Source organism: Patescibacteria group bacterium (assembly GCA_026417895.1).
Classification (GTDB): domain Bacteria; phylum Patescibacteriota; class Patescibacteriia; order UBA2591; family CALHIP01; genus CALHIP01.
The window spans coordinates 57672-112470 of sequence record JAOACJ010000016.1 but is presented as its reverse complement, the minus strand read 5'-3'; the positions used below and the strand labels follow the sequence as shown (position 1 = coordinate 112470).

49 protein-coding genes, 2 tRNA genes, 1 rRNA gene and 1 pseudogene (1 of these 53 running past the window's edge) are annotated in these 54799 nt (G+C 33.2%); 30 read left to right on the top strand and 23 right to left on the bottom strand.

Going from position 1 to position 54799, the window contains the following annotated elements; genetic code table 11:
* The first annotated feature begins 168 nt into the window (after window positions 1–168).
* From N2259_03325 to infB, 12 genes are all read left to right on the top strand, one after another.
* A complete protein-coding gene (locus N2259_03325) occupies window positions 169–462 on the top strand; it encodes a hypothetical protein (GenBank protein MCX7779240.1) in 294 nt (97 codons plus the stop codon).
* A gap of 257 nt (window positions 463–719) precedes the next feature.
* Window positions 720–1016 carry a nucleotidyl transferase AbiEii/AbiGii toxin family protein gene (locus N2259_03320; protein ID MCX7779239.1) on the top strand — a complete coding sequence of 99 codons (297 nt, stop codon included), beginning with the start codon at window positions 720–722 and terminating at the stop codon, window positions 1014–1016.
* Between the two features lie 326 nt (window positions 1017–1342).
* Window positions 1343–2847: ribosomal RNA gene (locus N2259_03315) — 16S ribosomal RNA — on the top strand.
* A 289-nt stretch (window positions 2848–3136) separates the two neighbouring features.
* A tRNA-Ile gene (locus tag N2259_03310) sits at window positions 3137–3210 on the top strand.
* Window positions 3211–3235: 25 nt separating this feature from the next.
* Window positions 3236–3309: transfer RNA gene (locus tag N2259_03305), tRNA-Val, on the top strand.
* A gap of 31 nt (window positions 3310–3340) precedes the next feature.
* Entirely contained in the window at window positions 3341–3925 is a 585-nt protein-coding gene (locus N2259_03300) for a DNA-3-methyladenine glycosylase (protein ID MCX7779238.1), read from the top strand.
* Window positions 3922–5565 (top strand): CTP synthase, encoded by a 1644-nt coding sequence (locus N2259_03295; GenBank protein MCX7779237.1) that lies wholly within the window; start codon window positions 3922–3924, stop codon window positions 5563–5565. The genes N2259_03300 and N2259_03295 overlap by 4 nt, the downstream gene beginning before the upstream one ends.
* Complete coding sequence (locus N2259_03290; GenBank protein ID MCX7779236.1) at window positions 5562–6368, top strand: C39 family peptidase; 807 nt, start codon at window positions 5562–5564, stop codon at window positions 6366–6368. The genes N2259_03295 and N2259_03290 overlap by 4 nt, the downstream gene beginning before the upstream one ends.
* A 55-nt stretch (window positions 6369–6423) precedes the next feature.
* On the top strand, window positions 6424–6831 hold the full coding sequence (locus N2259_03285) for an MgtC/SapB family protein (GenBank protein ID MCX7779235.1): 408 nt from the start codon (window positions 6424–6426) through the stop codon (window positions 6829–6831).
* A complete protein-coding gene (locus N2259_03280; GenBank protein MCX7779234.1) occupies window positions 6828–7313 on the top strand; it encodes an Hsp20/alpha crystallin family protein in 486 nt (161 codons plus the stop codon). Before N2259_03285 ends, N2259_03280 begins: the two co-directional genes overlap by 4 nt.
* Window positions 7310–9091 (top strand): VanW family protein, encoded by a 1782-nt coding sequence (locus tag N2259_03275; protein ID MCX7779233.1) that lies wholly within the window; start codon window positions 7310–7312, stop codon window positions 9089–9091. The genes N2259_03280 and N2259_03275 overlap by 4 nt, the downstream gene beginning before the upstream one ends.
* Before the next feature lie 84 nt (window positions 9092–9175).
* Complete coding sequence (gene infB, locus N2259_03270; GenBank protein ID MCX7779232.1) at window positions 9176–11158, top strand: translation initiation factor IF-2; 1983 nt, start codon at window positions 9176–9178, stop codon at window positions 11156–11158.
* 76 nt (window positions 11159–11234) lie between these two features.
* Here infB and N2259_03265 read toward each other — a convergent pair whose 3' ends face one another.
* The 10 genes from N2259_03265 to N2259_03220 form a co-directional block, all read right to left on the bottom strand.
* A complete protein-coding gene (locus N2259_03265; GenBank protein ID MCX7779231.1) occupies window positions 11235–12158 on the bottom strand; it encodes a DUF4931 domain-containing protein in 924 nt (307 codons plus the stop codon).
* Window positions 12155–13618 carry a glycogen synthase gene (locus N2259_03260; protein ID MCX7779230.1) on the bottom strand — a complete coding sequence of 488 codons (1464 nt, stop codon included), beginning with the start codon at window positions 13616–13618 and terminating at the stop codon, window positions 12155–12157. The genes N2259_03265 and N2259_03260 overlap by 4 nt, the downstream gene beginning before the upstream one ends.
* A gap of 4 nt (window positions 13619–13622) precedes the next feature.
* Window positions 13623–14510: a PHP domain-containing protein gene (locus N2259_03255; GenBank protein ID MCX7779229.1), complete on the bottom strand. Its 888-nt coding sequence runs from the start codon at window positions 14508–14510 to the stop codon at window positions 13623–13625.
* On the bottom strand, window positions 14507–15547 hold the full coding sequence (locus N2259_03250; GenBank protein MCX7779228.1) for an aminoglycoside phosphotransferase family protein: 1041 nt from the start codon (window positions 15545–15547) through the stop codon (window positions 14507–14509). The genes N2259_03255 and N2259_03250 overlap by 4 nt, the downstream gene beginning before the upstream one ends.
* A gap of 5 nt (window positions 15548–15552) precedes the next feature.
* On the bottom strand, window positions 15553–17502 hold the full coding sequence (locus N2259_03245; GenBank protein MCX7779227.1) for a UvrB/UvrC motif-containing protein: 1950 nt from the start codon (window positions 17500–17502) through the stop codon (window positions 15553–15555).
* Window positions 17503–17858: 356 nt separating this feature from the next.
* A complete protein-coding gene (locus N2259_03240; protein MCX7779226.1) occupies window positions 17859–19073 on the bottom strand; it encodes a hypothetical protein in 1215 nt (404 codons plus the stop codon).
* An 8-nt stretch (window positions 19074–19081) separates the two neighbouring features.
* Complete coding sequence (locus N2259_03235) at window positions 19082–20569, bottom strand: glycogen synthase (protein ID MCX7779225.1); 1488 nt, start codon at window positions 20567–20569, stop codon at window positions 19082–19084.
* A 3-nt stretch (window positions 20570–20572) separates the two neighbouring features.
* Window positions 20573–21655, bottom strand: coding sequence for a hypothetical protein (locus tag N2259_03230; GenBank protein MCX7779224.1), 1083 nt, complete (start codon window positions 21653–21655; stop codon window positions 20573–20575).
* A gap of 47 nt (window positions 21656–21702) precedes the next feature.
* Window positions 21703–22218: a crossover junction endodeoxyribonuclease RuvC gene (gene ruvC / locus N2259_03225; protein MCX7779223.1), complete on the bottom strand. Its 516-nt coding sequence runs from the start codon at window positions 22216–22218 to the stop codon at window positions 21703–21705.
* A gap of 106 nt (window positions 22219–22324) precedes the next feature.
* Window positions 22325–23059: a YebC/PmpR family DNA-binding transcriptional regulator gene (locus N2259_03220; protein ID MCX7779222.1), complete on the bottom strand. Its 735-nt coding sequence runs from the start codon at window positions 23057–23059 to the stop codon at window positions 22325–22327.
* 92 nt (window positions 23060–23151) lie between these two features.
* On the opposite strand from N2259_03220, the gene N2259_03215 reads away from it, so the two are divergent.
* The 10 genes and pseudogenes from N2259_03215 to N2259_03170 all read left to right on the top strand — a co-directional run bounded on the left by N2259_03215 (window position 23152) and on the right by N2259_03170 (window position 34046).
* Window positions 23152–24234: a bifunctional phosphoglucose/phosphomannose isomerase gene (locus N2259_03215; protein ID MCX7779221.1), complete on the top strand. Its 1083-nt coding sequence runs from the start codon at window positions 23152–23154 to the stop codon at window positions 24232–24234.
* Window positions 24231–25871, top strand: coding sequence for a hypothetical protein (locus tag N2259_03210; GenBank protein MCX7779220.1), 1641 nt, complete (start codon window positions 24231–24233; stop codon window positions 25869–25871). Before N2259_03215 ends, N2259_03210 begins: the two co-directional genes overlap by 4 nt.
* A 27-nt stretch (window positions 25872–25898) precedes the next feature.
* Window positions 25899–26582 (top strand): annotated as a pseudogene (locus N2259_03205) (glycosyltransferase family 2 protein).
* Between the two features lie 12 nt (window positions 26583–26594).
* Entirely contained in the window at window positions 26595–27152 is a 558-nt protein-coding gene (locus tag N2259_03200; GenBank protein MCX7779219.1) for a class I SAM-dependent methyltransferase, read from the top strand.
* 3 nt (window positions 27153–27155) lie between these two features.
* The gene (locus N2259_03195) at window positions 27156–28682 is read left to right on the top strand and encodes a glycosyltransferase family 39 protein (protein MCX7779218.1); all 1527 of its coding nucleotides are present in this window, start codon (window positions 27156–27158) and stop codon (window positions 28680–28682) included.
* Window positions 28679–30199: a glycosyltransferase family 39 protein gene (locus tag N2259_03190; protein ID MCX7779217.1), complete on the top strand. Its 1521-nt coding sequence runs from the start codon at window positions 28679–28681 to the stop codon at window positions 30197–30199. Before N2259_03195 ends, N2259_03190 begins: the two co-directional genes overlap by 4 nt.
* Before the next feature lie 3 nt (window positions 30200–30202).
* Window positions 30203–31486 carry a hypothetical protein gene (locus tag N2259_03185; protein MCX7779216.1) on the top strand — a complete coding sequence of 428 codons (1284 nt, stop codon included), beginning with the start codon at window positions 30203–30205 and terminating at the stop codon, window positions 31484–31486.
* Window positions 31458–32153 (top strand): polyprenol monophosphomannose synthase, encoded by a 696-nt coding sequence (locus N2259_03180; GenBank protein ID MCX7779215.1) that lies wholly within the window; start codon window positions 31458–31460, stop codon window positions 32151–32153. Before N2259_03185 ends, N2259_03180 begins: the two co-directional genes overlap by 29 nt.
* Complete coding sequence (locus tag N2259_03175; protein MCX7779214.1) at window positions 32123–33373, top strand: glycosyltransferase family 39 protein; 1251 nt, start codon at window positions 32123–32125, stop codon at window positions 33371–33373. Before N2259_03180 ends, N2259_03175 begins: the two co-directional genes overlap by 31 nt.
* Complete coding sequence (locus tag N2259_03170; GenBank protein MCX7779213.1) at window positions 33321–34046, top strand: glycosyltransferase; 726 nt, start codon at window positions 33321–33323, stop codon at window positions 34044–34046. Before N2259_03175 ends, N2259_03170 begins: the two co-directional genes overlap by 53 nt.
* A gap of 347 nt (window positions 34047–34393) precedes the next feature.
* Here N2259_03170 and N2259_03165 read toward each other — a convergent pair whose 3' ends face one another.
* From N2259_03165 to N2259_03105, 13 genes are all read right to left on the bottom strand, one after another.
* Window positions 34394–34840 carry a hypothetical protein gene (locus tag N2259_03165; GenBank protein ID MCX7779212.1) on the bottom strand — a complete coding sequence of 149 codons (447 nt, stop codon included), beginning with the start codon at window positions 34838–34840 and terminating at the stop codon, window positions 34394–34396.
* 4 nt (window positions 34841–34844) lie between these two features.
* A complete protein-coding gene (locus tag N2259_03160; protein ID MCX7779211.1) occupies window positions 34845–35240 on the bottom strand; it encodes a pilin in 396 nt (131 codons plus the stop codon).
* Window positions 35241–35284: 44 nt separating this feature from the next.
* On the bottom strand, window positions 35285–35650 hold the full coding sequence (locus N2259_03155; protein MCX7779210.1) for a hypothetical protein: 366 nt from the start codon (window positions 35648–35650) through the stop codon (window positions 35285–35287).
* A gap of 148 nt (window positions 35651–35798) precedes the next feature.
* Window positions 35799–36155 (bottom strand): pilin, encoded by a 357-nt coding sequence (locus N2259_03150; protein MCX7779209.1) that lies wholly within the window; start codon window positions 36153–36155, stop codon window positions 35799–35801.
* Window positions 36156–36159: 4 nt separating this feature from the next.
* Complete coding sequence (locus N2259_03145) at window positions 36160–37026, bottom strand: hypothetical protein (protein ID MCX7779208.1); 867 nt, start codon at window positions 37024–37026, stop codon at window positions 36160–36162.
* Entirely contained in the window at window positions 37023–38393 is a 1371-nt protein-coding gene (locus N2259_03140; GenBank protein MCX7779207.1) for an extracellular solute-binding protein, read from the bottom strand. The genes N2259_03145 and N2259_03140 overlap by 4 nt, the downstream gene beginning before the upstream one ends.
* A gap of 16 nt (window positions 38394–38409) precedes the next feature.
* Entirely contained in the window at window positions 38410–39282 is an 873-nt protein-coding gene (locus N2259_03135) for a UTP--glucose-1-phosphate uridylyltransferase (protein ID MCX7779206.1), read from the bottom strand.
* Window positions 39283–39288: 6 nt separating this feature from the next.
* Window positions 39289–41955 (bottom strand): AAA family ATPase, encoded by a 2667-nt coding sequence (locus N2259_03130; GenBank protein MCX7779205.1) that lies wholly within the window; start codon window positions 41953–41955, stop codon window positions 39289–39291.
* 3 nt (window positions 41956–41958) lie between these two features.
* Window positions 41959–42351 (bottom strand): hypothetical protein, encoded by a 393-nt coding sequence (locus tag N2259_03125; protein MCX7779204.1) that lies wholly within the window; start codon window positions 42349–42351, stop codon window positions 41959–41961.
* A gap of 9 nt (window positions 42352–42360) precedes the next feature.
* Window positions 42361–43086 (bottom strand): YidC/Oxa1 family membrane protein insertase, encoded by a 726-nt coding sequence (locus N2259_03120; protein MCX7779203.1) that lies wholly within the window; start codon window positions 43084–43086, stop codon window positions 42361–42363.
* Between the two features lie 27 nt (window positions 43087–43113).
* A complete protein-coding gene (gyrA, locus tag N2259_03115; protein MCX7779202.1) occupies window positions 43114–45561 on the bottom strand; it encodes a DNA gyrase subunit A in 2448 nt (815 codons plus the stop codon).
* Window positions 45562–45578: 17 nt separating this feature from the next.
* The gene (locus tag N2259_03110; GenBank protein MCX7779201.1) at window positions 45579–45911 is read right to left on the bottom strand and encodes a hypothetical protein; all 333 of its coding nucleotides are present in this window, start codon (window positions 45909–45911) and stop codon (window positions 45579–45581) included.
* Window positions 45912–45916: 5 nt separating this feature from the next.
* Complete coding sequence (locus tag N2259_03105) at window positions 45917–46537, bottom strand: MBL fold metallo-hydrolase (protein MCX7779200.1); 621 nt, start codon at window positions 46535–46537, stop codon at window positions 45917–45919.
* Window positions 46538–46667: 130 nt separating this feature from the next.
* Here N2259_03105 and N2259_03100 point away from each other — a divergent pair, with 130 nt between their 5' ends.
* The 8 genes from N2259_03100 to N2259_03065 form a co-directional block, all read left to right on the top strand.
* Complete coding sequence (locus tag N2259_03100) at window positions 46668–47717, top strand: S1 RNA-binding domain-containing protein (GenBank protein MCX7779199.1); 1050 nt, start codon at window positions 46668–46670, stop codon at window positions 47715–47717.
* Window positions 47718–47723: 6 nt separating this feature from the next.
* A complete protein-coding gene (gene ftsH / locus N2259_03095) occupies window positions 47724–49538 on the top strand; it encodes an ATP-dependent zinc metalloprotease FtsH (protein MCX7779198.1) in 1815 nt (604 codons plus the stop codon).
* Window positions 49539–49588: 50 nt separating this feature from the next.
* Window positions 49589–50509 carry a hypothetical protein gene (locus tag N2259_03090; protein MCX7779197.1) on the top strand — a complete coding sequence of 307 codons (921 nt, stop codon included), beginning with the start codon at window positions 49589–49591 and terminating at the stop codon, window positions 50507–50509.
* 134 nt (window positions 50510–50643) lie between these two features.
* Complete coding sequence (gene dnaN, locus N2259_03085; protein ID MCX7779196.1) at window positions 50644–51774, top strand: DNA polymerase III subunit beta; 1131 nt, start codon at window positions 50644–50646, stop codon at window positions 51772–51774.
* Window positions 51775–51807: 33 nt separating this feature from the next.
* A complete protein-coding gene (locus N2259_03080; GenBank protein MCX7779195.1) occupies window positions 51808–52089 on the top strand; it encodes a ribosome-binding factor A in 282 nt (93 codons plus the stop codon).
* A gap of 117 nt (window positions 52090–52206) precedes the next feature.
* Entirely contained in the window at window positions 52207–52782 is a 576-nt protein-coding gene (gene clpP / locus N2259_03075) for an ATP-dependent Clp endopeptidase proteolytic subunit ClpP (GenBank protein MCX7779194.1), read from the top strand.
* 86 nt (window positions 52783–52868) lie between these two features.
* Window positions 52869–54395 (top strand): ribonuclease Y, encoded by a 1527-nt coding sequence (gene rny, locus N2259_03070; GenBank protein ID MCX7779193.1) that lies wholly within the window; start codon window positions 52869–52871, stop codon window positions 54393–54395.
* A 76-nt stretch (window positions 54396–54471) separates the two neighbouring features.
* Window positions 54472–54799, top strand: partial view of a TIGR00282 family metallophosphoesterase gene (locus N2259_03065; GenBank protein MCX7779192.1) — the beginning only. It continues 476 nt past the right edge of the window; only the first 328 of its 804 coding nucleotides appear in the window; it begins with the start codon at window positions 54472–54474; its stop codon lies off the right edge, out of view.

Here is a 54799-nt window from a genome sequence, read left to right as displayed (position 1 = left end):
TCGTGAATATCCTCAATATACTCGGCCAGCCATCTTGACAATTAAAGATAAATTTGGTAGAATAAAAGTCCTGAAAGTGCCAAAAGTGTTGTTATCAGGAAATCATCAGAAAATAAAAGAGTGGCGAGAGAAATTAAAAATGAAAATTTAAAATTTCCATTTTAAGTTATGGCTCTGCCAAAATTTTTACAATCATATTTTTGGGATACTGATTTTCAAAATTTAGATCTCAAAAAATATGGCCAATTTATTTTGACTCGGATTTTAAATTATGGTGACGAAAGGGCTATTAAATGGATAAAAAGGCAATTTTCTAAAAATGAAATAAAAAAGGCTATTGTTTCCAGTCGTTCTTTGGATGATAAAAGTTTCAATTTTTGGTCTTTAATTTTCGGCCTTGATAAAATATGTTCAAAAAGTCATCTCAAATCAGACAAAACAAAATTTGGCCATACTGAGTAAAGTTTCAATTTTGAAAAATTTTTATTTAGCGGCTGGCTGGTTTAGCCTTACAAATTAACCATCGTCAGTCTTTAGATCTAGATTTTTTTACTCAGAAAGAATTTCAGCCAGAAATTTTGATTGTCCAATTAAAAAAATAGGGAAATTTTCTTTAAAATCAAAAGGGGGGCACTGTTCATGGCATATTTCGTCTAACCAGAGTTAGTTTTCTATTTTATCCCTACCCATTATTATTTCCGCTTAAGAATTTTTTAAAAATCAAAGTTGCTGATTGGCGAGATATTGCCTGTATGAAACTAGATGCTGTTTCTAGTCGTGGCAGTAAGAAAGACTTCATTGATCTTTATTTTATCTGTCAAAAAATAAGCCTTAAAAGACTTTTAAAAATTTTTGCTAAGAAGTATAAAAGTGTTGATTTTAATTTAATGCATATTTTAAAAAGCCTGGTTTACTTTAAAGAAGCAGAGAAAGAACCTCTACCAAGAATGTTAAAAAGAATTTCTTGGCCCACAGTGAAATCATTTTTTATTAGGGAAGTTAGAAAATTAATCTAAAAAAAAATAAAGTTAGAAAATAGTTGATAGTTTTTAGTTGTTGGTTATCGTTGTTCAGTCATCAGGCAAGACTAGAAACCGGTAAATCAAAACCAAAATAAAAAAAACAGGGTAAGAAATGAAAACAGGCAAAAGATACTTATCCACAGTTGACAATTGTTTTATTTCTTTTATAATATTTCTAATTTAAATTTTAATTCTAAACAAATGTCGTGAAACCAACACAATTCTAGAAATACTGATTTTTAGTGGAAATCCAGGTTGGTTTCCGCGATTTGTTTTCAAAGTTCTTTGACAACTAAAAAGTGATTTAAGGAAAGACGTTTTCTACAGAGAGTTTGATCCTAGCTCAGGATGAACGCTGGCGGCGTGTCTAAGGCATGCAAGTCGAACGGACCTTGTGTGAAAACGCAAGGTTAGTGGCAAACGGGAGCGTAACACATTGGTACATACCACCGAGATGGGCATAACCCCGCGAAAGCGGGGCTAATACCCAATAGTCTCGTCAGAGTAAAGGGGTAATCCGCTCGGTGATTGGCTTATGGCCTATCAGGTAGTTGGTAGGGTAATGGCCTACCAAGCCGATGACGGGTAGCGGGTGTGAGAGCATGACCCGCCTCACTGGGACTGAGACACGACCCAGACTCCTACGGGAGGCAGCAGCCGAGCATATTTGTCAATGGGCGAAAGCCTGAACGAGCGACGCCGCGTGAAGGATGAAGTCCTTCGGGATGTAAACTTCTTTTAGCTGGGAAAAACCTTAAAGTGATGGTACCAGTTGAATAAGGACCTGCTAAACTCGTGCCAGCAGCCGCGGTAAGACGAGTGGTCCAAGCGTTATCCGGATTTACTGGGCGTAAAGTGTGCGTAGGCGGCTAGTTAAGTTCCCGGTCAAATCTCTCTGCTCAACAGAGAAACAGCCGAGAAAACTGGCTAGCTCGAGGCCGGGAGAGGCAAGCGGAACTGCCGGTGGAGGGGTAAAATCCGTTGATATCGGCAGGAACACCGAAAGCGAAGGCAGCTTGCTAGAACGGCCCTGACGCTGAGGCACGAAAGCGTGGGGAGCAAAAAGGATTAGATACCCTTGTAGTCCACGCCCTAAACGATGGATGCTGGACATTGGAAGTGTCGACCCTTCCAGTGTCGATGAAATAAGCTAACGCGTTAAGCATCCCGCCTGGGAAGTACGGCCGCAAGGCTAAAACTCAAAGGAATAGACGGGAGCCCGCACAAGCGGTGGAACATGTGGTTCAATTCGACGATAAGCGAAGAACCTTACCAGGGTTTGACATGCTGGTAGTAAGAACCCGAAAGGGTGATGATCCGTCGCAAGACGGAAGCCAGCACAGGTGCTGCATGGTTGTCGTCAGCTCGTGCCGTGAGGTGTACCCTTAAGTGGGGAAACGAGCGCAACCCTTGTCTTTAGTTGCTCCATTTATTTGGAGATCTCTAAAGAGACTGCCAGCGATGAGCTGGAGGAAGGTGAGGATGACGTCAAATCAGCATGGCCCTTATGCCCTGGGCGACACACGTGTTACAATGGCCGGAACAAAGGGACGCTAAGCCGTAAGGCGGAGCCAAACCCATCAAATCCGGTCTCAGTTCGGATTGAGGTCTGCAACTCGACCTCATGAAGCTGGAATCGCTAGTAACCGTGGATCAGCCTTGCCACGGTGAATACGTTCTCGGGCTTTGTACTCACCGCCCGTCAAGCCAAGCGAGCCGGTAGTACCCGAAAGCCCACAGAAGTGGGAATAAGGTAAGACCGGTGAGAGGGGCTAAGTCGTAACAAGGCACCGGTAGCGGAAGCTGTCGGTGAATTACCTCATTTTAAATTTTTTCTTTACCCTTCAGGGGTAAAGAGAAGGTCGACTCTCCGTGAGGAGAAATTCTTTCAGCGGAAACGTCTTTCCTAATCACTTTTTAGTTGTCAAGGATTATCAATTTATGGAATTGGTTATGAATGGATAAAAATCAACCTTCTTAGAGGTTGATTTTTTTATTCTTATTTTTTATAATAATTAAAACAATTCACCATTGACAACCATAAAAAAATTGATTAATATAAATTTTAATTTATAATTTTGCATTTTGAAATTTGAATTTTGAATTTCTAAGAGGGGTGTGTAGCTCAGTTGGTTAGAGCACTTCACTGATAATGAAGAGGTCGGTGGTTCGAGTCCACCCACACCCACTTTATAAATTTTTGTTTTATTTTTGGGCGGTTAGCTCAGTTGGTTAGAGCGTTACGTTGACATCGTAAAGGTCAGTGGTTCAAATCCACTACCGCCCATTTTTTTATTAAAAAGATTTCAAGGTTAGCAATGAAAAAAAGATTAACAAGAAATTTTTTTACCCGCCCAACTTTGATTGTGGCGAAAGATCTTTTAGGAAAATTTTTAGTCAGAAAATTTGGAAATAAAATTTTAGCTGGAAAAGTTGTTGAAACTGAAGCTTATCTTGGTCCACAAGACAAAGCTTCTCATGGTTATCGAATGAAAAAAACAACCAGAAATAAGGCTGAATATCTAATCGGTGGACATATTTATATTTATTTAGTCTATGGTCTGTATTGGCAATTAAATATCTCGACAGAAAAAGCTGGTTTGCCAAGATGCATCTTGATTCGCGCTCTTGAACCTGTTATGATAAAAAACAAAACTTTAAACAAGAAAAAAATAACTAATGGACCAGGCAAATTATGTCAGTGGTTAAAACTAAATCAATCGTTTTATGGTGAAGATTTAATCAAGAGTCAAAGAATTTGGTTAGAAGATTGTGGGATAAAAATAAAAAGAGAAGAGATAGCAATGAGCAAAAGAATTGGCATTGATTATGCCGGCCGGTATTGGGCCAATAGAAAACTAAGATTTTATCTAAAAAACAATCCTTTTGTTTCAAAAATATGACGCGCTATATCTTTATCATTGGTGGCGTTCTTTCTGGGGTAGGTAAAGGAACAGCCACTGCTTCTCTTGCTTTAATTCTAAAATCATACGGCTATCGAGTGACAGCTATTAAAATTGATCCTTATCTCAATGTTGATGCTGGAACAATGAACCCAACTGAACATGGTGAGGTCTTTGTCACGGAAGATGGCGATGAAACCGATCAAGATATAGGCACTTATGAAAGATTCTTAAATGAAAATATTTATTCAGATAATTATCTAACGACTGGCCGAGTTTACGAAACGGTCATTCATCGAGAAAGAAGATTAGAATACGGCGGTAAATGTGTCGAGGCTATCCCTCATATCCCCGAAGAAGTTATCAGAAGAATAGAGGGGGTGGCTAAAAAAACTAAAGCTCATTTTGTTTTAGTTGAAATTGGTGGCACGGTTGGTGAATATCAAAATGCTCTTTATTTAGAAGCAGCGAGAATGATGCATTTAGACAAACCGAAAAGTGTTCTCTTTATTCTAGTTGTTTATTTACCCATTCCAGAAAAATTAGGAGAGATGAAAACCAAGCCAAGTCAACAAGCTGTTCGCCTACTCAACGAAGCCGGCATTCAACCAGATATTATTTTGTGTCGGGCAAAATTTCCTTTAGATCAACCGAGGAGAAAAAAGCTTTCTATTTTTTGTAATCTACGAGAAGAAGATGTTATTTCGGCCCCAGACGTTGAGTCAATTTATGAAATTCCTTTAAATTTTGAAAAGGAAGGGTTGGGTACGAAAATTTTGAGAAAGTTTAAACTGCCAATAAAAAAGAGAGGTTTGAAAAATTGGTCTCGTTTAGTAAAAATTATTAAAACAGTAAAAAAGGAAGTAAAAATTGGGATAGTTGGTAAATACTTTGCCACCGGCGAATTTACTTTAACTGACTCTTATCTTTCAGTTATTGAAGCCATTAAACATGCAGCGTGGTTTTTTAAAAGAAAACCAAAAATTATTTGGCTTGATTCAGAAAAATATGAAGGTAATCCGAGAGTGTTAAAAGAATTGAAGGAGTATCACGGAATAATTGTTCCTGGTGGCTTTGGCTCACGAGGAACAGAGGGAAAAATAAAAGCTATTTCCTATTGTCGAAGAAATAAAATCCCTTTTCTGGGTCTCTGTTTCGGCTTACAGTTAGCTGTCGTTGAGTTCGCAAGAAATGTCGCTGGTTTTAAAGATGCTCATTCGACAGAAATTAATCCAAAGACTAAATATCCTGTTGTTGATTTAATGCCAGAACAAATTAAAAATATTCAAAAATCACATTACGGTGGCAGTATGAGACTGGGCGTTTATCCGTGTTTAATAAAAGAAAAAACTTTAGCTTATCGGGCTTATTTTGGTAATAAAAAAAATAAAAAGCCAATTATTTTTGAACGTCATCGCCATCGTTATGAAGTCAACAATCAATTTAGAGAAATTTTAGAAAAAAAGGGGTTGGTTTTTTCTGGTCTTAACCCTCAATCAAATTTAGTGGAAATGATTGAACTAAAAAATCACCCCTTTTTCTTAGCCACTCAGTTTCATCCGGAATTTAAATCAAGATTGCTCTCGCCTCATCCTTTATTTAAAGAATTTATAAGAACGGCTATAAAGATAAAAAGATGAAATTAAAAGCAGAGAGAATAAAAAAATTTTTTGCCATTATTAGCATTATCTCGTTGGTTGGTTTGATAAGCTACCAGATTTTCATCGTCTTCTTCTTGGGACGACCTTCTAAAATAGAAAATCAAAAAAATAAAGAAACAAAGATCCAGAAAACTTTTAATCTGGAAGTTCAAAATGAGGAAGAAATACTGATAAATACAGAAAATCAAAATATTCCCGAATCTCAAATTTTACCGGAAAAATTTGATTTACCAATGTCTTTTGTTCCTCAAGCACCAACAGCGATTTGGGATGAGTTGCATAATAATGCTTGCGAAGAAGCAGCCTTGATAATGGTCCATTATTTTCTCAAGGGAGAAAAATTAACTAAAGAGATAGCGGAAAAGGAAATCCAAGACTTGGTGGCTTGGCAGATAAAAAATTGGGGCGCTCATAAAGATTTAACCATAGCAGAAGTTGGTAAATTAGCTAAAGAATATTATGGCTGGCAAAAAATAAGAATTTTAGATAAAATAACTATTGAGGAAATTAAAAAAGAACTATCAAAAGGAAATCCTATTATTATTCCTACCGCCGGTCGACTTTTAAAAAATCCTTATTACCGTCAACCTGGTCCTTATTATCACATGTTGGTAGCCCGCGGTTATACCAAGGATAGAATCATCACCAATGACCCGGGAACAAAACGGGGTGAAAAATTTTCCTATCCATCAGAAATACTTTATCAAGCGATCCATGATTGGCCAGGTGAAGACAAAGATATTTTAGAAGGTGAAAAGACGGTACTTGTGATTGAAAAATAATCAATAAAATTAGAAAAAGCAAAGATTGTCTTATTAGAGATAATAATTGTTAGATATGTTATCTCTCTTTCAGATTATCCTTCGTCTAATTCTTTCTTTAATTTTTGGTGGTCTCATTTTTTGGCTTCATCAGAAAAAAGAAAAGGTTGTGGATGTAAAAATTTATCCTTTGATTTCTTTAGGGGCTACTTGTCTTGCTCTTTTTTCTTTAAAAATCTTTTTTAATCTCTACTCAAAAATTGATCTTGCATTTTTGCCAGCTGTTTTAATTTTGGGTATTTTCCTTTGTGGTCGAATTTTAAGGAAAGAAGGGTTAGGTAAAGAAGTAATAACCAGCTTAGTTTTGCTTTTATTAACTTCTTTAATTGGCTTAATGATTGGCTTTGGTTTTTATGAATTAGCTATTTTTTCTACCCTATTCTTTTTAATTTTTTCTTTTCTTTCTAGACATCTTAAATTATGAGTAAAAAAATAAAAAGAAATTTTTGGGCTAAAATTTCTCGTCTTGACGAAGATTTGTTGGCAAAGCAAGGTCAGGAAATAAAAACAATTAAACAGGAAGTTGAACGAAAAATTATTGAAAAAGAGAAGGCTTGGTTTTCTGAAACTTCGGAGGGAAGACTTTCTTTGGACATTTATCAAGATAAAAATAATAATATTGTCGTTAAATCGGCCTTGGCTGGTGTCAATCCCGATGATTTAGAAATTATTATTGATAAAGATATTTTAACCATCAAAGGAGAGAGAAAAAATGAAGAACTAATAGAGCCGAAAAATTATTTTCATCAAGAATGTTTTTGGGGCAAATTTTCAAGAACCGTTATTCTGCCAAACGAGGTCAAAATTGAAGGAGTAAAGGCAAATTTTAAAAATGGCATTTTAACTATTACTTTGCCGAAAAAAGAGGAAACGGTCAGTTCAAAAATACTAAAAATAAAAAAATGAAAGAAGAAAGAGCAAATTTCAAAATTTATCTTTTTTTTATTTTAATCTCCACCTTTCTTCTCTGTTATTTTTTTATTAATTATCAAAAAAAATTTGCTAAAATAATTTTAACCGATCTTTATTTAGGCAATGATAATTTAAAGGGCCTTTCAAAAGAAGAGGTAAGAGATTTTTTAGAAAAAAAAATTAACCAAATTGAAAAAGAAGGGATAAAAATTTTTTCTGAAAAAAAAGAAATGACGCTTTATCCCGTCGTGATTGCCCTAAACGATCCGGATTTAACGAGAAGAATTATTCATTTTAAATTAGAAGAAACAATTGAAGAAATTTTTCTTTCCACACCAAATAAATTTCCTTTTCTGGCTTTAAAAGGGGGTATAAAAAAAATTCCTTTTATCTTCACAATCGATGAGGAGGAGATTTTAAAAATTGTTAAATCAAATTTTAAAACATTAGAAAAAGAAGCTAAAGAAGCTTCTCTAAAATATGAAGGTGGAGAATGGAAAATTGTTCCCGAAGAGGAGGGGTTGAGTTTTAACTATCAAAAAGTAATCAGTGATTTAAAAGAAAATCTGGCCAATCTTGATTTAAAAAAAATAGTCATAGAAAAAGTTCCCCAACAGCCGGAGATTCGTCAAAAAGATATTGAATTTTCTTTGGCTGGGGCAGAAAAAATAGTTAATTTAGCCCCTGTCTCTTTGTTTTATGGCAAAGAAAGGTGGATTATTACCAAAGAAAATTTAAAAGATTGGTTAATCTTCAAAAAAGATGGGGGAAAAATAAACTTTGACTTAGATCAGGAAAAGATAATGAATTTTCTAGAAAAAATTGCTTTAGTAATAGACCGCCCCGTTCAGGAAGCAAAGTTTAAAATGGAAAATAACCGAGTCGTTGAATTTCAATTAGCCAAAGAGGGAAGAAAATTAGAAATTGAAAAAAGTGGAGAGAAGATTAGAAATTATATCTTTGCTAATTTAAAAGAAATTGAATTAGAAGTAACTTTAGAAAAACCATCAATTTTTATCGAAGATATAAATCAATTAGGTATCAAAGAATTAGTAGGCAGAGGTGAATCAGATTTTAAAGGTAGTCCAAAAAATAGAATTCACAATATCAAAATTGGTGCTAAAACTTTAAATGGAATTTTAATTAAGCCAAATGAGGAATTTTCTTTACTCCGGGCCCTTGGTGAAATTACTGAAGAAAAAGGTTATTTACCAGAATTAGTCATTAAAGGAAATCGAACGGTTCCTGAATTAGGTGGTGGACTTTGTCAGATTGGCACCACCGCCTTTCGGCTTGCTCTTAATGCCGGACTTCCGATCACCCAAAGAGTCCCTCATGCTTTTCGAGTGATCTATTATGAACCAGCTGGGGTTGATGCAACTATTTATCATCCTTCACCTGATTTCAAATTTATTAATGATTATTCTTCTTGGCTTTTGCTTCAGACGAAAATCGAGGGGACAAAATTAATTTTTGAGTTATATGGCACGGCTGATGGCCGTAAGGTAGAAGTGTCACCGCCAAAAATTTTTAATGTTGTTTCACCCGGACCGCCGAAGTATATTGAAACCGAAGAGTTGCCAGCCGGTGAAAAAAAGAAAGTGGAAAAAGCTGTGGCTGGAGCAGAGACGGAATTTAGTCGGGTAATTATCTATCCAAATGGTGAAAAAAAAGAAGAGGTTTGGAAATCCCATTATAAACCCTGGCCAGAGGTTTGGTTAATCGGCAAAGAAAAAACTGAGCCCCTTGAGAACGAAAATCAAACAAATTAAAATCAAGAAAAATTGACAAATTGATTAAAAAGAATTAAAATAAAAATAATTCTTTTTTTATTTTCTTAATCAAAATAGCTATCTATGAATATCACTGAATTAGCCAGACGTTTGAAAACTACCGCTCAAGAGCTCAAGGAAAAATTATCTGAGCTTGGTTTTGACATTGGCCCGAAGGCTATTCAGATTCCCGATGAACAAGCAAAAAAAGTCATTGCCGTTTGGCAAAAAATGAAAAAAGAGGAAGAGAAAAAAAGATATTTGGAAAAGCTTAAAGAAAAGATGACAAAAGGGGAAGTTTTAGCAGAGAAAAAAATCCTTATCCCTCAGACGATTACTGTTCGTCAGTTAGCCGAAAAATTAAATTTGCCAGTCAATAAAGTCATCCAACAACTCATTAAAAATGGAATTCTGGCCACGATTAATGATAATTTGGATTTTGAGATTGTTGCCATCGTCGCTGAACAATTAGGTTTTAAAGTGGAAAAAGAAACAGAAGAGGTTAAAGAAAAAGAGAAAGAGATTCAGATTAAAGAAAAATTAAAAATTTTACTTCAAGAAACAGATAAAAAAAATTTAAAACCAAAAGCACCAGTCGTTGTGGTTATGGGTCATGTTGATCATGGTAAAACCAGTCTACTCGACGCCATTCGCCAAACTCAAATTGCCGCCTCAGAGGCGGGGGCGATTACTCAACATATTGGCGCTTATCAAGTTGAAAAGAAGGGTAAAAAAATCACCTTTATAGATACACCGGGACATGAAGCTTTTAAGGTGATGCGGGCTCGTGGGGGCCAAGTAGCTGATTTAGCTATTTTAGTTATTGCCGCCGATGATGGCCTTCAGCCACAGACAATCGAATCCTTAGAAATCATTCAGAAAGAAAATTTACCTTTTATTGTTGCCATTAACAAAATCGATAAACCAGAGGCTGATCCAGAAAAAATAAAAAAACAATTATCCGAATTAAATTTGACGCCTGAAGAATGGGGTGGCAAAACTATTTGTCAAAATGTCTCTGCCGCTACCGGCCAGGGTGTTGATGAGCTTTTAGATTTAATTTTATTGGTGGCGGAAATGGAAAAAGAAAGACTCTTGGCCAATCCCTATCGTCCGGCCATCGGTACCATTATTGAAGCTCATTTAGATAAAGGTGTCGGTCCAGTGGCAACCGTGATTATCCATACTGGTCGATTAAAAATTGGCGATTCATTTATTGCCGGCGAGAGTTATGGAAAAGTTAGATTATTGAAAAATTGGCAGGGGCAAAACCTTAATGAAGCCTTACCCGGCACACCGGTTCAAATTATTGGCTTAAAAACTTTACCAGTAGTTGGTGATATTTTAGAAGTCAAAGACAAAAAAGAAATTAAAGAACTGAAAAAAAAGATAAAAATTAAAAAAGTATATTTTAGGGAAATATCGCCAATTATTAAGCAAAAAGAAGAAGAAAAGGAAGAAAAGGTTCAATCTTTAAATTTAATTATCAAGGCCGACAAAATCGGCTCACTCGAGGCAATCATCGAGGCTTTAAAAAAATTAGAAACACCTGAGATCTCAATAAAAATTATTAAAAAGGGGTTAGGTTCAATCAATGAAAATGATGTCTTGTTGGCGCAAAAAAATCAGGCTCTTGTTTTTGGTTTTCAGGTTGAATCGTCAACTAATGCCCAAAAAATGGCTAGTGAAGAAGGGATAAAAATTAATCTTTATCAAGTCATTTATGATTTAATCGAGGCTGTAAAAAAAGAGCTGACTAAAATCAGTGAGCCAAAAATAAAAGAAGTTTTAATTGGCAAGGTAAAAATTTTGGCTCTTTTTAGAAAAGAGAAAAATTTTTCCATTGTTGGTGGCAGGGTTTTAACTGGTATTGTTAAACCAGAAACAAAAATTCGCCTTTGGCGAAATGATGAACTGTTTGGCGAAGGAAGGTTAAGTGAATTACAAATTAATCGAATGGCCGTCAAAGAAGCTCATGAAGGTGAAGAGTGTGGAATTAAATATCAAGGCAGTGAAGAGATAGAGGTCGGAGATATTTTTGAGGTTTACCAAGAAGAGGTAAAATAAATATATTCAATTTTTATTATCAAATCCATCAAAAAAACAAAAAATAAATTCAAATTTTTTTTAATTTTAGGAAAGTTTACTGCCGATAAAACTCAGCTGCCTTCTCTGGGGCTAAAGAATTAACTACCATCCCTGTGCCCATTTCGACACCAGCCCAAATTGACTGACGGGGTTGAATTTTAAAATAAAAATGCCAGTCTTTATTTTTTTTGACTAAATGATGAAAGAAAAAATTATAGGCTAAACGTAACTTAAATATTTTTCTCAAAATTCTCTTTAAAACTTTAGCAAAAACGATTGTTTCTCTTTCTGTTAAATCAATTAGACTCGCCACGTGTCGTCGAGGTAAAATCCAGGCCTCATAGTGATACTCGGAAGCATATGGACAAAAAGCGATGATTTCTTTATTAACAAAAATTCGTCGCGGACCTCTTGTCTCTTTCTGAAGAATTTGACAATAAAGACAATCTTGTTTTGTTTGTTGATTTTTGGTTAAAATCTCTAATTCTTCCTGAACTAAGGGCGGCAACATCTTAAGACCTAAAATCTGTGAATGAGCGTGTGGTCGGCTAGCTCCGGCCGCTAAACCATGATTTTTCAAAACTAAAAGATAGTCTATCTCTTTCATCTGGCTAATGGTTTTAATTCGATCTTTATAAACATTCAAAAGACCAATCATATGAGAAATGCTTACTGCTGATAAATCTTGAAAATGGTCGGGCGTCTCTGAAATAAGCTCATGCCAACCATAAGCTTTTTGATTGTCAGGAGTAACAATCGGATATTTATTTTTTAAAACAAAATATTGAGGGTTCTTAAAAGAAGGATAACCTTTAATCAATAATTTTTTTTCGACCTTATCAAAACAAAATGGACAGTCGGGATCTTCAATATTAACCAATTTCTGAGGCTGGCCAGTTCGCCGAGGTCTCTTGGCTCGAGCCGGCGTAATAATCACATATTTATCTAAAAAATAATGTTTACGAATTTCTGCTTTCATATTTTAGAAGATATTTTTTTATAAAGTTGAAGATATTTTTTGGCTGAGCTTTGCCAAGAAAAATCCTTTTTCATGGCATTTTCTTGAATTTTCCGCCAATTTTTTTTATTTTTAAAAAACTTTAATGCCCTCCGACTAGCCGTCAAAAGTTCTTGTTTTTTGTAATTTTTAAAAATAAAACCATTCCCTGAAATTCTTTGACCATTTACTCTAACATTTTCTACCGAATCTTTCAAGCCGCCAACGGCACGGACAATAGGAATGGTACCATACCTCATGGCTATCATTTGGCCGAGGCCACAGGGTTCAAAACGAGAGGGCATTAAAAACATGTCGGCACCAGCATAAATTTTGGAAGCCAATTTTTCGTCAAAACCAATTTTTGTATAGACGTTTTTCTTATATTTTTTGGCTAAATCTCTAAGTTGACTTTCGTATAAACTTTGACCTTGGCCTAAAAAAATAAACTGACAGCCTATTTTAATCAACGATGGCGCTATTTGAGCAATTAACTCTGAACCCTTTTGATCAGTGAGGCGACCGATAAAACTAAAAATTGGTTTTTCGGTCAAGGGCAAACGGGTTAGGCGTTGAAGATCTTTTTTATTAAAGACTTTCCTTTCTATAGTTTTAACGGAATAATTAACTTTAATTTCTCTGTCTTTTTCTGGTGAATAAATTTCTGTATCAAGGCCGTTTAAAATACCTAAAAGGTCTTTTTTTCTTTGATTTAATGTTTTTTCCAATTTTTCACCAAATTTTTTTGTTAAAATTTCTTGAGCATAAGAAGGGCTAACAGTGTTTATCAAATCAGCATTAAGAATGCCTTGTTGCAGAATGTTTAGGTCTGTTTTCCCATCAAATCTTATTTTAAAAGACGGCAACTCATCGCCCCGAAGGCCTAAGAAATTAAAAATTTCTTGAGCATTCCATCGACCCTGGTTGGCTAAATTATGAATAGTTAGTAAAGTTTTAATTTTAAGTTTTGAATTTTGGTTTCGCAATTTCACTAAGGCTGGCAAGATAGCGCTGTGCCAATCATGACAGTGAATAATATCTGGCCACCATTTGATAACGGGAAAAATTTCTAAAATAGCTTTTGAAAAAAATAAAAATCTTTCTATTTCAGCAAATTTATTAACAAAAGCACTTTTTTCAAAATAAATTCCTCCTTGACTTAGATATTTCTTATTCCAAATTAAGTAAACAGGAACCTTCGTTAACGGAAGGTTGGTTTGATAAATTTTTATTCTTTCGCTAATGTGGGCAAGTTTGATTTTTTTTAAACTCAATAACTTCAAATGATATTTTTTACCCTTGATCATCTGATAAAAAGGGAGGAAAATTCGAACATTAATACCAAGTTTTTTAAGTACTTTTGGCAATGCCCCAGCCACATCGCCTAAACCACCGACTTTAGCCATTGGCGTTAATTCAGAAACAACGAAAAGAACTTTCATAAAATTAAGTAATAATTTTTTTTAATGAACTATAAAAATAAGGATCTATTTTAACCTTAAAATACTGCCAAAGACTTTTAATAGGAAATTGCCATTCGGTTGGTAAATCACCATGATAGTCAGAACCAATAGTGATTAAAAGGTCTAATTCTTTGGCGATTTTTTGATAATGTTCAATGTTTGCCCAGTTGTGATGAGCAGAAATAGCTTCAACGCCTTCCAGTCCTTTCTTTTTCAGAGTTGAAAAAAGCCAATCATCTCGCCAGGAAAGCTGTTCAGCTGGATGGGCCAAAACCGGAATGCCGCCGGCTTTTTTGATTAAAGAAATAGCTTTTTCAAAAGAAATTTCAACGGCGGGCAAAATTTGTTTTTTATCATGAACAAAGTATTTTTGAATAATTTCGGGCAGGGTCAAAATTTGATTTTTTTTCCACCGAAAATCTCTTTTTACTTTTTGCCAATTCTTGCCTCTTTTCAAAAAATCGATAATCCAATTTAAACCAATGTATTTTGAGGGACCTTGATAAATTCTTTCTTTACTGATTGCAAAGCCTTGCTCGGTTAAAGTTAAAAGACATTCCTCAATTCTCTCTTTTCTTTGGTCTTGCATTTTTTTTAAAACGTTCCTTAATTCTTGATTTCGCCAATCGATTCTATAACCCAAGAGGTGAAAAGAATAATTTCTAAATTTAGTCTCAATTTCGACGCCGGGAATAATTTTAATTTTATATTTTCGACCTGCTTTAATTGCCTCTTCAACACCGTCAAGACAGTTATGGTCAGTTAAAGAAATAATTGAAAATTTTTCTTTTTTCGCTTTTTTAACCAAATCTTTTGGCGAGTCGAGGCCGTCCGAATAATAAGAATGAAGATGAAGGTCGATGTATCTCATATTTTTGATTTTAATTCTTTTTCCGCTAAATCAAGACTTTTTTTGACGGCCAGAAATTTATCCCTTTTCGGCCCAGTAACAAAAGATAAAACCCCAGCCATTTGTAAAAAGTTTCTGATTTTGAAAAATTTTATTCTTATTTTTTCATTCTTTTTTACCTCTCGTCTAAAATAATTTTTTAAAAATAAATTTTCAATTTTCTTTTGATAGATTAAAAAATTTTGCGGGAAATAATATCTTAACATCGATTCGGTTTGAGATAAAAAAGAAGCAACATCATTTAGGGGGTCGTAAATTTCCGATTCAGTAAAATCAATCATTTTTATTTTTTTATTCATCAAAATCAAATTTCCAAAATGAAAATCGCCATGAGTCAAAAGATAGTCTTTTTCTTTTAAAAATGAGGTTTTATTTTTTTCTCTAAATTTTTTTAATAAACGGAAAGTTTTCTTGAATCTTTTTTCAAATCGAGGGGCACATTTTCTAATTAAAAAAAGCCAGTGTCGATATTCTCGGTTTTCTTCTTTTCTGTCCTTTTTGATAAAAAATTTCTTTATTTTAAGAGAGTGAAATTTTTTAAGAAGTAAGCTAATCTGGGGAACGATTTTGATAACTTTTGAAATTTTTTTTTGTTCTAATAGGTGTTGTAATGATTCTCCTTTGACTTCTTGATACAAAACAGTATTGAAAGTCGGCAGATAGGCTAAAATTTTCGGTATTTCTTTAAACCCCCTTTTTTTGAGAATTTTAGAAACCTCAAACCATTTTCGCGGAGCGAGAGATAAAGCATTAATTTTCGCTAAAAATTTTTCTCTTTTTTTAACCTTTCCATAATTTAACAGAAAAGTGTACCTGACGGTAAGATTTCTAAATTTGCCAAGAAAGTTTCTCAGAATTTCAATCTTAAAATCATCAATTTTTTTAAGACGAGGGGAAACTTTTTTTATCAGAGGAAAAAGAATCTTTTTAGCCTGTTGTTCGTTTAATAGTTTTTTTATTTTTGTCTTTTTGATTTTTCTTTTTAAAAGGGTGAACATATTTGTTACAATTTAAAACCGCTAATTCTAAACTTAAAAGCAAAATATTGAGAATATGGTATTTTAATAAATTTATTTTTCTTAAAAAATTCTGGCCGCCATTTTCTTTGCTCTCTTAAAATAGCTACCTTTAATTTTCCCCCTCGATTTTTATCTATAGTTTTTAAAAGCTTCAAAAAAAAGTCAATTAAGCTACCGTCTTTGATTTCGATATTTATTTTTCTTTCTCTGACTTCATATTGACATTGATTTTTGTTGCCATAAATTCCTTCTTTAGGAAAACAAGCGCCGGAGAAACTGTTCCAACCATCATTTAAATAAAATTTTATTTCTCGAGATGGATATTCGCAAAGATAAAAATTTCCTTCTTTATCTTGAGAAAAGCCAAGGGGGCCAAATTTTTTCTCAAAAAATGCCTTTTTAATTGAATCCTTCAGGTATACCATTTGTTCATTTTCAAATTTTTCTTCAGAAAATGCTTTGAAATAATTTTTAACCAAGGAAGAAAATTCATCAAGAGAATGTTCATAAAAAGATTTCAAAGATGGTAATTGACGGCTCATTCTCAGATCGTCCACCACGTGTAAGACATCGTAAATGTCGGTTCCTTCTTTTAATTTATAAAGAGCGTCTCGCCACTTAATTGCTTTTTCGAACTCTAAGTTTTCGATTGCTTTTTTCATCTCATCTTCAAATTCTAAAATGATAAGGTTATACCAATCATTTGGTGTTCTTTCTTTAAAAGGTCTTTTCTCTTCTCTTTGGTAAAATCTTCGATAAGTTTCTCGAATTTTTCCACTCCTTTGCCACTCAAAAGCAATTTTTAAAATTTCTTGATAATATTTTTCTGCTCTTTCTTTAACTTGAGATGAAGAAGGTAGGGCCAAGACAATTTCTTTTAAATGATAGGCACCTTGCTCAATCATTTCTAAACTCCACCATGGTTGAGCACTTGCCCACCAATATTGATCCGAAGAAATGGCTTGATCAAGTTTTTCTCTCAGTTTTTGGTAAAGGGGGTGATTTTTATTTTTTTCAACTTCTTCAATGACAAAATCAGTAAATTCCCATTGAAGATGGTGAATTGGATTTTGAGGATGAAACCATAAAATAAAAGGATATTGACTAACCAACCCTTTCTCTTTTTCTAACCAAAAATCTTGTTCTTCGGACGACCAGGTACAAGCTCGTGGCTCAATAATTTCATTGGTTTTAAATTTTTCTAAAATCTCCGAAACTTTTGCTTTTCTAATTGTTTGGTCTTTAAAAATCTCAAGTAAAAAATTTTCCAAACCCGGTCGATGATGACCAAAGGTTTCTCCATCCATAATGGTCAACAAATAACAGTCTCTTGTAAAATCCTCAGCTATCTCTTCTTTTAGCGAGTGAATGTTTCTTAAAATAGCTGAAAGAATTAAAACACTGAGTCTTTTATTTCTAAAAATAATATAAAAATCTTTCAGACCCTTAATTTGATAAATTTTTGAAAAATCTTGTTTAAAGGGCGAAGCCAATTCTTCGGCTAAAATATATTGAAAGCCTAATTTTTTAGCAACGGTGGCAACCTTTAAATCATAAGCCAATTCTGGTGAAAAAAATCCTTTTGGTTGATAAAACTTGCCAAAATATTTTTCTGAGATTTGCCGATTAATTAAAATTTGCCTTTCTATTTCTTTTTCTGGCAAAAGTGGTAGAAAAGCATGATAAGCCGCTGTGCCGGTCAATTCAATCTGATTTCTCGAAACTAAAAATTTAAAATCTTCAATGACATCGGAATAACCACTTCTTTCTAAAAGTTCCAAAAGTCCAGCATTAAGATTGATGGTCAGTTTTGCTTCTGGCTGATTTTTTAAAATCTTTAAAATTTTTCGATAACTTTCATTAACGATTTTTTCTAAAATATCTTTTTGTTGAAAATGCGGTTGATAGAAATGGAGAAAAATCGAAAAGAGCATATTAAGGTTTATTTAAATTTTATTTTTTCCTTTCTTCTTCTAAAAATTCTTCTATATCTTCTTCTAAAATATTTCCTTCAGTTAAAATTTTTCCTTTTTCTCCAACACAATTAATACTGGTAATTTTGCCAAGCCATTTTCCTTTATCATTATAAAGATGTTTAGTCAGCCACCAACTTCCTTTTTTTTTGGTCTCTCAGGATTAGTTCCCTGTTGAATCACTTCTCCCCTTTCTTCTAAAACCCTTCCTTTTTGATCCATTCGAATCGGCTATTAGGAAAAATCTCTTTAAAAATTTCTTCAGGAGATTTTTCCGACATAATTTTTATTGATTATTTATTAAATTATAAAATATATTATTTTATCACCCTCCCACCAAAATATCTTGATGGTCCATTTTTAAGATAAGATTCTTTTAATTTGTTCACATAGCCAGAATTCTGCCAGTCCTGAGCCATTAAAATAATTTTTTCTTTGACTCTTTCTGCTTGGTGGATTATTTTCTGGTCTATTTTTTTCAATATTTTTAAAACTTTAACTAATTTTTTCGCGCTTTCCGTAATGATCTCAAGTGACCACCAGGGCGTTGCCGAAGCCCACCAGTATTGACACGAGTTTAAGGCTTGATCTAGCGCCTTTCGGGCTTTTTGAAAATTCTGGTCTTTTTTTGATTTGTCGACTTGATTAATGACAAAATTAGTTAATTGCCACTGAAGTTGATGAATTTTATTTTGAGGGTTTCGCCACAAAGAAAAGGGAATACCACTTTTTAATTCTTCTGTTTTTGAAGACCAAGAAGAAGAGAGGGGATTAACAATTTCTTCTTTTTGGTAAATTCCTAATAACTCAGAAATAGTTAGAGTTTTAATTTTCTTAACCAGAATTTCAAAAATTCTTTCTGTTCCTGGTTTGTGGTGACCCAAATTTTCACCATCAAAAGCGGTAATTAAAAATTTATCAGACCGGTTATCATTTTTCAAAGCTTGCCAAAACCTCCTTTCTGAATTAAGCCAGCCAGTAAAGAAAATATCAGAAAGTCCACGATTACGAAAAATTACTTTTAACCTTAAGTCTTTAATCTGATATCTTTTTTCAAAATTAACTTCACCAATTTTACCGGTATAAGCAATTTCGTCTAAAATAAGCCATTGATAACCTAAAAATTTAATAATTCTAGCCGTTTTTTTATCATAAGCTAATTCTGGTAAAAAAAATCCTTTTGGTCGCCAGCTTTTTCGAAAATATTTTTGATTAGTTGTTTCATTCAATTTAATTTGACGAATAACCTCTGCTTTTGGACATAGCGGTAAAATGGGATGATACTTGGCCGAAGATGTCAATTCAATTTGGTTATTTCTAACCAATTCTTCTATCTTTTTGATAATTTTTTGAAAACCATTTTTCATCAAAAGATCAGTCAAGCTTCCGCAGATATTTAAAGTAATTTTTACCCGTCTGTTTCTTTCTAAAATCTTTAAAATTGGCTGATAGGATTCTTGAATGATCTTTTTTAAAACTTTTTTCTTTTGCCAAGGTGGTTGATAGAGGTGTAATAAACAAGCCCAAAACATAAAAATTTTTAATTTTTAACTTTTAACTTTTCAATGGCTTTTTTATATAATTCTAAATATTTACGAGCTGGTAGATCCCAAGAAAAAACTTGTTTCATTGCTTTTTGCACCAATTTTCGCCATTTGTCTTTGTATTTGAATGATTCAATGGCTCGACTAATGGCTACTAATAAATCATTTTCATGCCAATTGGTAAAGACAAACCCATTACCTTCTTCTTTAACTGGGTCCCAATCTTTAATCGTATCTGCCAAGCCACCAACCTTTCTGACGACCGGAATTGAGCCGTATCTCAAACTTTTCAACTGCGAAATTCCACAGGGTTCAAAGCGAGAAGGTAGAAGAAAAATATCTGAAGCAGCGTCAATTTTTGATTCCCATTTTTCCGAGAAAGGAGTAATAAAGGCCATCTTTTTGGGATGACGGTCCGCTTCTTTGGCAAAATATTTTTCATATTCTTTTTTGCCACTGCCAACCATAATGATTTGACAATCTAATCTTAGAAGGGTCGGCAAAATTTTAATAATCAAATCAAAACCTTTTTGTTCGGTCAATCGATGGGCCATGCCAATTAGAGGAATCTCTGGATTTTCTTCTAAACCAACTTCTTTTTGAAGAGCTATTTTATTTTTCAATTTTTTATTTAAAGAACGCCAATCGTAATTAAAATAGATGTTTTTGTCAAATTTTGGATTGTGAACATTATAATCAATACCATTAATAATACCATAAAGATCAGCCTTTCTGAGTTGAAGGTATTTCTCCAATCCCTCACCAAATTCTGGTGTCAAAATTTCTTCTCGATATCTTTCGCTCACCGTATTAATCAAATCAGCAAAAAGAATTCCTCTCTTTAAAAAATTAATGAGGTTCCACCTTTCGTCTTTGATTTTGGGTAAAGGACTTTTGCCGTCATCTTTTTTTTCTGGGGGCACGAGTCTAGCCCTCAGTCCGCGGGCACCTTGATAAGCCATATTATGAATCGTAAATAAAGTTGGAACTTTTCTATCTGAAAAAAAGATTTTATTTTTGATCAAAAAGGGTATCAAACCAGCATGCCAATCATGGCAATGAATAATATCTGGCTGGAGATTTAATTTTTCGATAAAAAATAAAGTAGCAAAACAAAAAAAATAAAAAGCCTGAGCCTGGTCGGGATAACCATATGTCTTTTTTATCTTGCCAAAAAATTTTGGTTCAGAAATTAGAAAAATATTCAAAGGTTTAGGCAATCTTTTGGTAATTTTCGTCTGATAAAGAGTAGTGTAAAAAACCTCATCATCAATTTTTATTTCTTCTTCTAAAATTTTTTCGAAATGATTGGCTGTTGATTCTTGAGTAGAAATAAAGCCGTAATAAGGTAAAAAACAAAAAACTTCTTGTTTTTTTCTGACTAATTCTTTTGATAAATGAAGGACAACATCGCCGAGACCACCAGCTTTAACCAAAGGAGTCATTTCAGCTGCCACAAAAACAATCTTCAATTTTTTAGTCATAGATTATTTTATAAAACCTAAATATTGACTGGCGATAATAAACATAGCATGCGACCAGGCTAAAGGATAAAGACCAATTCGAAAATCTTCAAAAATTTGCTCCGGAATAAAATAATTAAATTTTCTAACTTTTTTCACCACCCACTGATAATAACTAAGTGCTTTCTTTCTATTTTTTCTTAAAAGCCAATAAATAGCTAACCAAAAATTTAAAATTGGCCAAGCTCCCCCTCCTTCCCACGCTGAACCCTCTGAATCAAAATAGTCGAATTGAAAACGATGAACACCTCCATTTTCGACCAGATTCCTTTCTATCCTTTCTATCGTTCTTATCATTCTAGGATCGTCAGGAGAAAAGATTTCAAAAGGCCAGACTAAACCTAAAAGTGAAGCGTCAATATTGGTGTCCAAAACCTTGCCCACACTTCTTAAAAAATAACCTCTTTTTTGATCGTAAGCCTCTTCTATTTCCTTAATCATCTGCTGGGCGGTTTTTAACCAAAGAGAGTGAGGAATAATTTTATTAGCCAAAATTAGGCCGTGAGCACAAGCAGCTAGCGAATAAGTAAAATTATTTTCCATCGTTGTGGTTGTTTTTCTTGAAACATCTTCCCATAAATCGATCGTATGAATGGAAAAATGAGTTTTCTGCCAAACCCGACAGAGGCCATTGGCTAATCTTTCAATCAATTCTTTAAATTTTAGCGCTTTTGATAGGTCATTTTTGAAATGAGAATAAATAGCCCACAAACTTTCACCCATCTGATCGGGTTGAAAAATTTTTCCCATACTACCAAAACGACCATTCGTCGCATAATTGGTATAAAGTAAAGAATCTTTTTTAAAATCTTGTGGTCGATCTAAAAGCCACCGAAAATATTTTTCTGGAATCTCTTTTAAACCTAAAATATCTGCTGCTCGACAAATAAAAGCTGCATCCCTCGGCCAAACCCAACGGTAATTAGCGGCTTCACGTGGATAATAATCATGATCTGTATTAGCAGCGACAATTGCCCCGTTTTCTAGAGCACAATCTTTAATGACTAATTTACTTTTTGCTATTAATTTTTTAATTTCTTTAAACATAAAGTATAAACATAAATATGATCATTGATGGTGTAAGAAATGATAAATTATTTTTTTATATTTCCGTATAATTTCATATTTTTTATCAGCCTTGCTCCACAAATGGCTAAGGCTAAAGCGTCAGCCGCATCATCTGGTTGGGGGTTTTTTTTCAGAGAAAGTAGAAGTTTAACGATTTTCTGAATTTGTTTTTTTGAGGCTCGACCATAAGAAGTCAGACCCATTTTAACCTGCAAGGGGGTGAGAGAGAGAAGGGGGATGTTTTTTTCTGCCAGGGTTAGAAGAATTATCCCCCTTGCTTCGCCAACCTTCATCGCTGTTTTAGCATTTTGAGCAAAAAACAACTCTTCGACAATACAGAGATCTGGCTGATATTTTTTAACAATTTTTTTAAAATCATGATAAATTTTTTTTAGTCTGAAATGAGTTGATAATTCAAGTGGAGTAATAAGACAGCCATAATCAATAACCTGATAGCTTTTTTTCGCTCTGCCTCGATGTAAAACTTTTATAATTCCATAGCCAGTTCTGGCTAAACCAGGGTCGACGCCAAGAATAATCATAAAATAGTTAATAGTCTTAACTGTAAGTTATAGATTATTTAGTTATTAGTCTTAAAACTGAAAACTGATAAACCAAAATCAAGAACTGGTTGTCAATAACCATCTCTCACTCAATATTGGTATAATAATCATTGATATCCGGATCTTCGTCTAGCTCGGCAAAAAAAGCATCAATTGTTTTCTGTGTTTCTGGACGAATGGTGATGGGGTGTTTAGCAAACCACTCGATTTCCGCATAATCAATTTTAAAGCCTTCCCTCTCTAAACCTTCTTTCACTTTTTGTAAATTCTCTGGTTTTGTATAAATAGCTAGTTCATGATCTTCCTCTTGAAAATCTTCAGCGCCTAAATCTATTATTTTTAATTCAAAATCTTCTAAATTTTTAATTTGCCCATCAGTTGGCGGATTAAAATTCGTCATTCGCAGAATTCCTCTTTTCTCAAATAATCTCAAAACTGAATTTTTTTCACCAAGATGTAATTCGTAACGATTAAGTAAGCGTCGCAAATTGGAAATCGTTCTGTTTCTATTGTCCGTTAAGGCTTCAATAATAATCGCTATCCCTTCTGGACCAAAAACTTCATAAGTTATTTCCTCAATTTGCGTTTCGCCTGTTTTGCCGGCCCCTCTTTTAATTGCCCGTTCAATGTTTTCTTTGGGCATGTTAGCTTTTTTAGCCTTCTCAATTGCTAAACGTAATTTAAAATTTGTTTTTTCGTCATCACCCTCTCTAGCGGCGACGGAAATTAACTGAGAAAGTTTACTGAAAAGAGCACTCTTTCTGGCATCGAGAGCGCCTTTAAAATGTTTTAATTTTGCCCAACGGCTATGTCCAGACATAATTTAGTGATTATATTACTGATTTTTATCATATCATTTTTTTTGTTTTATTCAATAGACTTTTTTCTAGAAAAATGTTAAGATAATTAACGATGAGATGGCTAAATTTAAGAACAATGCCAATACTTGACCATTTAGAGAAAATCAAAGCCATTGATGGCCAAAATCTTGCTTACTTAATGGAAAAATTTCCGTTTCAATTAAAAAAAGTTTGGCAGGAAAAAGAAAAAATTAATCCACCGGCCGATTTTAAAGAAATAAAGAATGTTGTTTTTGTTGGCATGGGCTGCGATCGAGTGGCGGCTGAATTAATGAAAAAGTTTCTAAGTTTTGAAAGTTCTTTGCCAGTTGAAGTAGTAAGTGGCTATCAAGTACCTAAATATATTAACCAAAATACCTTAGTTGTCTTTTTAAGTTATTCTGGTAATACTTTAGAAGTTTTGTCAACTTTAAAATCAGTCCAAAAGAAAAAGGCGAAAATATTTATTATCAGTGGTGGGGGAAAATTAAATCAGATGGCCGAAATTTATCATTTTCCCCGTTTTCAATTTAAAGGTTCTGGACCATCGCGGGCTAATCTTGGTTATCTTTTTTTCTCTCTTTTTATTCTTTGCTCAAAATTAAAATTAATAAAATTTTCTGAAAAAAACTTCCTTTCCCTTATTAACTTTTTAGAAGAATTTAGTCAATTGCTTGAACCAAAACAAAAGACCGAGGACAATGTTGCCAAATATCTCGCTTACCAAATTTTTGATCGCTTGCCCTTTATTATTGGTGCCGAACATCTTAGTCCGGTCGCTCAAAGATGGAAAAAAGAAATTAATGAAAATGCTAAAACTTTTTCTTTTGCCGAGACAATGCCCGAATTTTTTCATAATACTATCATCGGTCTTGAATTTCCTTTTCAAACCCGAGACGAGATTTTTTTTCTTTTTTTAGAAAGTGCTTTTTACGATGAGCAAATTAAAAAGGCTTTAGATATCTTTAAAAAATTTTTACGCCAAGAAAAAATATGTTTTGAAACAATCCCGGCTGTCGGAAAAAATCGATTAACCGAAATGATGGCGATGGTTCTTTTGGGTGATTGGCTAAGTTTTTATTTGGCTATTTTAAATCAAGTTGATCCGACGCCAGTCGAATTAATTAATTATCTCAAAAATCAATTAAGTCAATGAGGTTTTTAAAAAAAATCGTTGTTAAGAATCCTCATCTACCAACAATTCTAACTTATTTTTTTCTCTCTCTTTTTGCTTTATTTTTTTTCAATTCTTTACAATCATTAGCCACCCTCAACGATCCTGATTCTTTTTATCACGCAAAAATGGCTAGTTTGCTTAGTCAAGGAAATTTAGTTAAAGAGTTTCCTTGGTTACCCTTTACTATTTTAAAAGATTATTACGCCAATCATCATTTTCTTTATCATCTTTTTCTTATCCCCTTTGTTAAATTTTACAATCCTCTGATTGGCATTAAAATCGCCACCATCTTTTTTGCTAGCCTAGCCACAGTTATTTTTTATTGGCTTTGTCGAAAATTTAAAATCAAATTTTCCTTTGTTTTTGCTTTCCTTCTTTTTACCTCGCCAATGTTTTTGGTTCGGATGAGTTTAGCCAAGGCCCCCTCGGCCGCCTTGACTGTTTTATTTCTCGGCTTATATGCTCTTTTTAAGAAAAAATATTTTCTCTTATTGATTATCTCTTTTCTTTATGTTTGGCTTTATAATACTTGGCCAATTTTATTTGTCGCCGTCATTATTTATTGCTTCTCAGTTGCCTTGAAAAAAATGATTGAAAATTGGCTGTTGTTCAGAGATTGGCGACTAAAAATTAAAAAATTTTTTCAATATCTTTTTAACCAAATAAATGTCAAATTATTTTTTTGTTCTTTGGGTGGCTTTGTTGGTGGTTTAATTTTTAACCCTTATTTTCCTCAAAATCTTTTTTTTAACTGGGTCCATATTGTCAAAATCGGCATCATTAATTTACAAAGTAAAATTGGTGTTGGCGCCGAATGGTATCCTTACGATGTTAAAGATCTAATTTTTAATTCACCTTTTGTCTGTTTTCTCTTCTTTCTTGCTTCGGCTTGGTTTTTGGTTAGTTTTAAAAAATTAAAAAATAATCCTTATTTTGGACAAAAAGCAAAAACATTGAGTCTTTTTATTTTAAGTTGGTTATTTTTTCTCTACACTATCAAATCAAGAAGAAATATCGAGTATTTTGTCCCCTTTGCTCTTTTCTTCTCTGGGCTTTCTTTCAAAAAATTATTTACCCTTTTTGACTGGCGCTCTTACTTTCAAAAATTTAAATCTTTTTTCTCTTATCCTTTTAGTATTCTCACTGTCATTCTATTGGTGATGATTTCTTTAATCCTCCAGTTTGGTGTTGCTTATTTTTTAGACCGGGCTTGGCTCGGCACCCAAAAAAGGCTGGAGATCGGTATTCCTTTTGAAAAATATAAAAAGGTTAGCGATTGGCTAAAGGAAAATACCAAGCCTGGCGAAATAATTTTCCATTCTTCCTGGGACGATTTTCCGATGCTCTTTTATTGGAATGACCGAAATCGTTATATTATTGGCCTCGATACCACCTTTATGTATGAGAGAAATCCAGATCTTTACTGGGATTGGGAGAAAATCAGTTTTGGGAAAACCAAAGAAAATTTAGCTCAAATCCTTCAAGAAAAATTTCATTCTTCTTACATTCATGTTCGACCCGACCGCAAGGCCTTAGAAGAAAACCTTCAAGCCGATAAGAATTTTGAAAAAGTTTATGAAGATGAGGAGGGGAAGGTTTATAGGATAAAGAGATAAAAATTCAATCTATCAAATTATTGCTTTATGAGAAATAAAAAGTTATCTATTATTATTCCCGCGTACAATGAGGCAAAAACCATTCTAAAAGTTTTAGAAAAAATAGAAAATGTAGAGTTAAATAAATGGGAGAAAGAGATAATTATCGTAGACGATGGTTCGACAGATCAAACAAAGGGTCTGCTCAAAAAATTAGAAAATAAATATGTGATTGTTTCTCATCTCAAAAATTTAGGTAAGGGAGCGGCTATTAAAACTGGTCTTAATTTTGTAACTGGTGACTATGTTATTATTCAAGATGCTGATTTAGAATACGATCCAAATGATTACAAAATCCTTCTTCAACCAGTAGAAGAAAAGGGGGCGTTGGTTGTTTATGGTTCACGACGTCTGCTACGAAACAAAACATCATCTTTATTAAACTTAATCGGTGGTCTTTTTTTAACTTGGATAACCAATGTTTTATATGGCACAAAAATTACAGATGAACCAACTGGTTATAAATTAGTTAGAACAGATCTATTAAAATCAATCAATTTAGAAAGTCGGCGTTTTGAATTCTGTCCTGAGATTACAGCTAAAATTGCCCAACGAGGAATAAAAATTTATGAAGTACCTATTCATTATTATCCTCGAAACAAAAAAGAGGGTAAAAAAATTAAGTGGAAGGATGGAATTATAGCTGCCTACACTCTTTTATATTTCAAATTTTTTTATGATGAAATGGGTTTTAATTTAATAGATAGTTTAATTCGACTCTGGAGGGTCAGAAAAATCAAAAAAAATATCCCCAAAAATTGCGTTCTTTGTGATCTTGGTTGTGGAAAATCAGCTTATCTTCTTAAAAAGTTATCATCGAAAATAAAATTGGGCATTGGAATAGATAGAGAAATTATTTCTTTTAAGGAGAATAATTTACAATTTATTAATTCAGATCTCAATAACTTTTTACCTTTGGAGAACGAAAGTGTTGACTGCATTACTATGCTCAGTGTTTTAGAACACCTAGAAAATTCCGAAGAGGTCATTCGAGAAGCTTATCGGATTTTAAAAAGAGGTGGAGTAATATTAATCACCACCCCCTCAGAAAAAGCTAAAAATTTTCTTGAGTTATTAGCTTTTAAATTAAAGATAACCAGTGCCAAAGAAATAAAAGATCATAAACATTATTTTTCTAAAAAAGAAATTGAAGAATTGTTAACAAGAAATGGCTTTTCAGAAATAGAGATACAAACTTTTGAATTGAAATTTAACTATTTTATTAAAGCTTTAAAAAAATAATCAATGTTTTTTTCTAAAATAAAAAATTATAAAGAAACTATTACAGTTGGTTTAATTCTAATTTTCTCTCTATTAACAAGGGTTTATCAAATTACCGAGCCGTGGATCGGGCATCATGATTTCAATGGTGCTCTTTGGAGTATTATTGCTAAAAATCATTTAAATTACGGCTATCTAACAACCAAGTTTGCTCCAATTATCAATGCTGGGCCAGCTCAGCCACACGAATTTTTTTATTATTTTAATCACCCACCGCTTTTACCTATTTTAATTTCTTTCAGTTTCTTTTTATTTGGAGAAAAAGAATGGGCAGCGAGAATTGTACCTATTTTTTTCTCAATGCTTAGTATTCTCATTTTTTATTTCCTGGTCAGAAAAATTTGGGGAATAAAAATTGCCTTTATTAGTTCTTTCTTTTTTTCTTTTAATCCGATGTCAATTTACTTCGGTCGAATGGTCAATTTTGAACCACTTTTAGTTTTTTTTGTTCTTCTCTTTATCTATTTCTATCTTTTGTGGCTAGAAAAAAGAGGGGGGTATTTGTGGGGGATGATTATTATTTTTATTTTAGGAACATTAATTGGCTGGCCGATGTATTATCTACCTCTTACTATAGTGATACATTATTTTTTTTGTAAAAAAAATATTAAAGATGTTTTTAAATTTTTATTTATTTTTTTTACTTTAGCATTAATAATATTTAGTTTTTATCTTTTTTATATTTTTTACATCACAGGTTCCACAAAAGAAATAATACAACTGTTTTCGACTTTTTTAAATAGAACAGGATCTTTAACTTCCCAAAATTATCAATTTAATATCCTTCAATTAACTATCCTAGAGCTTTACCGCTCCTTCAATTATTTCACACCCCCCCTACTTATTCTTTCACTGATCTGGTTTTTTTCTTTTCTTTTTAAAATTGCCAAAAATAAAAAAAGCGAAGATGATTTTCTTGTATTCTCTTTATTTGTTTTTGGTATTATCACAATCTTTCTGTTTAAATTGATCGCCTGGGTCCATGATTATTGGCTATATTATAACCTCCCTGCCATCGCTCTTAGCAGTGCTATGGTTGTAAAAATTTTTGAAAAAAAATATCCTCAAATTTTTGTCCTTAGTTTTATCTTTTTAACCATCATTTTTGTCTCTTTTTCCTTTAAGTTTACGAAACATCTTTATCATCAAGGGGAGGTTTTTTCTTATTTCTTGGGAAAGATAATTAATTTAAATACCGATTATCAAAGTAGAATTCTATACCCAATGGAGCATAACCCTAAAATAGCTTATTACGCTCAACGAATGTTTTATTGGCAAATTGATAAAAGGTCAAGTTTTTTAGAAATTTTGGAAAAAGATAAAAAAAGAAAGTACTTTTTGTTTCTTAATTTTAACCAAAATATTGTAGAAAAAGAATTAAAAAATGATTTATTTCTGAATTATTCTTTTACTGAACTTATACCCAATATTTTATTATTTGACCTTAATGTCAAGAAAAATATCCCCATCCTACAACAAAAGCCTTTATGAAAAGAAATTTTGAGAAACTTTTTCTTCTTTTAATTTTTATAGCTGCCCTTCTTTTACGAATTATTTGTCTCAATATCTTTCCTATAACTTTTAACCAAGACGAGGTGCTTAACGGTTATGAAGCCTATTCACTTTTAAAAACAGGACGCGACCATCGAGGAAATTTTTTACCATTATATTTTGAAGCTTTTAGTGATCGGGTTGATGTAAGAAATCATATTTTTTACCCTTATATTACTATTCCATTCATTGCCTTCCTTGGTTTAAATGAATTTTCGACCAGACTTCCGTCAGTAATTTTCGGATTTTTAACTGTTTTATTAACTTATTTTTTAACTAAAGAACTATTTAAAAAAAGATCTATTGCCTTGTTAGCTACTTTCTTTTTGACTATTTCTCCTTGGCATATTTTTTTAAGTCGAGCAAGTTTTGAAGCAATTACTGTTCCATTTTTTATTTCTTTAACTATCCTATTTTTTTTAAAGGGTTTAAAAAAACCGAAGTTCATTGTTTTAAGCGCTGTTCCTCTGGCTTTAAATTTCTATACGTATGCAATAACAAAAGTCTATAATCCTCTTTTATTAATAGGGTCTTTAATAATTTATAGGAAAAGGGTTTGGCAATGGAAAAAATATATTATTTTATCCATTTTTGTTTTTTTGGCTATTGCTTCACCCTTTTTGTATACCCAATTAACTAACTGGCAAAAAATCCAAGGTCGTTTTTATCAGGTTTCAGTTTTTAATTTTTCTTTTTGGCCAATTTTATTTTTTATAAATTATTTGGTTTATTTAAGTCCAAAATTCCTTTTTACTCATTATTTGCTACCAATTTTAATAGCTGCATTGATGGGTATTTATTTCTTATGGCAAAAAAGGGGGTTGGCAAAGCATCGATTATTATTTTGGATTTTGATTATTTCTCTATTACCTGCGGCCTTAACATTTCCTAACCCCGGCAGTTTAAGATCTGTTCCAATGTTACCATTTTTAGAAATTATTGCCGCATATGGGTGTTATAAAATTTATTTTTTATTGAAAGAAAGGTTGCAAATTAATCCTCGAAAAATAATATTTTCTTTATCATCTATTTTGTTTCTATCATTAATACTAAACGCTGATTTTCTTTTTAAAATTGGCTATCCATATAATTATGAAAGAACGCTTTACCAATTTGGTTTTAAAGAGGTTATTAATTATATTAAAGAAAATCAAGATAAATATACAAAAATAGTTTTTACTAATAAAGCTAATCAACCTTATATCTATTTTCTATTTTATCTTAAATACGATCCTAAAAAATTTCAATCAATTGAAGTGAAAAGAGTCTATCGGCCAGATAATTGGCAAGAAGTAGTTTCTTTTGATAAATATGAATTCTGTGATATTAATCAATGTTATGACCCTCATAAAAATTACTTATATGTCGCCCGAGCCGAGGAAATTCCACATATCAAAGAGAAAAAAATGTTTTATAATTTAGATGGTTCAGTTTTTAGAATTATTACTAATGATTAAAAGATGAAGATTTTTTTTACCAATAAAAAAATATGTTTTTTATTTCTTTGTTCTCTTTTCATTCTTGCCTTTTTGATTCGTTTTTGGCTTATTCCCTATGCTGGTTATCGGCCAGATTTAAATTTTTGGCAGGAATGGGCGAAATCAATCACGAAATTTGGTGTACTTAATGCTTATGAACAACGAGTCAATCCAGAAGTAATGTTGCCTAATTATTTTCCGCCCTATCTTTATGTTTTGGCTCTTATCGGAAAAATCTATCAAAAGTTTTTTTCACCGAATTTTGAATTAAATACCTATCCGCTTTATTTTCTTCTCAAATTACCAGCCATTGTTTTTGATTTATTAACTGGCCTTTTTATTTTTTTTCTACTCCGAAAACAATTTCAACTAAAATTTTGGCTGGCCTTTTTCATTCTCGCTCTTTACCTTTTCAATCCAGGCTTAATTTATGACTCCGCTTATTGGGGCCAGGTTGATTCAATCCATACTTTTTTTATCTTACTTGCCTTATTTTTTGTCACCAAAAATAAATTTTCTTTTTCTTGGATTTTTTTAACCATTGCTTTTCTTTTTAAAATGCAGAGTATTATCTTCTTTCCTTTAATTTTTTGTCTTAACTGGCAAAAGAAAGGTTTTCTTCATCTTTTTAAAAATATCGGCCTAGCTATCCTCACCGCCTTGATTATTTGTTTACCTTTTATCTTATCAGGCAAAATTTTCTCTGTGATTAAAATTCCTTTTCTTCTTGCTGGTCAATATTCTTATCTTTCAGTCTATGCTTTTAATTTCTGGTGGCTTTATTATCCATATCTTACTTCTGATCTAGCAAAATTTTTAGGTTTGTTTCCTTATTTTTTAGTTGGCTTTATTTTTTTCTTTACTACTTATTTTTGGGCTGTCAAAAATCTATTAAAAAACTCTTCGCCAAAAATAATTTATTTAACAAGCGCTTTTTTAACCTTCTCTTTCTTTATGTTATTAACCAGAATGCACGAACGATATCTCTATCCTCTTTTTCCTTTAATGATTTTGACTTTAAATAAAGATAAAAATTTGTTTTTAATTTATCTTTTGCTTTCTCTGTCCTTTTTTGCTAACTTAGCTGCTATCGCGCCTTTCCGGCAATCCTTTTATCTCTTTAATCTCTCTAATTTTTCCTCTTGGGTTTTTGTCTTTATTAATATTTTTTGCTTTCTTTACTTATTCTTCTATCTTTTCTATCAAAATTCAACTAAAAACAAAAACAATCATCAATATGATTTCTTTAATCATCCCTACTTATAATGAGAGAGAAAATATTGAGAAATTATTTTCTACTCTTTCTGAATTAAAAATCAAAAATCTAGAAGTAATTATTGTCGATGACAATTCGCCTGATGGCACAGCTGACAAAGTAGAGGTGGTAAAAAAGAATTATCCTTTAGAAATAAAATTAATTAGAAGAAAGGGACAAAGAGATCTTTCTTTGGCTGTTCTTGAGGGTTTTAAAAACGCCCAGGGTAAAATTTGGGGTGTCATGGATGCCGACCTTTCGCATCCACCAGAATTAATTCTACCAATGATAGAAGCATTAAAGGAGGTTGACTTAGTGATAGCCAGTCGAAGAGTCAAGGGGAGTAGAATTAAAAATTGGCCTTTAAAAAGAAAGGTTTTTTCTGGCCTAGCCACTTTCTTGGCTAAAATTTTAGTACCTAAAATTTCTGATCCTCTTTCTGGTTTTTTCTTTTTTAGAAAAGAAGTTGTTGAAGGTATGGAATTTTCACCGCTTGGTTATAAAATTGGTTTAGAAATTTTTGTCAAAGGAAAATACAAAAATTTTAGAGAAATACCCTATCTTTTCATCGATCGAAAAAAGGGTGCAAGTAAATTAAGCTGGTTAGTAATTGGCAAATTTATCCTTCATCTCTTAAAACTCTTTTTATGGAAAATAAAAAAATTTTTTGGCTTCTGATTGTCTTAGTTATTTTGTTCCGCTTTGTTTTAATTTTTTTACCAGGTATTAGTTGGGATTTAAGAGTGCATCAAAAATGGAGTGAAAATGTCTTAAAATACGGACCATTTTCTCTCTATCAAAACCCCCAATCACCAAATTTACCACCGCTTTGGGTTTATTGGTTGGGTTTTTTTACTCTTTTCTTTTACTTAATCTTTCGTTCGTCTTTGACCGCTTGGACCCTTAAAATCCCAGCGGTTTTGGCTGATTTTTGGACTGCTTATTTGATTTTTTATTTTTTAAAAAGAAAAGTTGGCCAAGAAAAAGCTTTCTGGTTTGGTTTCATTTATTTTTTACATCCTTTTATTCTTTATAATTCATCAATTTGGGGGCAGTGGGACTCTCTTTTTGTTTTATTTTTGATCATTGCTTTAATTTTTTTAGATAAAAAACAACCACTTCTCTCTCTTATTTTTTTGACCATTTCTTTTTTAACCAAACTTCAAGCTGTCATCTTTTTTCCTCTTTTTCTTTTTTTTATTTGGCAAAATTATGGTCTAAAAATTTTATCTTTTTCTCTACTAGTAGCAGTGAGTTTGTTTTTTGTCCTTGTTTCTCCTCTTTTGATCAACGGCCTTTCTTTAATTTCGCTTTTTGAAAAAACTTGGTTAGCCTCGGCCAGAATGAGCCCGGCCCTTTCAATGAATGCTTTTAATCTTTGGTGGATTCCTCAGGTAATGATTGGTTTAGGTAGAAATTTTATTAAAGATGATACGGTCTTTGTTGGTCCTTTTAGCTATGGTTGTATTGGTTTCATTCTTTTTGGTTTAAGTTATTTTTTGGTTCTTCTATGGTTAAGAAAAAATAAAGGTGAATTTAATTGTTTTCTTTTTGGCAATCTTTTTATCGCCTTCATTTTTTATTTTCTCCCTACCGCTATGCATGAAAGATATATTTTTCCCTTCTTTACTATTTTTTGTCTAATTTTACCTTTTCGAAAAGAATTAAAAAGAATTTTTTTGATCGTTTCTTTAACCGCTTTCCTAAATCTCATCTATTCTTTACCCTTGACTTTTTTAAATTTAGATTGGCAAAATAAAATTAGAAATTTGGCTGGTGAATTTTCCATTCTCATTTCCTTAATTCATTTAGCTGTTTTTTTCTATTTTTTAATTTATTTTCTTTATGAAAAAAATTCTTCTTGTCTTGCCAACTTACAACGAAGAAAGGGTTGTTAAAGAAAATACTTTGAAAGTTTTTGATTTCTGTCAAAAAAATCTCAAAAATTTTAATTGGCAAATTTTAATTGCTGATAATGGTTCAAGTGATGCGACGTCAGAAATTGCTGAAAAATTATCAAAAAAATATAAAGAAATTTCATTTTTTCATATTCTTGAAAAGGGGAGAGGCTATGCTTTAAAAAAGGCTTGGTCAGAATATTCAGCGGACATTTATACTTATATGGACATTGATTTAGCCACTGATTTAAAATACTTTCCTTTATTAATCAAGGCCATTGCTGAGGAAAATTACGACTTAGCCATCGGCTCACGATTAAAAAAAGAAAGTCAAACTCAAAGATCTTTTCAAAGAGAATTAATGAGTCGGATTTATAATTTACTATTGAAAATTTTCTTCCAGCCAAGCTTTCAAGACGCTCAGTGCGGTTTTAAGGCTATCTCTCAAAAAGTTAGTCAAGAAATTCTGCCAAAAATAAAAAATAATAACTGGTTTTTTGATAGCGAATTGTTAATTTTGGCTGAAAAATCAGGTTTTAAAATCAAAGAAATTCCTGTTGAATGGATGGAAAGAAGAACAGTTCAGAGAAAAAGCACCGTCAAAGTCTTAGCCACGGCTTGGGAAGATATCCAGGGAATGATTGAACTAAAACAAAGACTTAAAAATTTTTAATTTTAAAGTTTCTATATCATTAAACATAAAATTTCCGCTTAAATAAGTGGAAATTTGCTTTTGACAAAATTTTGAAAATTTGCTAGAATTTTAATAGAAAAATAAAAATTAGCTACCTAATAGGGCAGTTTTTTGGAAGGTACAAATCCCTCCGGTAGCCAGAAACTTAATGGACGTTTTTCTAAAATGTCCAGGAGGTAGAAATGAAAGGTAAAAAATCGAAGAATCTCAACACCAAACAGAACCACAACCGACTCAGCCAACAATCTCACAACAACCCGGATTTTATATCCCTCTCGTCTCTGTCTTTGTTAATATTATTTAGTCAAATAAAACTTTATCAATTCTCATTCCACTTCTTCTCCCGCCTCTTTAAATCTTTCTACAATAAAATAATAAATAACCTTAGATAAAATAATAATGGCTAGGCCAATAATGGCATCTCGAATAAGTGTTCTGGCCTTTTTTATCTTTTCTTCTTGCCCTGCACCGCCCAACCACAAAAAATCAGTTGCTCCACCGGTCATCCACATTAAACCGCCGTAAATAATCATTAAAATAAAAAAGACACCGACTAAATTAAGAAGAAAATTAATGACTCGAATAACTATTCTGACTGGATCTTGGGGCGCTTTATAACCAGCCTGACCAGCTACATTCTCTAAAAGATTTAAAGTTTCGGGTCTGACTTGACTTAAAGCTGGTTTGATAGCTGAAAAAAGTAAAAATAAAAAAATTAACCAGCAAAAAATTTTTTTAAACATTCTCTCTTTTTTTTGTTTCTTTATTTTCATAAAATTATAATTCGCCGCGAATGAGTTTAAAAACAAAAATCGTCAAGGCATAGGCAATCATAATAACGACCAAACCAATGATACCATTTTGTAAAACAGCTTTGGCTTTTTTCACTTTTTCCTCGTTACCAGCCGCTGTCATCCAAGAATAACCAGCCGAAATAATAACTATGACAGCCGCGACACCAATCAGACCAAGTAGATAGCGCACAATCGAGAAAATAAGGAGAATTAAATCTCTTTTTTCTAAAACATCTGTTCCTTGGCCTAATTCATCTAAATAATTTTCACCCTCCAAAACTTGAGGGTCAACTTGGGCAAGAGAAAATTGAAATGAAAGGAAAAGAAATAAGAGAAAAAGAAAAATAAAGGAAGGGCAAAAGAAATTTCCTTTTTTCATAAAAGAAATTTAAAAAATAATTTCTCTTCCCTAAAAAAATTAGATTAGGCCCCAGCTGTGCTGGTTCGAATCATACTCATGACAAAGGTGGCGATGGCAAAGGCTAACATAACAATGACTAAACCAATCAAACCTTGAACTAAAACCTTTTTGGCTTTAGCCACCTTTTCTTCATTACCAGCCGCTGTCATCCACATAAAACCACCAATAATAATGACAACAACGGCCACCACCCCTAAGAAACCAAGAATGTAGCGAATAATGCTGAAAACAAGACCTGGTAGATCAACATTGGTCGGCAGAATGTTCTGTAAAGCCATGTTATTCAACCATTCATTGACTTGAGCAAAGGTGACGCCCGGTAAAGCCAGTAAAGTTAAGGTTGATAAAGTGAAAAGAATTTTTCTCATATTTTTCCAATTTTATTTTCCCTCCGAACTAAACACAAGGTTTGTGTCTAGTTAATGACGACCTTTAAAAGAATGGTGATGGTTTTATTTTACTTCCAAAAACGAAAAAGTCAAGAAAGATTTATCCACAGTCTATTTTAAAAAGTTTTTACCTTACGCCAAGCACTTTGGTTAAAATAAAATTGACCAAACTGTAGGCAAAGAAAACAACAGCTAAACCTAAAACCGCCCAAACTAAAGTATTTTTTCCTCTTTTAACCGCTTCAACATTGCCACCCGAAGTCATCCAAGTAATACCACCGTAAATAAACATAATCAAAGCCAACACACCAACTAAACCTAAAATCAGTTTAATGACATTGGCAACAATTTTTTCCGTGGTCATGCCGGTGCCAAGGGGATTAGGGAGTTCGGTTGTTTCTTCAGCTAAAACCGGCAAAATAAAACTAGAAAATAGAAAGTAGAAAGTAGCAAGAAGAAGAAAATTTTTATAAAAGAATGACATATATTTATTCTTGACATAGTTGAAGGTCAGTGCCGGTGGTAATTAAATTATAGGTCGTTTGATCAACATAACCTTGATCATTACCAGTCCCACAACCACTATTCTTTTGACAGAATAATTTGACTGCATTTCTTGTTTCCGGGCCAAAACAACCATCAATAGTTGCTACACCTGTACCGTAACAACAAAGTTGAGCTAATTTTTGCTGGATGGTCTTTACCTCCTCTTTCTTACAATCTGAATTCCAAATGGGATTGGGACCCATCGCCGCAAAAGATGGACATTCAGGCCAGTTGGTAAAACAAGCTGCATTTGGTCTTTCTTCCATCTGACATTTTTTTTCTTTTTCGCCCGGAAAGACATACCATTTCCGATTAAAGAGGGTGCAAGATTCTTCAAGTTTACCTTGAGAGAGTCCGCAAATAATGATATTAACAATTTGCCAGGCAAAAAAAACAATACAAAGACCGATAAGAGTACCAACCAAGATTTGTTTCCCTCTTTTTACCTGTTCTGGATTACCACTGGAGGTCAACCAGATTATACCACCAATAATAAAAAAGATAAGAGCCAAAACACCAACCCAACGAAGAATCAGACGAGAGATTCCCACAACGATTTTAAGAATATCGTTTAAATCACAATCGCCACAACAAGCACATTTTAGAGAGACGGCCTTCATCAATCCTCCAGGACGACAACCGCTTGTATCACACGTATAAACAGTGACCATTGAAGTTGAGGAGGTGGTGTTTTCTGCCAAAACCGGCGAAAAAATAGACAGGAAAAGAGAAAGAAGAGAAAAGAGAAAAAAGATTTTGAAAATGAAACTTTGGCTATTTTGGTGAATGTGAAAATTAAAAAATTTCATTTTATTTGTTGATTAATTTTTTGGACAGCGAAATTGATTGCCTCTAGATAAGACTTTCTGCCTTCGTTGATATCATCAATCATTTCCTTAAAAGCTTCTTCCACCAAAAGTGGGTTTTTCCCTTGATACCAAGAGGAAGCTGTTAAAGCCTGTGAAGCAAAAACTTCTAAATCTGGATCCTGCAATTGGATGGCAATCAAACTTCGTAGGGCGGTTGGCTTTTTGGCGCGATTTAAATAAGGAGTTGGGTTCTGGCTTGCCCAATTCAGAAAAAACCATGCCATTTCTATATTTTTGCTTTTTCGGGAGACGACTTGAACTGGATAATGAGCAAAGTTTATTTCTTTAAGCGTTCCACTTCTCTGGGGCATTTTGGTTAAGCCAAAATTCAGGTTCGGGGCCTGTGCTTTAATTAAAGGTAAGTGATAGGCATAACCAAAAAAGAAAACCAATTTCCCTTGGATAAACATTTCTAAATTCGAGGGCATCTCTTTATGCCAAGTATAAACTTCTTTATTTTTATCAGCAAAATCAGTGTAAAATCTCAAAGCTTCTTCGGCTGGAAAATAAGATGGATCGTCTGGCCAGGCTTGATTAAAGGTAACCAAACCCTGAGGATTGGTCATATTGATGCCACTTTGCATCATCAAAAGAGAAAGAAGGTCAACTGCTCTTTCGATATTATTGGCTGTCCCTAAAGCTGCACCCGCTTGAAAAATATTTTTTTGTTTATCTATCAACGTTGTCTTAATCACTGCCTCCATAAACTCTTCCCAGGTTTTTGGGGGTTCAGGAATACCAGCTGCATCTAAAAGATCACGATTGTAATAAAGAACTAGGGTATCAAAAGAAAGAGGTAGACCAGCAATTCGACCCTGAATTAAAACATCTTTTTCTACCTGACCCACAAATTTTTCTTTTAAATCTTTAAGAGTAAGTAAGGGTTTTTCTTCGGTAATGATTTTTGTTTTTCGAGCACAAGAAGGACCACTTTGAATTTCTTTTTTTAAAGCAACTTTGGCTGGCATCGGAACAATCCACTCCTGATATTCTCTAAGCCAGGTATTGGGGAGAGAAAAAATATCTGGTCCGACGTCCCGGGCCCAAGCCTCAATTAAAGCCTCACGATATTCTTCGTAACGAAATTTTTTGACTTCAATATTAACATAGGGATAGAGAGTGCGGAAAGTATTAATTAAGTCAGTAAAATCACTCGGTTGTTCCCAGACCACCCACCAAGAAAGATTAACGGGTGGCAAGATTGGCTTTCTAGGTTGAGGTTGACCGGGTATTTGAGCTCCTAATTCCCAACCAAAAAGAAAAGAGAAAATAATGAAAACAAGAATTAGAATACGAACTATTTTCATAAAATTTAAAACCAAGTTAATTATTTTGACTTCGAAGGTATTTCCTTAAGTCAACTTTTGTTTCTGGATGTTTTAAACCTAACTCAATGTTAGCTTTTAACCAATCGAATTTATGGCCACAAGAAAGCCATTGACCTTCATATTTATAAGCATAAACTGGTTTTTTCTTTAATAAAATTTTGAGAGCATCAGTTAAATAAAGCTCTTCGTCTTCTTTTGGTTGTTTCATATCTTTTAAAATTTTTAAAATTTCTGGTTCTAAAATATAACGGCCAACAATGGCAAGGTTGGAAGGAGCTTCTTTTAACGTTGGCTTTTCAACCAAATCTAAAACCTGAGAAACTCTTTTCTGAAATTTCTTTATTTTCACAATGCCGTAATGACAAACTTCTTTCCAAGGAACCTGTGCAACAGCGAGAATGGTGGCTTGGTATTTTTGATAAATTTTCAACATTTGTTTTAAACAAGGTGTTTTGCTGGCAATAACATCGTCAGCAAAGAATAAGGCAAACGGTTCATTTTTAATCTCTTTTTCGGCACAAAGAAGTGCCTGACCAATACCTAAAGGCTTTTTCTGATAGCAATAACGCAAATTGACCAAACGATTGGTTTTTTCCACCTCCTTTAATAAAAAATTTTTTTGTCTTCTTTTTTTTAAAAAGTATTCTAGCTTTCTATTTTTTTGAAAATAGTTTCTAATATTTCTTTTCTCTGGGGAAAGAACCAAAACAATATCTTTAAGACAAGAATCAACAACCTCTTCAACCAAATATTGAAGTATCGGCTTATCAATCAAGGGTAACATTTCTTTGGGATAAGATTTAGTAATAGGCAAAAATCTTGTGCCGAGGCCAGCGGCTAAAATAACTACTTTTTTGACTGTTTTCATAAATTTTTACTTTCTCTCTATTTTTATTTTACCACCTTTTTCTAAAATTACCAGATCGCCACGGGAGATTTTGCCGGTCAAAAGAAAATTAGCCAAAGCATTGTTAACTTCTTCTTGAATGGTTCGTTTTAGAGCACGGGCACCGAAAATTGGGTCAAAGCCTTTCTCCACTAATTCGTTGATTGCTTCTTCTGTCGCTTGGAAAGTAATACCTTTTTTTTCAATCTGAGAGCTAAGCTTTTTAAGAATCAGTTGAGTAATAGCGAAAAGTTCTTTTTTCCCTAATGGCTTAAAAATGACAACAGCATCAAAACGGTTTAGAAATTCTGGCCGAAAATAAGGTGAAAGTTTTTCTTTAAGTAAGATTTCTTTAATCTCTTCGATTGTTTTACCAGCCAGAAGTGCTTCCTGAATAAATTCAGTGCCGGCATTTGAGGTTCCAATAATCATTAAATTAGTAAAATTAATTGTTTTCCCTTGCCAATCAGTTAGTCGACCATCGTCCATGACTTGTAAAAAAAGGTTAAGAATATCAGGGTGAGCTTTTTCAATTTCATCAAGAAGTAAGAGAGAAAAGGGTGCTCTACGGACAGCTTCGGTTAAAACTCCCCTTGGTTCACTTGGGCAGCCAATAAGTCGACCTAAAGACTCTTTAGTCTGAAATTCACTCATATCTAAACGAATCATTTTTTCTTCTTTACCGAAGTAAACCTCAGCCACTGTTTTGGCTAATTCGGTTTTACCAACCCCGGTTGGTCCTAAAAATAAGAGGTTAACAATCGGCTTTTTCGGATCTCTTAATTCTGTTCTCGCTCGACGAATGGCTGAAGCGACTAAATGAACCGCTTCCTCTTGATTAACAATTCTCTCATGAATTTTTTCTTCTAGAATTAATAATTTTTCTTTTTCTTCTTGACTAATTTTTTCTGAAGGAATACCAGTTTTTTGAGCGACAATTTCTGCCACATCTTCCTTTAAGACAATGGCCCTTGCTCCTTTTCTTTGCCTGACAAAAACCGCTACCTCTTCAAGAAGTTCAATCGCTTTTTGGGGTAAAAATTTTTCATAAAGATAACGTTCGGCTAATTCAACGGCTTTCTCTAAAGCACCATAAGAGAAAAAAACTTTATTTTTTGCTTCAATGGCAGCGACTTTTGCCTCACAAATAAGAATGGCGCTATTTTTATCCGGTTCTTGGATGTTAATCTTGGTCAAAACCTGACCCAAAGTCGACGATTCTAAGCAATGCTCATAGATTCCTAAAGTCGAAGTAGCTAAAAGTAAAAAATATTTCTTTTCTAAAGCTTCAGCCAAGATTTCTGCAACATCTAATTCTCCCTCGGTTGTCTTAACGCCAATTAAATTATGAATATCTTTAATAAAAAGGATAATATTACCCGCTCTTATAATTTCTTGGATAATGATTTGCATTCTTTCCTCAATTTCGCCTGGCCTTGAAGCGCCAGCCACTAATCGACCTAAAGAAAGACTAACTAATCTTTTATCCTGGAGAATTTTTGGCACTTCATTCTGAATCATTTTTCGAGCCAAACCTTCAATGATGGCGGTTTTGCCAACCCCAGGCGGACCAACTAAAACTAAATTACCTTGACCTGTTTCTAAAACACGGAAAATCTCTTCTATTTCTTTTTCTCGATCCATAAAAGGACCTAAATAACCGAGACGAGCTAGAGCTGTGAGGTCGGAAGAAAAAGCATCTAAAAAGGGAGTGGCGACGGCTGTCATAGCCACATTCATTGGCCCCTTTGGTCGTCTTCGTGCTCCCTCACTAAGTCTCTGCCAATCCTTTTTAATTTCTTCATAAATTTCAAACCAAAGACAGACATTTTCTATTTCCCGAGGTCTAATCTCAAAATCTTCGTCAAGTATTTTTTTAATTGGTCCTTCAAAGACGGTAATTGCTCGCATTATTGCTAAAGGAGAAATTAAATCCTTTCTTTTTTGTAAAGTTAAAACCGAGGCTTGAAGAATTATTTTTTTAGTTTCTGGATTCAATAAAGATGGTCTTCTTTCGTAATTAGGGGGAATCTCTCTTAAAATTTTTGCTATCGCTTCTTTTAATTTAGTCCAGTTTAAACCAAGGCGGCCTAAAACAGTAAAACCAACCTCACTTTGAAGAAGACCAATAAAAAGATGAACAGGATTGATTTGCTGATGGAACAGTTTTCGACTCAAAATAATCGCCTCGGTTAAGACTCTTTCACTAGCAGCTGAAAGATAATGGGCGACATTAATTTTTTCCTTTTTTTCTTTAAAGATTCTAAGAAAAGATGGTTTTCTTTGAATTTTAGAATAGACTAAAAAAAGATCGGTTAAAAGCGAAAGCCAAAAAATTTTCATGAGAAAGAATTTTTCTCTTTGAAAGAGAGGTAAAAAATTAGACGGAATTTTAAAAGAAAAAATCGCTTGGAGAAGCGAAAGAAATCCTATCAAGCCAAAGGAAAATAGAAAAAGATAGATTAAAATACCAAAAAACTTTTTTATTTTTTTGGCAATAAAAACCGAAGAAGAAAGGTCCCAGTCAAAAAACAATTTCTTATCTGAATAAACCTGCCAAACACCAAGGCCAAAACAAGTTTGGCATTTTTTCTTCCCTTGATAGCCTTGGCCTTGGCAACTGGGACAAAGGTAAAAAAGTGATTCGTCCATCATAAACTAAATAATTTCCGGCCAAAGAAAATAATAACAAAAATGGCCAAAATGACAGACCACCTGATAAACAGTAAAGAGAGGTAAAAAAAGATAAAAAATTATAAAAATTAAAGAAAAGATAATCAACAAAGTCAGCTGAAAAAGACGAAAAGAAAGGTGAATAAGTCTCATAAAAAAGCTAATCAACCGACCCTCCCGAGAATAATCACCGTACATCGGTTTAAAAAGAAAAGAGAATAAAGTTTTTAGGGCTAAATTTTGACATGTGATCTGAATCTTTTTTTTAAGAAAATTAACAACAAGCACGAAGCCCTGAGAATACCACCAAACAGGAAAATAAAAAAGAGTAAAGAGGGGTTCGAGAATCAAGACTCTAAAAAAAACAAGATGGTTCATATTTTTAGATTAGATCAGTATTTTTTGTTTTTTAAAAAAGAAAAATTGTTGGCCAATGGTCAAAATTAAATTAATTAACCAATAGAAAATTAAACCACTCGGTAAGGTCATACCAATAATCACGGTAAAAAGAGGCATCATCACCATCATCTGTCTATTCATCATCGCCATCATACTTTCATCTTTTGCTTCTTTTTCTTTTTTTACCTCCGGCGGTGGTTTTTTTCTTGAAAGCATTTTGCTCTGCCAAAATTGAACCATACCGGTTAAAAGAGCAAGGGGGAAATTTTTCTCAGCAAAATTAATAAAACCAAAAGCAATTGGATTAAGTTGTCCGGGATTATGAATAAATGGATAAAGATTAAGTTCTTGAGATAAAATACCGGTTCGAAAAACTTGGTAGACGGCAATTAAAATTGGCAATTGAACCATTAAAGATAGACAGGAGGAAAAGGGATTAATTTTGTGGTGGCGATAAAGTTCTATTGTTGCTTGAGCCATCTTTGTTCTGTCATGACTAAATTTTTTTTTAATTTCATTTAATTTTGGCTGAAGCTCAATAAGTAATTTCTGATTTTTAATTTGTGCCAGAGAGGTGGGATATAAAATAATTTTTAAAAAAATGGTTAAAAAAATAATGGCCAACCCTAAATCCCGGAAGGCAATGGTGTTATAGAAAAAAACCAAAAGATTTAAGAGCGGTTGATAAAGAATTAAATTAAAGAGTTGAATCATAAAAATTAATTTCAATAAGTTTCATTATCAGACTAAAGTGACAGCTGCTAGGCGATCATTTTTATCTTTAAATTTCATTAGTCTCACCCCTTGTGAAACTCGACCAAGAAGTGGAACGCTTTGAGAAGGAATTCTTAAAACCTGTCCAAGGCGAGAGATAAGTATCAAATCACCTTTTATACCTGACGGTAAATTTTTTTCATCAATAACTAAACTTTTAATAAGACGGCCGGTTTTGGCGGAAACTTTAGCCGCCTTCAGGCCGAAACCACCGCGTTTTTGTAATCGATAAACTGAAAGAAAGGTTTTTTTACCAAAACCTAATTCACTAAAGGTTAAAACTTTCAAGTTTTTAATACGACGGGGATCAACAACTTCTAAATCGATAACTTCATCATCTTTTCTCAATTTTATTCCCCTTATTCCTTTTGCACCTCGGGAATAAATTTTTAATTCTTGCTCTTTAAATCTAATAACTTGTCCTAAGGCAGTGAACAAGAGAATTTCTTCTCCTGCCAGAGAGAGTTTTGCTGATTTAAGGGCATCATTTTTTTCTAAATTGATAACGAATAGGCCACTTTTTCTGATTGAATGAAAATCATCAATTTTAACTTTTTTAATGATACCTGTTCTAGTAACCAGAATAATATTTTTTGTCTTATCAAATCCTTTGAGGGGTAAAATAAAAGAAATTTTTTCGTCAGTGGAAAGATTTAAAAAATTAGCAATCGCTTCGCCGGTTGCTGTTCGACCTAATTCTGGAATTTTGTAGGTTTTAAGAAAAAAAACTTTCCCCTTATTGGAAAAAAGAAAAAGATTGGTTGTTGTTGAGGTTAAAACAAGGTCTTCTAAAACATCATTTTCCTTTGCCTCTAATCCTTTAATTCCCTTTCCCCCTCTTTCTTGGGCACGGAAATTTTCTGGTGAAACTCTTTTAATATAACCGGCGCGAGTTAACATAACTATCGTCAATTCATCAGAAATTAAGTCTTCTTCTTTAAACTCTTCAGGTAAAGAGGAGATGATTTCCGTTCTTCGTTGATCGCCGTATTTTTCTTTAAGTTCGCTAATTTCTTTTTTAATCACTTCATAAATTTTTTGAGGAGAAGAAAGGATTTCTTTTAATTCTTTTCTTTTCTCTTTCTTTTCTTTAAGCTCATTTTCAATCTTTCCTCTTTCGAGATGAGCCAATTGATAAAGCCTCATTTCTAAAATAGCCTGAGCCTGTTTTTCATCAAAATGAAATTCTTTTTCTAAATTTTTCTTTGCTTCTTCGCGGTCTTTTGATTTTTTAATTAAGGCAATAACCTGATTAAGATGGTGAAGGGTAATTTTAAATCCTTCTAAAATATGAATTCTTTCTTCTGTCTTTATCAGTTCAAATTGAGTGCGACGTCTAACTACTTCTTCGCGATGTTTTAAATAACCCAAGAGAAGTTCTTTTAAAGAAAGTTTTTTCACCTCCAAATCAGAAGTAAGGGCTAAACAATTAAAATAAAATGGGGTTTCAAGGGGTGTAAGGGCAAAAAGACGGTTCAAGACTTTTTGGGCAAGGGCTTGTTTTTTTACTTTAATGACAATTCTTATTCCTTCTTTGTCTGAAAGATCTTTAATCTCTCTTATTTCTTCAATTTTTTTCTCTTTGACCAGATGAGCAATTTTTTCTAAAAGTGAACTTTTGCTAACTTGATAAGGGATTTCTTTAATAACTATCTCTTTTTCTCCCTTTTCGTTAGTTAAAATTTCTGTTCTTGCTCGAATTAAAATTGAGCCCCGTCCAAAGGTATAAATTTCTTCTAAGTTTTTGCCACCAAAAACAATGCCACCACTCGGGAAGTCTGGACCTTTAATAATTTTTAAAAAATCATTTATCTCCGCGTTCGGATGATCAATCAAATAAATCAGAGCTTCACAAACTTCTGAAAGATTGTGGGGTGGAATATTAGTTGCCACACCAACAGCAATACCAGCACTGCCATTTAAAAGTAATTGCGGCAGTGGCGAGGGTAAAACAGTTGGCTCTTTTCTTGTTCCGTCGTAATTAGCGACAAAATTAACAGTTTCTTTTTCAATGTCTCTTAACATTTCTTCACCAAGTTTTGAAAGTCTCATTTCGGTATATCTCATTGCCGCATACTCAGATGGGTTATCAACTGACCCAAGGTTTCCCTGCCCTTCAATGAGGGGATAACGCAAGGAAAAATTTTGGGCTAAACGAATGGCCGCATCGTAAACAGCTTGGTCGCCATGAGGGTGATAACGACCTAGACAGGCGCCAACAACAGTAGCTGACTTTCTAAATTTAGCCTGATGGGTTAGGCCATCTTCGTACATCGCATATAAAATTCGACGGTGAACTGGTTTTAAGCCATCGCGCAGATCGGGTAGAGCCCGAGAAACAATAACGCTCATGGCATAGTCTAAATAACTTTCCTTCAATTCTTCTTCTAAAGGTTTTTTTTCTATCCTTTCCATAAATAAATTTCGATTTATTATTCCAAGGGTTGATTATTCGTCATTAGTTTTTGATTGGTATATTGTAAAACTTTTTCTTTAAGTCTCTCAATCTCTTTGTTGGTTAATTTATTTTCTTCTCTTTCTAATAAAGAATTGGTAAATTTAATTTCTTTTAAATTAGATAATAGCTTGTCAAAATTATCTTTGATGAAAACTCCTTGATTAACTAAGTCTTTGATAAAATCATCTTCTTCTTTTTTTGACTGAGGGAAAATTTTCAGGAAAAATTGCCAAAAAATAACAATGATAATAAAAACAAAAATAACTAAGGGCCAAGGAAAGTTTTTCTTTTTCATTTTATCATTCATAGTCATTAATTAACCACTGGTTCAAGAATAATTAAGCCGGTTTTTCCAAGGGAAAGGTCTTTTTTTCTTATCTTCAGTTTGGCAGTCTTTTCAAATTTTCGCCAACCCATTTCTTGAGTAAATTTTTCAATGATTTTTAGATCTATTTTATTTTCTTTAATCTTTAAAGAATGGGGAATAACAATTTTTGGTTGGATTTCTTTTATAGTTTTGACAATTTCTTTTAAAGACAGCGAGGGGGCAAAGGAAATGAGAAGAACATCCACTTCTCCTAATTTTTCTAATTCTTCACTGGCTGGCTCTTTCGAAATTTCTCCCCAAAAACAAATTTTTATTTCCTCTGTTTCTATTTTATAAATTAATTTTAAAAGATTATTTTCCTGGTGGGGCAAGCTGAAAATAAAAATGTTTTTTATTTCATATTCGCCAGGCATAGAAATGAGAAAAAAATTGTTTTTTTCTTCCTCTTTCTTTTTTAAAGTCGCAGGGTTAGAGAAGACAACAATCTCTGAAGTCAGTCTAGGATTTTTCAACCCCTGGGCAGCTGGCGAAAAGGGGTCAGTTAAAATACTTAATTCGTTAGTTATAATTTTAAAACAACTTTCACCGTACCAAATGATTTGCATAATAAATTTATAGTTAATAGTCTTTAGTTATTGGTTCCAAAATTAGGAACCAGAAAATCGAAACCAAAAATTATTTTAACATTTCTTTACTTATTTGTCAAAATATGTTATTATTTATAAATTAAAGGTTATGAAAAACTTATTAAAGAAAATAAAAAAATTTGAAGTTGGCCAAATGGTGACTGGTCGTGTCTTGAAAATTGGAAAAAATGAGGTCTGGCTTGATCTAGGAGGTCTGGCTACTGGTGTTGTCCGAGGGGCTGAACTTCAAGATGAATTGGGAGACTATTTAAATTTAAAGGTTGGTGATGAGGCAACAGCTTTAGTTATTGACGAAGAAAATGAAAGAGGAGAAGTTGAACTTTCTTTTCGGGCTGGGGCTAAATTAAAAACTTCTGAAATGATTAAAAAAATCCAAGAAGAAGGAAGGACTATTTCTGTAAAGGTAATCGACGCCAATCGAGGTGGATTAATTGTTCAATATAAAAAAATCTCTGGTTTTATCCCTTCTTCACAACTTTCTAGCCAACACTTTCCTCAAGTCGTTGATGGGGATAAAAATAAAATTTTAGAAAAATTAAAAGAAATCGTCGGTCAGTCTTTAGAAGTAAAAATAATTAGTAGTGATGAAACGAATAAAAAAGTTATTTTTTCGGAAAAAGAGGTTGAATTAGAAAAAAAATCGTCTTTGTTTAAAAAATATAAAGTTGGTGACATCGTTGAAGGAAGGGTTGTTGGTATCTCTCCTTTTGGTGTTTTTGTCGAGTTAGATGATCAAATTAAAGGCTTGGTCCATATTTCAGAAATTGCTTGGCAAAAAATAGAAAAAATAGAAGAGGTAGTCAAAGTTGGTGATCGAGTTAAAGCCGTAGTTCTTTCTGTTGATGATTCAAAAATTTCTCTTTCACTAAAAAGAACCCAAGAAAATCCTTGGAAAATGATTGAAAAAAAATATAAAGTTGGTGATCTTGTTCAAGGAAAAATTTCTAAAATCAGACCTTATGGATTTTTGGTTGAGGTTGAAAAAGATATTTATGGCCTAGCTCATATTTCTGAAATTCCTGAAGAGATAATGAAAGAAAAGATTAAGGTTGGCCAGATTTTCTCCTTTAAAATCATTTCTTTAGAGTCAGAAGATCATCGTTTAGGTTTAAGCCTCAAAGAAGTTACTCAAAAATAAAGATTTATGAATAAAAAATTGATTATTAACTTTCTGATTATTCTAATTTTCTTTTTAATTATTAGTGGTTTCTTTAGTCTTTTAACTAATCCTTTTGAGAAAACGGAAGAAATAACAATCGATAATTTTATTAGACAATTAAAAGAAGGAAAAATAAAAGCTATTGTTGTCGAGGAAAACAAGGTTAATTTAATCAGCCAGGACAACAAAAAAATGTTTTTCTATAAAGAAGAAAAAGAAACTTTAACTTCTATTTTGAATTATTATCAGGTTTCACCAGAGATATTAAGAGATGTTTCACAAACCATTAAACCACCGGCTGGAAAAAATGTTTTTTTGCAAAGTATTTTACCCTCCCTCCTGCCGCTAATTTTACTTATTGGTATTCTTTATTTTTTCTCTCGTCAAATCAGGGGTGGGGCACAAGAAGCTTTTCGTTTTGGTGAAAGTCAAGCCAGAGAAATAAGGCCAGGAGAAAGAACGAAGGTGACCTTTAAAGATGTGGCTGGTGTCAAAGAAGCAAAAGAAGAACTAAAAGAGATTGTTGATTTTTTAAAAAAACCAAAAAAATTTACCGCCTTAGGAGCGAAAATCCCTAAGGGCGTGCTTTTAATGGGGCCACCAGGTTGTGGAAAAACTCTTTTGGCAAGAGCAGTGGCTGGCGAAGCTCAGGTGCCGTTTTTTCATATTTCTGGCTCGGAATTCGTTGAAATGTTTGTCGGCGTTGGCGCTTCCCGTGTTCGTTCTTTATTTCAAAAGGCAAAAAAGAATTTGCCTTGTATTGTCTTTATTGACGAACTTGATGCTGTTGGTCGACAAAGAGGGGCTGGGTTAGGGGGATCCCACGATGAAAGGGAACAGACTTTAAATCAAATTTTAGTTGAAATGGATGGTTTTGAGCCGAATATTGGACTGATTGTTATTTCCGCCACTAATCGTCCTGATGTCTTAGATCCAGCCCTACTTCGACCAGGCCGTTTTGATCGCAGAATTGTTCTTGATATGCCAGATGTTAAAGATCGGGAAGAAATTCTAAAAATTCATGCCCGAGGGAAACCTTTGGCGAAAAACGTTTCTCTAAAAAAAATTGCGGAAAGAACGCCAGGCTTTTCTGGGGCCGATTTAGCTAATTTAATGAACGAAGCAGCAATTTTAGCTGCCCGAAGAGAAAAAGATAAAATTTATGAGAAAGAGGTTTTAGAGTCAATCGAAAAAGTTCTTTTGGGTCCGGAAAGAAAATCTCATCTTCTTTCAGAAAAAGAAAGAAAAGTTGTCGCTTATCATGAAGCTGGTCATGCTTTAGTTGCCCATTCCTTGCCTCATTGTGATCCAGTCCAAAAAGTCTCAATTATTGCCCGCGGTCAAGCGGCTGGTTATACGTTAAAAATGCCAGAAAAAGAAAGATATTTAAAATTTAAGTCTGAATTTCTAGATAATCTTTCGGCTCTTTTGGGTGGCTATGTGGCTGAAGAAGAAATTTTTGGCGAGGTAACAACCGGAGCAGCTAATGACTTAAAACAAGCAACTGAATTGGCAAAAAAATTAGTGACTGAGTTTGGAATGAGCGAAATTTTGGGCCCCCGAACCTTTGGTGAAAGACATGAGTTGATTTTTTTAGGTCGCGAGATTGCTGAACAGAAAGATTATTCGGAAAAATCAGCTCAAATTATTGATGAGGAAGTTTCAAGATTTATCAATCAGTGTTATACCAAGGCCAAAGAGGTGGTTAAAACAAAGAGAGAGTTTTTGGAAAAAATTGCTAAAAAACTTTTAGAAAAGGAAACTTTAGAGAAAGAAGAGTTTTTAAAAATTTTTAATTAAGCAAGCGCCAGTTTTTATTAATTTATGTCGGCAGGAAGTTTATAAAATATATGATTGGTGAAATTCTTAAAAAATCTTTAACTATAAGTTGGCAAAACTTTGGGCTTTGGTTTTTAGGGTTTCTGACTTCTCTTTTCTTCTTTTTAACCAACCCTCTTTTTCTCTTGTTTTTTTTAACCGAGGTTTTAATTGGTGATGTTTTTCTTTCTTCAACCAACCCTCAGGTAGTCTTTAAGAAACCACTCACCGCTTTTAATTTAAACACCCCCCTGACCATCTTAATATTAGCGATATTTATTTTTCTTTTAGCCTTATGTATTTTTTCAGAAATTTTTTTAATCTTTTCTCTTAGTAAAATAGGAAAGGGAGAGAAGTTTAATTTTAAAAAATCATGGCAACGAGCAAAAAATAACTTTTTGCCAACCTCAATTGTTTGTTTGGTCGGTTTTTTGATGTTTATTTTGTTTTTGTTTGGTATTCATTTTTTAATTTTGTCGGTCCAAGTGTGGGTTTTCTTCTTAATTATTTTTTTCTTTTTCCTTATTAGTCTTGTTTCAGCTCTTTTGATTTTTTATATTATTTTCTATTTTGTTGTTAAAAGAAACTCTCTTCGACAAGCTTTTTATTCTTTCTTTTTATTTCTAAAAAATAGTTGGCTGAAAGTATTATCTTTGATGATAATTCTCTTTTTGTTTATGTTCGGCTTCGGTCTTCTTTGGTGGTTAGTCTTTGATTCGGGCGCTCTTTTTTTTCCTCTAAAACTTGGGAGTATTTTTTTAATAAAATTTTTGGGCTGGCCGGGATTCTGGTTTAGTTGGTTTTTTTTCGCTTTTTTAATTCTTGTTTTCCAAATAACTACCCTTGGTTTCTTAAATGTTTATCAAACAAGTTGTTGGGTTTTTCTTTTTTTAGAAAGAGGTAAGGAAGGTGAAGAAAGTGTTGACAAAGAAAACAAGAAAACAGGAAAATAAGAAATCCACATTCTTTCCTCTTTTTTTTCTTTCTTTTATCTTTTAAAAATGTTAGAATAAATAAGAAGATATCAATTTATCAACAAAATCCCCAAGTTTAATACTATTATAAATAACTAATAAAATAATAAATTATGAAAGGAACTTTCTTACAAAAAAATTTAATTAAAGGGTTAGAAAAGGTTTTTCACCTAGCTAGTATAAGTAAATCGTCTTTACCAATTTTAGGCAACGTCCTTTTAAAAATAGAAAAAGGGTTACTTTATCTTGTTTCAACAGATTTAGAAATAGCTATTGAAACTTTTATTGGTGGAAAAATAGAAAAAGAAGGTTCTTTCACTGTTCCAGCTTCTTTGCTTTTTTCCCATGTAAATTTTTTACCTAACGAGCCGGTAACAATTGAAGTAACTAAAGATGAACTTTTTTTAAAATATAAAAACGGTGAAACAAAAATAAAAGGACTATCAAGTGAAGATTTTCCAATTTTGCCTAAAATAGAAAAAGAAGAAAAATACCTCCTTTCCGGGCAAGATTTAAAAAAATCAATTCAGCAAACCATCTCTTCTTGCAATCCGTCAGAAACCAGACCAGAAATTAGTGGCCTCTTATTTTCTTTTTCTCCTGAATCACAAACCTTAACCATTGTTGGAACTGACAGTTATCGATTAGCAGAAAAAAAGATAACTCTAGGAAAATCAACAACCAGCCAAAGGTCTAAAAAAATCATTGTTCCACTCAAAACCCTTCAAGAATTTTTAAGAATTTTTAATTCGTCGGCTGAAAAGAAAGAAAACGAAGTAGAAATTTTTCTTTCTGAAAATCAAATTCTGTTTTATTTTCAAGAAACTAAACTTATTTCTCGAATTATTCAAGCCGAATTTCCTAACTATCAAGAAATTATTCCTAGAAATTTTAGAACAAAAGCAATTCTAGAAAGAGAATTATTAATTAAAACTATCAAAGGGATTGCTCCCTTTTCCAAAACCGGTATCAATGATATTTCTTTTGAATTTCTTCCTAATAAATCAGCAATTATCCTCTCTTCTTTAAACAATCAAGTTGGAGAAAGTAGGGTTGAGGTCAAAGGTGAAGTTTCTGGTGAAAAAAACAGTTTGGCCTTTAACTATCACTATCTTTTAGACGGTCTAACCAGTTTCACAACGCCAGAATTTTCTTTTGAAATAATTGACGACAGTTCACCAAGTGTCATTAAACCATTTCCTGAAGAAAACTTTCTTTATCTGATTATGCCGATTAAAGCTTAGGGATCACTTAAACCCTTCTCTATATCTCTATATATGACCAGAAAAATGGAAAGTGTTGACGAATTGATCAAAAGAATTTTTGGCCAGATTATTTTAGAAAATTTTGAAACTCCAAATGGCTGTCTAGTAACAGTTGATAAAGTTGAGACATTGAAAAATCTTCAGGAAACAAAAATTTATTTGAAAATTTTCCCAACTGAAAAAGAAAGAAAAATTTTTGAACTACTTCAATTGAAAACCGGTCTTTTTCAAAAAGAATTGGCTCAAAGACTTTCCTTTCATTCTTTACCAAAAATAAAACTCCTCCTTAGTTGAAGAGGGTTGAATAATTTAATCTTTGATGATATAATTAGAAATAATATAACCGGATAATCGTCATCATTATTAAATAAATTTTTCGTTTTTCATTTTTAACTTTTAACTTATTATCATATGTACCTCGTCCCAACAGTCATCGAGAAATCTCAATTCGGGGAAAGGGCCTATGATATTTATTCTCGGCTTTTAAAAGAAAGAATTATTTTTCTTGGCGACGTAATCGACGATAATGTGGCTAATACTATTATTGCCCAACTCTTATTTTTAGAAAGCGAAGACAAAAACAAAGAAATTAAACTTTATATTAACAGTCCGGGTGGCAGTGTTACAGCCGGAATGGCTATTTATGATACGATGCGCTATGTTAAACCAGACGTGGCAACTATTTGTGTTGGTTTAGCTGGGAGTATGGCTGCTGTCTTGCTAGCAGCTGGCGCTAAAGGAAAAAGGTTTGCTTTACCAAACTCAGAAGTGATGCTTCACCAGGTGATGGGTGGAGCTGAGGGGCCGGCTCTTGATATAAAAATAAGAGCTGAACATATTTTAAAGATTAGGGAAAGAATTAATAAAATTCTCTCCTTTCACACCGGTCAACCCCTAGAGAAGATAGAGAAAGACACCGATCGAGAATTTTTTATGGATGCAGAGGAAGCAAAAAAATATGGTTTAATTGACCAGATAATTAAATAAAGAAAATTCATCTTTATTTTATATTTTTTCTTTCAAAAGCCGAGAAAGATCTCGGTTTTTAATTTTAATCATTCTCAATCAATATGATGAGTCAAAATTTTACATCAATCATTGTTTTGGCAAGCATTTTGATCGGAGCTGTTATTGGTTACTATTTTAGGAAATCAGTTGTTAGTCGACTTTTTGATAGTCTAGAAACAAAAGCCAGAGAGATTGAGGAGAAAGCCAGAAGAAGGGCCCAAGAAATTATTCTTGAGGCGAAAGAGGAGCAACTAGCGATGATTGAAAGGGTAAAAAAAGAAGAACAATTAAGAAAAAAAGATCTTAAAATTCTTGAAGAAAAACTAGAAAAAAGAAGGGCCCTATTTGATCAAAAGCTTCTTGAATTTGAGGAAGAGAAAATAAAATTAGCGGAAAAGGTAAAAAAAGTGGAAGAAATTAAGGAGCGTGTTCAGGCTTTAAACGATGAGGCAAATCTTCGTCTAGAAAAAATTTCTGGGCTTTCGAAAAAAGAAGCGAAAGAAATGCTTTTTGCACAGATAGAAAAAGAATTCCAGGAAGAAATTTTAAATCGAATCCGAAAAATGGAAAAAGAGGGGGCCAAAGAAATTGAGAAAAAAAGTCAAGAGCTATTGGTTCTAGCTATGGAAAGATACGCTTCAAGCGTCGCCCAAGAAAGAACCACTTCAACTATTGGACTACCTTCCGAAGAAATGAAAGGTCGAATTATTGGCCGAGAGGGGAGAAATATTAAAACTTTAGAACAATTGACCGGAGTGGAAATAATTATTGATGATACACCGGAAGTTATTACTATTTCCTGTTTCTCACCCTTGAGAAGAGAGTTGGCCAAGAGAACGTTGGAACGTTTAATTTTAGATGGTCGCATTCAACCAGCCAGAATTGAAAGGATTGTTGAAGAAGTTAAAAAAGAATTAGCTGAAGAAATAAAAGAGATTGGCGAAGAAACAGCTTTTAAAGTTGGCGTGGTTGGTCTTGATCCGAAATTACTGCAAATTTTAGGACGCTTAAAATACCGAACGAGTTATGGTCAGAACGTTCTTCAACATTCTGTTGAAGTAGCTAACCTTAGCGTCTTAATTGCTTCTGAACTTGGTCTTGATGAATCAGTTGTAAAAAAGGCCGGATTACTCCATGATATTGGTAAAGCCTTAGATCAAGAAACAACCGGGACCCATCCGGAAATTGGTAAAAAATTAGGCGAGAAATTTGGTTTGCCAGAAGAGGTCATTATTCCCATTGCCACCCATCATGAAGATTCGCCACCAACCCTAGAAGCAATTATTGTTAAAGTGGCTGATGCTATTTCTGGGGCGAGGCCCGGAGCGCGGGCTGATTCTTACGAAGAATATCTCAAAAGATTGGAAGATTTAGAAAAAACTGCTCTTTCTTTTCCAAACGTAGAAAAAGCCTATTGTCTTCAAGCTGGTCGAGAAATAAGAATTTTTGTCAATGCTCAAAAAATTGATGATTTAGAAGCAGGAAGGTTAGCCAAAGAAATAGCCAAAAAAATTGAAGCTGATCTTAAATACCCCGGCGAAATTAAAGTCACCGTCATTCGTGAGACAAGAATTACTGAATATGCCCGATAAATTAGAAAGAAGAATCTAGAAATAGAATCCAAAAATGTTTGATTTTGTGATATTGTAATGATAAAATATTAATATGATTAAGGTACTTTTCTTTGGTGATGTTGTTGGAAAAATTGGTCGACGAGCCCTGATTAGAATCTTGCCCAAATTGAAAAGAAAATTTAAACCGGACTTAATTTTGGCAAACGTAGAAAATCTAGCCCATGGTTTGGGTGTCACTAGAAAGACTTTACAAGAAATAAAGAATGCCGGTGTTGATTTTTTTACTTCCGGCAATCATATTTGGTCAAAGAAAGAGATCTTTGAAATTTTTAAAGACAAAGATTTGAAAGATAAAATTATTCGGCCAGCTAATTATCCACCTGAGACGCCCGGTTCAGGTGAAAAAATTATTAAAATTGGTC

Bases quoted from the DNA above. Each gene is read 5' to 3' on its own strand.
- N2259_03150 (MCX7779209.1), bottom strand. From the start codon at position 36,155: ATGTCATTCTTTTATAAAAATTTTCTTCTTCTTGCTACTTTCTACTTT.
- N2259_03100 (MCX7779199.1), top strand. From the start codon at position 46,668: ATGAAAAACTTATTAAAGAAAATAAAAAAATTTGAAGTTGGCCAAATG.
- N2259_03130 (MCX7779205.1), bottom strand. From the start codon at position 41,955: ATGATGGACGAATCACTTTTTTACCTTTGTCCCAGTTGCCAAGGCCAA.
- infB (MCX7779232.1), top strand. From the start codon at position 9,176: ATGAATATCACTGAATTAGCCAGACGTTTGAAAACTACCGCTCAAGAG.
- N2259_03185 (MCX7779216.1), top strand. From the start codon at position 30,203: ATGAAGATTTTTTTTACCAATAAAAAAATATGTTTTTTATTTCTTTGT.
- N2259_03245 (MCX7779227.1), bottom strand. From the start codon at position 17,502: ATGCTCTTTTCGATTTTTCTCCATTTCTATCAACCGCATTTTCAACAA.
- N2259_03140 (MCX7779207.1), bottom strand. From the start codon at position 38,393: ATGAAAATAGTTCGTATTCTAATTCTTGTTTTCATTATTTTCTCTTTT.
- N2259_03280 (MCX7779234.1), top strand. From the start codon at position 6,828: ATGAGTAAAAAAATAAAAAGAAATTTTTGGGCTAAAATTTCTCGTCTT.
- N2259_03260 (MCX7779230.1), bottom strand. From the start codon at position 13,618: ATGAAAGTTCTTTTCGTTGTTTCTGAATTAACGCCAATGGCTAAAGTC.
- N2259_03200 (MCX7779219.1), top strand. From the start codon at position 26,595: ATGGGTTTTAATTTAATAGATAGTTTAATTCGACTCTGGAGGGTCAGA.
- N2259_03300 (MCX7779238.1), top strand. From the start codon at position 3,341: ATGAAAAAAAGATTAACAAGAAATTTTTTTACCCGCCCAACTTTGATT.
- N2259_03155 (MCX7779210.1), bottom strand. From the start codon at position 35,650: ATGAGAAAAATTCTTTTCACTTTATCAACCTTAACTTTACTGGCTTTA.
- ruvC (MCX7779223.1), bottom strand. From the start codon at position 22,218: ATGATTATTCTTGGCGTCGACCCTGGTTTAGCCAGAACTGGCTATGGA.
- N2259_03230 (MCX7779224.1), bottom strand. From the start codon at position 21,655: ATGTTTAAAGAAATTAAAAAATTAATAGCAAAAAGTAAATTAGTCATT.
- N2259_03120 (MCX7779203.1), bottom strand. From the start codon at position 43,086: ATGATTCAACTCTTTAATTTAATTCTTTATCAACCGCTCTTAAATCTT.
- N2259_03210 (MCX7779220.1), top strand. From the start codon at position 24,231: ATGAGGTTTTTAAAAAAAATCGTTGTTAAGAATCCTCATCTACCAACA.
- N2259_03125 (MCX7779204.1), bottom strand. From the start codon at position 42,351: ATGAACCATCTTGTTTTTTTTAGAGTCTTGATTCTCGAACCCCTCTTT.
- N2259_03160 (MCX7779211.1), bottom strand. From the start codon at position 35,240: ATGAAAAAAGGAAATTTCTTTTGCCCTTCCTTTATTTTTCTTTTTCTC.
- N2259_03105 (MCX7779200.1), bottom strand. From the start codon at position 46,537: ATGCAAATCATTTGGTACGGTGAAAGTTGTTTTAAAATTATAACTAAC.
- N2259_03265 (MCX7779231.1), bottom strand. From the start codon at position 12,158: ATGAAAGCAGAAATTCGTAAACATTATTTTTTAGATAAATATGTGATT.
- N2259_03250 (MCX7779228.1), bottom strand. From the start codon at position 15,547: ATGTTCACCCTTTTAAAAAGAAAAATCAAAAAGACAAAAATAAAAAAA.
- N2259_03195 (MCX7779218.1), top strand. From the start codon at position 27,156: ATGTTTTTTTCTAAAATAAAAAATTATAAAGAAACTATTACAGTTGGT.
- N2259_03285 (MCX7779235.1), top strand. From the start codon at position 6,424: ATGTTATCTCTCTTTCAGATTATCCTTCGTCTAATTCTTTCTTTAATT.
- clpP (MCX7779194.1), top strand. From the start codon at position 52,207: ATGTACCTCGTCCCAACAGTCATCGAGAAATCTCAATTCGGGGAAAGG.
- N2259_03145 (MCX7779208.1), bottom strand. From the start codon at position 37,026: ATGAAATTTTTTAATTTTCACATTCACCAAAATAGCCAAAGTTTCATT.
- N2259_03175 (MCX7779214.1), top strand. From the start codon at position 32,123: ATGGAAAATAAAAAAATTTTTTGGCTTCTGATTGTCTTAGTTATTTTG.
- N2259_03110 (MCX7779201.1), bottom strand. From the start codon at position 45,911: ATGAATGATAAAATGAAAAAGAAAAACTTTCCTTGGCCCTTAGTTATT.
- N2259_03165 (MCX7779212.1), bottom strand. From the start codon at position 34,840: ATGAAAATAAAGAAACAAAAAAAAGAGAGAATGTTTAAAAAAATTTTT.
- rny (MCX7779193.1), top strand. From the start codon at position 52,869: ATGAGTCAAAATTTTACATCAATCATTGTTTTGGCAAGCATTTTGATC.
- N2259_03180 (MCX7779215.1), top strand. From the start codon at position 31,458: ATGATTTCTTTAATCATCCCTACTTATAATGAGAGAGAAAATATTGAG.
- ftsH (MCX7779198.1), top strand. From the start codon at position 47,724: ATGAATAAAAAATTGATTATTAACTTTCTGATTATTCTAATTTTCTTT.
- N2259_03215 (MCX7779221.1), top strand. From the start codon at position 23,152: ATGAGATGGCTAAATTTAAGAACAATGCCAATACTTGACCATTTAGAG.
- N2259_03220 (MCX7779222.1), bottom strand. From the start codon at position 23,059: ATGTCTGGACATAGCCGTTGGGCAAAATTAAAACATTTTAAAGGCGCT.
- N2259_03290 (MCX7779236.1), top strand. From the start codon at position 5,562: ATGAAATTAAAAGCAGAGAGAATAAAAAAATTTTTTGCCATTATTAGC.
- N2259_03170 (MCX7779213.1), top strand. From the start codon at position 33,321: ATGAAAAAAATTCTTCTTGTCTTGCCAACTTACAACGAAGAAAGGGTT.
- N2259_03325 (MCX7779240.1), top strand. From the start codon at position 169: ATGGCTCTGCCAAAATTTTTACAATCATATTTTTGGGATACTGATTTT.
- N2259_03080 (MCX7779195.1), top strand. From the start codon at position 51,808: ATGACCAGAAAAATGGAAAGTGTTGACGAATTGATCAAAAGAATTTTT.
- N2259_03240 (MCX7779226.1), bottom strand. From the start codon at position 19,073: ATGTTTTGGGCTTGTTTATTACACCTCTATCAACCACCTTGGCAAAAG.
- N2259_03235 (MCX7779225.1), bottom strand. From the start codon at position 20,569: ATGACTAAAAAATTGAAGATTGTTTTTGTGGCAGCTGAAATGACTCCT.
- N2259_03135 (MCX7779206.1), bottom strand. From the start codon at position 39,282: ATGAAAACAGTCAAAAAAGTAGTTATTTTAGCCGCTGGCCTCGGCACA.
- N2259_03295 (MCX7779237.1), top strand. From the start codon at position 3,922: ATGACGCGCTATATCTTTATCATTGGTGGCGTTCTTTCTGGGGTAGGT.
- gyrA (MCX7779202.1), bottom strand. From the start codon at position 45,561: ATGGAAAGGATAGAAAAAAAACCTTTAGAAGAAGAATTGAAGGAAAGT.
- N2259_03275 (MCX7779233.1), top strand. From the start codon at position 7,310: ATGAAAGAAGAAAGAGCAAATTTCAAAATTTATCTTTTTTTTATTTTA.
- dnaN (MCX7779196.1), top strand. From the start codon at position 50,644: ATGAAAGGAACTTTCTTACAAAAAAATTTAATTAAAGGGTTAGAAAAG.
- N2259_03255 (MCX7779229.1), bottom strand. From the start codon at position 14,510: ATGAGATACATCGACCTTCATCTTCATTCTTATTATTCGGACGGCCTC.
- N2259_03190 (MCX7779217.1), top strand. From the start codon at position 28,679: ATGAAAAGAAATTTTGAGAAACTTTTTCTTCTTTTAATTTTTATAGCT.
- N2259_03090 (MCX7779197.1), top strand. From the start codon at position 49,589: ATGATTGGTGAAATTCTTAAAAAATCTTTAACTATAAGTTGGCAAAAC.